General features: G+C 62.9%; 57 protein-coding genes (1 of these 57 cut by a window edge). 22 read left to right on the top strand and 35 right to left on the bottom strand.

Features of this window, described 5'->3' with window-relative positions; genetic code table 11:
• The first annotated feature begins 51 nt into the window (after nt 1–51).
• The 4 genes from RAZWK3B_RS13910 to RAZWK3B_RS13895 are packed head-to-tail and all read left to right on the top strand — an operon-like array spanning nt 52 to nt 3,438.
• Nucleotides 52–768, top strand: a complete 717-nt coding sequence (locus tag RAZWK3B_RS13910) for an ABC transporter ATP-binding protein (protein ID WP_037295899.1) — start codon at nt 52–54, stop codon at nt 766–768.
• Nucleotides 765–1,127, top strand: a complete 363-nt coding sequence (locus tag RAZWK3B_RS13905) for a hypothetical protein (RefSeq protein ID WP_007816180.1) — start codon at nt 765–767, stop codon at nt 1,125–1,127. Before RAZWK3B_RS13910 ends, RAZWK3B_RS13905 begins: the two co-directional genes overlap by 4 nt.
• A complete protein-coding gene (locus RAZWK3B_RS13900) occupies nt 1,127–2,137 on the top strand; it encodes a branched-chain amino acid ABC transporter permease (protein WP_007816178.1) in 1,011 nt (336 codons plus the stop codon). Before RAZWK3B_RS13905 ends, RAZWK3B_RS13900 begins: the two co-directional genes overlap by 1 nt.
• Complete coding sequence (locus RAZWK3B_RS13895; RefSeq protein ID WP_007816176.1) at nt 2,134–3,438, top strand: branched-chain amino acid ABC transporter permease; 1,305 nt, start codon at nt 2,134–2,136, stop codon at nt 3,436–3,438. The genes RAZWK3B_RS13900 and RAZWK3B_RS13895 overlap by 4 nt, the downstream gene beginning before the upstream one ends.
• A 108-nt stretch (nt 3,439–3,546) precedes the next feature.
• On the opposite strand, the gene dxs is transcribed toward RAZWK3B_RS13895, so the two are convergent.
• From dxs to RAZWK3B_RS13880, 3 genes are read right to left on the bottom strand one after another with little or no spacing between them, the layout of a single operon-like run.
• Entirely contained in the window at nt 3,547–5,475 is a 1,929-nt protein-coding gene (gene dxs / locus RAZWK3B_RS13890; protein WP_007816174.1) for a 1-deoxy-D-xylulose-5-phosphate synthase, read from the bottom strand.
• Nucleotides 5,476–5,504: 29 nt separating this feature from the next.
• The gene (locus RAZWK3B_RS13885) at nt 5,505–6,404 is read right to left on the bottom strand and encodes a polyprenyl synthetase family protein (protein WP_007816172.1); all 900 of its coding nucleotides are present in this window, start codon (nt 6,402–6,404) and stop codon (nt 5,505–5,507) included.
• Nucleotides 6,405–6,408: 4 nt separating this feature from the next.
• Nucleotides 6,409–6,651, bottom strand: a complete 243-nt coding sequence (locus RAZWK3B_RS13880; RefSeq protein WP_007816170.1) for an exodeoxyribonuclease VII small subunit — start codon at nt 6,649–6,651, stop codon at nt 6,409–6,411.
• A gap of 104 nt (nt 6,652–6,755) precedes the next feature.
• Between RAZWK3B_RS13880 and RAZWK3B_RS13875 the strand changes: the two genes are divergently transcribed.
• A complete protein-coding gene (locus RAZWK3B_RS13875) occupies nt 6,756–7,718 on the top strand; it encodes a phosphotransferase (protein ID WP_232279533.1) in 963 nt (320 codons plus the stop codon).
• Here the strand turns inward: RAZWK3B_RS13875 and RAZWK3B_RS13870 are convergent.
• Nucleotides 7,715–9,274, bottom strand: a complete 1,560-nt coding sequence (locus RAZWK3B_RS13870) for a helicase HerA-like domain-containing protein (protein ID WP_007816166.1) — start codon at nt 9,272–9,274, stop codon at nt 7,715–7,717. The two genes, RAZWK3B_RS13875 and RAZWK3B_RS13870, sit on opposite strands and share 4 nt — an antisense overlap.
• A gap of 462 nt (nt 9,275–9,736) precedes the next feature.
• On the opposite strand from RAZWK3B_RS13870, the gene RAZWK3B_RS13865 reads away from it, so the two are divergent.
• Nucleotides 9,737–10,414, top strand: a complete 678-nt coding sequence (locus RAZWK3B_RS13865) for an invasion associated locus B family protein (protein ID WP_037295825.1) — start codon at nt 9,737–9,739, stop codon at nt 10,412–10,414.
• A gap of 86 nt (nt 10,415–10,500) precedes the next feature.
• Here the strand turns inward: RAZWK3B_RS13865 and RAZWK3B_RS13860 are convergent, their stop codons facing one another.
• From RAZWK3B_RS13860 to RAZWK3B_RS13845, 4 genes are read right to left on the bottom strand one after another with little or no spacing between them, the layout of a single operon-like run.
• The gene (locus RAZWK3B_RS13860; RefSeq protein ID WP_007816162.1) at nt 10,501–11,712 is read right to left on the bottom strand and encodes a beta-ketoacyl-[acyl-carrier-protein] synthase family protein; all 1,212 of its coding nucleotides are present in this window, start codon (nt 11,710–11,712) and stop codon (nt 10,501–10,503) included.
• Nucleotides 11,709–11,969, bottom strand: coding sequence for an acyl carrier protein (locus RAZWK3B_RS13855; RefSeq protein ID WP_007816159.1), 261 nt, complete (start codon nt 11,967–11,969; stop codon nt 11,709–11,711). The genes RAZWK3B_RS13860 and RAZWK3B_RS13855 overlap by 4 nt, the downstream gene beginning before the upstream one ends.
• A 42-nt stretch (nt 11,970–12,011) precedes the next feature.
• Nucleotides 12,012–13,103, bottom strand: coding sequence for a UDP-3-O-(3-hydroxymyristoyl)glucosamine N-acyltransferase (gene lpxD / locus RAZWK3B_RS13850; protein ID WP_007816157.1), 1,092 nt, complete (start codon nt 13,101–13,103; stop codon nt 12,012–12,014).
• Between the two features lie 27 nt (nt 13,104–13,130).
• Nucleotides 13,131–14,741, bottom strand: a complete 1,611-nt coding sequence (locus tag RAZWK3B_RS13845) for a L,D-transpeptidase family protein (RefSeq protein ID WP_007816154.1) — start codon at nt 14,739–14,741, stop codon at nt 13,131–13,133.
• A gap of 323 nt (nt 14,742–15,064) precedes the next feature.
• On the opposite strand from RAZWK3B_RS13845, the gene mepK reads away from it, so the two are divergent.
• On the top strand, nt 15,065–15,634 hold the full coding sequence (gene mepK, locus RAZWK3B_RS13840; RefSeq protein WP_007816151.1) for a peptidoglycan L,D-endopeptidase MepK: 570 nt from the start codon (nt 15,065–15,067) through the stop codon (nt 15,632–15,634).
• Between the two features lie 206 nt (nt 15,635–15,840).
• On the opposite strand, the gene lipA is transcribed toward mepK, so the two are convergent.
• Entirely contained in the window at nt 15,841–16,785 is a 945-nt protein-coding gene (gene lipA, locus RAZWK3B_RS13835) for a lipoyl synthase (RefSeq protein ID WP_007816149.1), read from the bottom strand.
• Between the two features lie 168 nt (nt 16,786–16,953).
• Between lipA and RAZWK3B_RS13830 the strand changes: the two genes are divergently transcribed.
• Nucleotides 16,954–17,688 (top strand): VIT1/CCC1 transporter family protein, encoded by a 735-nt coding sequence (locus RAZWK3B_RS13830; protein ID WP_007816147.1) that lies wholly within the window; start codon nt 16,954–16,956, stop codon nt 17,686–17,688.
• Nucleotides 17,689–17,703: 15 nt separating this feature from the next.
• Here the strand turns inward: RAZWK3B_RS13830 and RAZWK3B_RS13825 are convergent, their stop codons facing one another.
• On the bottom strand, nt 17,704–18,834 hold the full coding sequence (locus RAZWK3B_RS13825; protein WP_007816145.1) for a DUF6456 domain-containing protein: 1,131 nt from the start codon (nt 18,832–18,834) through the stop codon (nt 17,704–17,706).
• A gap of 231 nt (nt 18,835–19,065) precedes the next feature.
• Here RAZWK3B_RS13825 and RAZWK3B_RS13820 point away from each other — a divergent pair, with 231 nt between their 5' ends.
• A complete protein-coding gene (locus RAZWK3B_RS13820; protein WP_007816144.1) occupies nt 19,066–19,356 on the top strand; it encodes a DUF6477 family protein in 291 nt (96 codons plus the stop codon).
• Nucleotides 19,357–19,365: 9 nt separating this feature from the next.
• Here the strand turns inward: RAZWK3B_RS13820 and RAZWK3B_RS13815 are convergent, their stop codons facing one another.
• Nucleotides 19,366–20,910 (bottom strand): trimethylamine methyltransferase family protein, encoded by a 1,545-nt coding sequence (locus tag RAZWK3B_RS13815; RefSeq protein ID WP_037295887.1) that lies wholly within the window; start codon nt 20,908–20,910, stop codon nt 19,366–19,368.
• A 210-nt stretch (nt 20,911–21,120) separates the two neighbouring features.
• Here RAZWK3B_RS13815 and guaA point away from each other — a divergent pair, with 210 nt between their 5' ends.
• The 8 genes from guaA (at nt 21,121) to RAZWK3B_RS13770 (ending at nt 29,349) form a co-directional block, all read left to right on the top strand.
• Entirely contained in the window at nt 21,121–22,683 is a 1,563-nt protein-coding gene (gene guaA / locus RAZWK3B_RS13810) for a glutamine-hydrolyzing GMP synthase (protein WP_007816142.1), read from the top strand.
• Nucleotides 22,674–23,600 (top strand): DMT family transporter, encoded by a 927-nt coding sequence (locus tag RAZWK3B_RS13805; protein WP_502685151.1) that lies wholly within the window; start codon nt 22,674–22,676, stop codon nt 23,598–23,600. Before guaA ends, RAZWK3B_RS13805 begins: the two co-directional genes overlap by 10 nt.
• Before the next feature lie 114 nt (nt 23,601–23,714).
• Nucleotides 23,715–24,929 carry a hypothetical protein gene (locus tag RAZWK3B_RS20295; RefSeq protein WP_157132266.1) on the top strand — a complete coding sequence of 405 codons (1,215 nt, stop codon included), beginning with the start codon at nt 23,715–23,717 and terminating at the stop codon, nt 24,927–24,929.
• 127 nt (nt 24,930–25,056) lie between these two features.
• Entirely contained in the window at nt 25,057–25,917 is an 861-nt protein-coding gene (locus RAZWK3B_RS13790) for a hypothetical protein (protein ID WP_007816139.1), read from the top strand.
• 40 nt (nt 25,918–25,957) lie between these two features.
• Entirely contained in the window at nt 25,958–26,881 is a 924-nt protein-coding gene (gene metA, locus RAZWK3B_RS13785) for a homoserine O-acetyltransferase MetA (protein WP_007816137.1), read from the top strand.
• The gene (locus RAZWK3B_RS13780; RefSeq protein WP_007816135.1) at nt 26,871–27,833 is read left to right on the top strand and encodes an alpha/beta fold hydrolase; all 963 of its coding nucleotides are present in this window, start codon (nt 26,871–26,873) and stop codon (nt 27,831–27,833) included. The genes metA and RAZWK3B_RS13780 overlap by 11 nt, the downstream gene beginning before the upstream one ends.
• Nucleotides 27,834–27,869: 36 nt before the next feature.
• Nucleotides 27,870–28,739, top strand: a complete 870-nt coding sequence (gene ppk2, locus RAZWK3B_RS13775; protein WP_007816134.1) for a polyphosphate kinase 2 — start codon at nt 27,870–27,872, stop codon at nt 28,737–28,739.
• Nucleotides 28,732–29,349: a TetR/AcrR family transcriptional regulator gene (locus RAZWK3B_RS13770; protein ID WP_007816132.1), complete on the top strand. Its 618-nt coding sequence runs from the start codon at nt 28,732–28,734 to the stop codon at nt 29,347–29,349. The genes ppk2 and RAZWK3B_RS13770 overlap by 8 nt, the downstream gene beginning before the upstream one ends.
• A gap of 73 nt (nt 29,350–29,422) precedes the next feature.
• Here the strand turns inward: RAZWK3B_RS13770 and rpsI are convergent, their stop codons facing one another.
• The 3 genes from rpsI to RAZWK3B_RS13755 all read right to left on the bottom strand — a co-directional run bounded on the left by rpsI (nt 29,423) and on the right by RAZWK3B_RS13755 (nt 31,061).
• The gene (rpsI, locus tag RAZWK3B_RS13765; protein ID WP_007816130.1) at nt 29,423–29,911 is read right to left on the bottom strand and encodes a 30S ribosomal protein S9; all 489 of its coding nucleotides are present in this window, start codon (nt 29,909–29,911) and stop codon (nt 29,423–29,425) included.
• A complete protein-coding gene (gene rplM / locus RAZWK3B_RS13760; RefSeq protein ID WP_007816128.1) occupies nt 29,911–30,375 on the bottom strand; it encodes a 50S ribosomal protein L13 in 465 nt (154 codons plus the stop codon). The genes rpsI and rplM overlap by 1 nt, the downstream gene beginning before the upstream one ends.
• Nucleotides 30,376–30,635: 260 nt before the next feature.
• Nucleotides 30,636–31,061 (bottom strand): PaaI family thioesterase, encoded by a 426-nt coding sequence (locus RAZWK3B_RS13755; protein ID WP_007816126.1) that lies wholly within the window; start codon nt 31,059–31,061, stop codon nt 30,636–30,638.
• A gap of 75 nt (nt 31,062–31,136) precedes the next feature.
• On the opposite strand from RAZWK3B_RS13755, the gene RAZWK3B_RS13750 reads away from it, so the two are divergent.
• The 3 genes from RAZWK3B_RS13750 to gluQRS all read left to right on the top strand — a co-directional run bounded on the left by RAZWK3B_RS13750 (nt 31,137) and on the right by gluQRS (nt 34,402).
• Complete coding sequence (locus RAZWK3B_RS13750; protein ID WP_007816124.1) at nt 31,137–31,925, top strand: enoyl-CoA hydratase; 789 nt, start codon at nt 31,137–31,139, stop codon at nt 31,923–31,925.
• A 254-nt stretch (nt 31,926–32,179) separates the two neighbouring features.
• On the top strand, nt 32,180–33,538 hold the full coding sequence (gene trmFO, locus RAZWK3B_RS13745; RefSeq protein ID WP_007816122.1) for a methylenetetrahydrofolate--tRNA-(uracil(54)-C(5))-methyltransferase (FADH(2)-oxidizing) TrmFO: 1,359 nt from the start codon (nt 32,180–32,182) through the stop codon (nt 33,536–33,538).
• A gap of 12 nt (nt 33,539–33,550) precedes the next feature.
• A complete protein-coding gene (gluQRS, locus tag RAZWK3B_RS13740) occupies nt 33,551–34,402 on the top strand; it encodes a tRNA glutamyl-Q(34) synthetase GluQRS (RefSeq protein WP_007816120.1) in 852 nt (283 codons plus the stop codon).
• Between the two features lie 3 nt (nt 34,403–34,405).
• On the opposite strand, the gene hisI is transcribed toward gluQRS, so the two are convergent.
• Nucleotides 34,406–34,768 (bottom strand): phosphoribosyl-AMP cyclohydrolase, encoded by a 363-nt coding sequence (gene hisI, locus RAZWK3B_RS13735; RefSeq protein WP_007816118.1) that lies wholly within the window; start codon nt 34,766–34,768, stop codon nt 34,406–34,408.
• A 67-nt stretch (nt 34,769–34,835) separates the two neighbouring features.
• On the opposite strand from hisI, the gene RAZWK3B_RS13730 reads away from it, so the two are divergent.
• Nucleotides 34,836–35,291 carry an iron-sulfur cluster assembly scaffold protein gene (locus tag RAZWK3B_RS13730; protein ID WP_007816116.1) on the top strand — a complete coding sequence of 152 codons (456 nt, stop codon included), beginning with the start codon at nt 34,836–34,838 and terminating at the stop codon, nt 35,289–35,291.
• Nucleotides 35,292–35,498: 207 nt separating this feature from the next.
• Here the strand turns inward: RAZWK3B_RS13730 and RAZWK3B_RS21860 are convergent, their stop codons facing one another.
• The 20 genes from RAZWK3B_RS21860 to RAZWK3B_RS13635 all read right to left on the bottom strand — a co-directional run bounded on the left by RAZWK3B_RS21860 (nt 35,499) and on the right by RAZWK3B_RS13635 (nt 52,051).
• The gene (locus RAZWK3B_RS21860) at nt 35,499–35,621 is read right to left on the bottom strand and encodes a hypothetical protein (RefSeq protein WP_007816113.1); all 123 of its coding nucleotides are present in this window, start codon (nt 35,619–35,621) and stop codon (nt 35,499–35,501) included.
• A gap of 143 nt (nt 35,622–35,764) precedes the next feature.
• Nucleotides 35,765–37,855, bottom strand: a complete 2,091-nt coding sequence (gene recG / locus RAZWK3B_RS13725) for an ATP-dependent DNA helicase RecG (protein WP_007816111.1) — start codon at nt 37,853–37,855, stop codon at nt 35,765–35,767.
• Nucleotides 37,852–40,014 (bottom strand): NAD-dependent DNA ligase LigA, encoded by a 2,163-nt coding sequence (gene ligA / locus RAZWK3B_RS13720; RefSeq protein ID WP_007816109.1) that lies wholly within the window; start codon nt 40,012–40,014, stop codon nt 37,852–37,854. Before ligA ends, recG begins: the two co-directional genes overlap by 4 nt.
• A 274-nt stretch (nt 40,015–40,288) precedes the next feature.
• The gene (locus RAZWK3B_RS13715; RefSeq protein WP_007816107.1) at nt 40,289–41,713 is read right to left on the bottom strand and encodes a portal protein; all 1,425 of its coding nucleotides are present in this window, start codon (nt 41,711–41,713) and stop codon (nt 40,289–40,291) included.
• Nucleotides 41,706–42,179, bottom strand: a complete 474-nt coding sequence (locus RAZWK3B_RS13710; RefSeq protein WP_157132247.1) for a hypothetical protein — start codon at nt 42,177–42,179, stop codon at nt 41,706–41,708. Before RAZWK3B_RS13710 ends, RAZWK3B_RS13715 begins: the two co-directional genes overlap by 8 nt.
• Nucleotides 42,180–42,184: 5 nt before the next feature.
• The gene (locus RAZWK3B_RS13705) at nt 42,185–43,591 is read right to left on the bottom strand and encodes a terminase large subunit domain-containing protein (RefSeq protein ID WP_007816105.1); all 1,407 of its coding nucleotides are present in this window, start codon (nt 43,589–43,591) and stop codon (nt 42,185–42,187) included.
• Nucleotides 43,588–44,160: a terminase small subunit gene (locus tag RAZWK3B_RS13700; protein ID WP_050774247.1), complete on the bottom strand. Its 573-nt coding sequence runs from the start codon at nt 44,158–44,160 to the stop codon at nt 43,588–43,590. The genes RAZWK3B_RS13705 and RAZWK3B_RS13700 overlap by 4 nt, the downstream gene beginning before the upstream one ends.
• Nucleotides 44,161–44,492: 332 nt before the next feature.
• Complete coding sequence (locus tag RAZWK3B_RS13695; protein WP_007816101.1) at nt 44,493–44,681, bottom strand: hypothetical protein; 189 nt, start codon at nt 44,679–44,681, stop codon at nt 44,493–44,495.
• Nucleotides 44,681–45,106 carry a hypothetical protein gene (locus RAZWK3B_RS13690; RefSeq protein ID WP_007816100.1) on the bottom strand — a complete coding sequence of 142 codons (426 nt, stop codon included), beginning with the start codon at nt 45,104–45,106 and terminating at the stop codon, nt 44,681–44,683. Before RAZWK3B_RS13690 ends, RAZWK3B_RS13695 begins: the two co-directional genes overlap by 1 nt.
• Before the next feature lie 3 nt (nt 45,107–45,109).
• Entirely contained in the window at nt 45,110–45,316 is a 207-nt protein-coding gene (locus tag RAZWK3B_RS13685; protein WP_157132264.1) for a hypothetical protein, read from the bottom strand.
• Between the two features lie 250 nt (nt 45,317–45,566).
• Nucleotides 45,567–46,304: a hypothetical protein gene (locus RAZWK3B_RS13680; protein ID WP_007816096.1), complete on the bottom strand. Its 738-nt coding sequence runs from the start codon at nt 46,302–46,304 to the stop codon at nt 45,567–45,569.
• Between the two features lie 483 nt (nt 46,305–46,787).
• Nucleotides 46,788–47,192, bottom strand: a complete 405-nt coding sequence (locus RAZWK3B_RS13675) for a hypothetical protein (RefSeq protein WP_007816094.1) — start codon at nt 47,190–47,192, stop codon at nt 46,788–46,790.
• Nucleotides 47,189–48,754, bottom strand: coding sequence for a DEAD/DEAH box helicase (locus RAZWK3B_RS13670; RefSeq protein ID WP_007816092.1), 1,566 nt, complete (start codon nt 48,752–48,754; stop codon nt 47,189–47,191). Before RAZWK3B_RS13670 ends, RAZWK3B_RS13675 begins: the two co-directional genes overlap by 4 nt.
• The gene (locus RAZWK3B_RS13665) at nt 48,748–49,008 is read right to left on the bottom strand and encodes a hypothetical protein (RefSeq protein ID WP_007816090.1); all 261 of its coding nucleotides are present in this window, start codon (nt 49,006–49,008) and stop codon (nt 48,748–48,750) included. The genes RAZWK3B_RS13670 and RAZWK3B_RS13665 overlap by 7 nt, the downstream gene beginning before the upstream one ends.
• The gene (locus RAZWK3B_RS13660; protein ID WP_007816087.1) at nt 49,008–49,955 is read right to left on the bottom strand and encodes a hypothetical protein; all 948 of its coding nucleotides are present in this window, start codon (nt 49,953–49,955) and stop codon (nt 49,008–49,010) included. Before RAZWK3B_RS13660 ends, RAZWK3B_RS13665 begins: the two co-directional genes overlap by 1 nt.
• Nucleotides 49,952–50,293 (bottom strand): hypothetical protein, encoded by a 342-nt coding sequence (locus tag RAZWK3B_RS13655; protein ID WP_007815702.1) that lies wholly within the window; start codon nt 50,291–50,293, stop codon nt 49,952–49,954. The genes RAZWK3B_RS13660 and RAZWK3B_RS13655 overlap by 4 nt, the downstream gene beginning before the upstream one ends.
• Complete coding sequence (locus tag RAZWK3B_RS13650) at nt 50,290–50,730, bottom strand: VRR-NUC domain-containing protein (protein ID WP_007815704.1); 441 nt, start codon at nt 50,728–50,730, stop codon at nt 50,290–50,292. Before RAZWK3B_RS13650 ends, RAZWK3B_RS13655 begins: the two co-directional genes overlap by 4 nt.
• Nucleotides 50,731–50,739: 9 nt before the next feature.
• The gene (ssb, locus tag RAZWK3B_RS13645; RefSeq protein WP_007816084.1) at nt 50,740–51,294 is read right to left on the bottom strand and encodes a single-stranded DNA-binding protein; all 555 of its coding nucleotides are present in this window, start codon (nt 51,292–51,294) and stop codon (nt 50,740–50,742) included.
• Nucleotides 51,295–51,500: 206 nt separating this feature from the next.
• Nucleotides 51,501–51,710, bottom strand: coding sequence for a hypothetical protein (locus RAZWK3B_RS13640; RefSeq protein ID WP_007816082.1), 210 nt, complete (start codon nt 51,708–51,710; stop codon nt 51,501–51,503).
• A gap of 134 nt (nt 51,711–51,844) precedes the next feature.
• Nucleotides 51,845–52,051 (bottom strand): hypothetical protein, encoded by a 207-nt coding sequence (locus tag RAZWK3B_RS13635; protein ID WP_157132263.1) that lies wholly within the window; start codon nt 52,049–52,051, stop codon nt 51,845–51,847.
• On the opposite strand from RAZWK3B_RS13635, the gene RAZWK3B_RS13630 reads away from it, so the two are divergent.
• Nucleotides 52,050–52,720, top strand: partial view of a S24 family peptidase gene (locus tag RAZWK3B_RS13630; protein WP_232279532.1) — the 5' portion only. Its footprint extends 79 nt past the window's final position; the window shows 671 of its 750 coding nt (coding positions 1–671); it begins with the start codon at nt 52,050–52,052; its stop codon lies beyond the right edge, outside the window. The two genes, RAZWK3B_RS13635 and RAZWK3B_RS13630, sit on opposite strands and share 2 nt — an antisense overlap.

The raw sequence follows: 52,720 nt of genomic DNA, 5'->3' as shown, positions 1-52,720 counted from the left end.
GATATTTCCGGCCAGAAGAAACGGGGACGTGCAAGCGCTTGGGTGGCGGTCATGGCTGAGCCTTTCCTGATCGGCGAGGCGATGACGGGCGGCTATGGCAAGACCGGGCCGGATATCCTGCATGGCTGCACGGTGGCGGTGGATCGCGGCGAGATCGCCGTGATCGTGGGCCCCAACGGTGCGGGCAAATCCACCGCGATGAAGGCGGTGTTCGGGATGCTGAATCTGCGCCAAGGCGCGGTCAGGCTGGATGGCGAGGACATCACGCGTCTGACGCCGCAAGAGCGCGTGCGACGCGGCATGGGCTTCGTGCCGCAGACCGGCAATATCTTCACCTCGATGAGCGTGGAGGAGAACCTTGAAATGGGAGCCTTTATCCGGGAGGACGACATTTCGGAGACGATGGAGCAGGTCTATGACCTGTTTCCGATCCTGCGCGACAAGCGCCATCAGGCGGCGGGCGAATTGAGCGGCGGGCAGCGCCAGCAAGTGGCCGTGGGGCGCGCGCTGATGACGAAACCCAAGGTGCTGATGCTGGATGAGCCGACCGCGGGGGTGAGCCCGATCGTCATGGATGAGCTGTTCGACCGGATCCTCGAGATCGCGCGCACCGGGATGCCGGTGCTGATGGTGGAGCAGAACGCGCGCCAGGCGCTGGAGATCGCCGACAAGGGCTATGTGCTTGTGCAGGGGCGCAATGCCCATACCGGCAGCGGCAAGGAGCTGTTGGCGGATGCGGATGTGCGGCGGAGTTTTCTGGGCGGATGAGCGGGGTCTGGACATATCGGGCGGCGGCTCTTGCGATGGCGCTTTTGGGCGGGGCTGCGGCCGAGGCCGACGCCGGGGGGCTGACTTGTGTCGCCAATATCCAGTGCCGGGGTGATGCGCAGCGCATGTGCGCGCCTTCGGGGCTGCGCATCGAGGCGGCGCGACGCGGTGGCCGGGTCGATATGTGGATCGACGGGCAAGGGCCGTATGTGGCGCGGGTGAGCGGCGGCTTGGCGCCGCTTCGGCTGGAGGTGCCGCTTTTTGCGGGTCATGCCCTGAGCGTGGCGCCGGATGGGCGCTTTGTCTGGTTGGGCAATCGCGGCAAGCGGTTTTCCGGCCAATGCGAGGGGGCGCTGTGATGGATATCCTCAACGCGCTTGTGGCGCTGGCCAATTTCGTGCTGGTGCCGGCGCTGGCCTATGGCAGCCAGCTGGCGCTTGGCGCGCTTGGGGTGACGCTGATCTATGGGATTCTGAGGTTTTCGAATTTCGCCCATGGCGACACGATGGCCTTCGGCACGATGGTCACGATCCTTGTCACATGGGCCATGCAGGCGGCGGGCATCGGTCTTGGACCTTTGCCCACCGCCCTTCTGGCCCTGCCCTTCGGCATCCTGGGCTGCATGGCGCTGGTGCTGGTCACCGACAGGGTGGTCTATCGGTTCTACCGGGTGCAGAAGGCCAAACCCGTGATCCTTGTGATCGTGTCGATCGGGGTGATGTTCATTCTCAACGGGCTGGTGCGCTTCGTGATCGGGCCTGATGACCAGCGCTTTGCCGATGGCGAGCGGTTCATCATCTCGGCGCGGACCTTCAAGGAGATGACCGGCCTCGAGGAAGGCCTGGCGATCCGCACCACGCAAGGCATCACGGTGGTGACGGCGGTGATCGTGGTGGCGCTGCTGTTCTGGTTTCTCAACCGCACGCGCACCGGCAAATCCATGCGCGCCTATTCCGACAACGAGGATCTGGCGCTTTTGTCGGGGATCAACCCGGACCGGGTGGTGATGGTGACATGGCTGATCGTGGCGGCGCTGGCGACGGTGGCGGGGGTGCTTTACGGGCTGGACAAGAGCTTCAAGCCCTTCACCTATTTCCAGCTGCTGCTGCCGGTCTTCGCCAGCGCCATCGTGGGCGGACTTGGCAATCCTCTGGGCGCCATTGCCGGAGGGTTCATCATCGCCTTCAGCGAGGTCACCATCACCTATGCGTGGAAAAAGGTGCTGGGCTATGTGATGCCCGAAGGGCTGGAGCCTGAGGGGCTGGTGCAGCTTTTGAGCACGGATTACAAATTCGCGGTCAGCTTCGTGATCCTGCTCATCGTGCTCTTGTTCCGGCCCACGGGGCTGTTCCGGGGGAAATCGGTATGAGCGAGACGATGCGCAACACCGCCCTTTTCGGGCTCGTGGCGGGGCTGATCGTGCTGACCGGCATCATGCAGAGCTGGAACAGCGCGCTGCTCATTGTCAATATGGGGCTGATTTCGGCGATCATGGCGCTTGGCGTGAACCTGCAATGGGGCTTCGCGGGGCTGTTCAATGTGGGCGTCATGGGCTTTGTGGCCCTGGGCGGGCTGGCGGCGGTTCTGGTGTCGATGCCGCCCACGACCGAGGCCTGGGCGGCGGGCGGCGCGCGGGTGCTGGCGGGGCTGGCCACGGGCGCGGGCGTGCTGGTGGCGACGATACTCGTGCGGCGCAAGATGCGGCCCGGCGGCCTGCGGGGGCTGGTGACGCTGACCCTGCTGGTGGGCGGATTTTTCGTCTTTCGCGCGGTGTTCGATCCGGGCGTCGAGGCGGTGGAGGCGGTCAACCCGGCCGGCACGGGCTATCTGGGCGGGCTGGGCCTGCCGGTGCTTCTGGCCTGGCCGGTGGGTGGGCTGCTGGCGGCGGGGGCGGCATGGATCATCGGCAAGGCGGCTTTGGGGCTGCGTTCGGATTACCTGGCGATCGCGACGCTGGGGATCGCCGAGATCATCCTGGCGGTCCTGAAAAACGAGGATTGGCTGGCCCGGGGGGTCAAGAACGTGAACGGCCTGCCGCGCCCGATCCCCTACGAGGTGGATCTGCAGAACGATCCGGGCTTCGTGGCGACGGTGCAGGGCTTTGGTTTCGATCCGGTGACGGCCTCATCGATCACGGTCAAGCTGGGCTATGCGGGGCTGTTCACCTGCGTCCTGCTGGTGATCCTTGTTGCGGCACAACTGGCGCTCAACAGCCCCTGGGGGCGGATGATGCGCGCCATACGCGACAATGAGGTGGCGGCCGAGGCGATGGGCAAGGATGTCACGCGGCGCCATCTGCAGGTGTTCATCCTCGGCAGTGCGGTCTGCGGGATCGCGGGGGCGATGATGACGACGCTCGACGGGCAGCTTATCCCGACCTCGTACCAGCCGCTGCGCTTTACCTTCCTTGTCTGGGTGATGGTGATCGTCGGCGGATCGGGCAACAATTTCGGCGCGGTACTGGGCGGGTTCCTGATCTGGTTCCTGTGGGTGCAGGTCGAGCCGATGGGGCTGTGGCTGATGCAGGTGATCACGGCACCACTGGCCGAGGGCAGCGCGCTCAAGGCGCATCTGCTGGAGAGTGCCGCGCATATGCGGCTCTTGACGATGGGGGTGATCCTGCTGCTGGTGCTGCGGTTCAGCCCACGCGGGCTGATCCCGGGAAAGTAGAGATGCCGCCCGGTGGCAAAGCGCCGGGGGCCCTGCCCCCGGACCCCCGGGATATTTGCGGCCAGAAGAAACGCGCGCGAAACGGGAAGGGCCGGTGCGCGGCGAGGATCAGGCGCGCTGATGGCCGATCCGGGCGATGCCGAGCACGTCGAGAACCTTGGCCTCGATATGGTCGGCGTCGAGACCGGCGGTGGCATACATGTCTTCGGGGCTGGCCTGATCGATGAAGGTATCGGGCAGCACCATGGAGCGGAATTTCAGCCCGTCATCGAACACGGCGTGATCGGCGAGAAGCTGCGCCACATGGCTGCCGAAGCCGCCGACGGCGCCTTCTTCGATGGTGATGAGCGCCTCGTGGCGGGCGGCGAGACCCAAGATCAGATCGCGGTCCAGAGGTTTGGCGAAGCGTGCATCGGCCACACTCGGGGTGATGCCGCGCGCGCGCAGGGCCTCGGAGGCTTTCATCACCTCGCCCAGCCGGGTGCCGAAGGACAGGAGCGCGACACGGCTGCCTTGCTGGATCATGCGGCCCTTGCCGATCTCGAGCACCTCGCCGCGTTCGGGCATCTCGACGCCCTGACCCTCGCCGCGGGGATAGCGAAAGGCGATGGGGCCCTCATCATGCGCGACGGCGGTGGCGACCATGTGTTTCAGCTCGGCCTCGTCGGCGGCGGCCATCACGGTGAAGCCCGGCAGATTGGCGAGATAGGCAACATCGAAGGCACCCGCATGGGTCGGACCATCGGCCCCCACGAGCCCCGCGCGGTCGATGGCGAAGCGCACCGGCAGACGCTGGATCGCCACGTCATGCACCACCTGATCGTAGCCGCGCTGCAGGAAGGTGGAATAGAGCGCGCAGAAGGGTTTCATCCCGCCCGCAGCAAGCCCTGCGGCGAAGGTCACGGCATGCTGTTCGGCGATGCCCACATCGAAGCAGCGCGAGGGGTAGCGCTTCTCGAAGAGGTCCAGCCCGGTGCCTTCGGGCATGGCGGCGGTGATGGCGCAGATCCTGTCGTCTTGCGCGGCATGCTCGAGCAGGGCATCGGCGAAGACGCGGGTGTAGCTGGGCGCGTTCGAGGGCGCTTTTTTCTGCTCGCCGGTCACCAGGTCGAATTTCGCGGTCGCATGGCCGCCATCGCGGCGCGCCTCGGCAGGGCCGTAGCCCTTGCCCTTGCGGGTGATGACATGGATGAGCGTGGGGCCGGTGGCCCGCGCGCGCACGGTGCGCAGCACCGGCAGCAGCTGGTCCATGTCATGCCCGTCGATCGGGCCGATATAGCTGAAGCCAAGCTCTTCGAAGAGCGTGCCGCCGACGGTCAGGCCCTTGAGCATGTCCTTGGCCCGGCGCGCGCCTTCCTGAAAGGGCGGCGGCAGGAGCGACACGGCACCTTTGGCGGCGGCCTTGAATTCCTGGAACGGCTCGCCCGCATAGAGCCGTGAGAGATAGGACGACAGCGCGCCTACGGGCGGCGCGATGGACATCTCGTTGTCGTTGAGAATGACGATCAGGCGTTTCTTGAGGTGGCCTGCGTGGTTCATCGCCTCGAAGGCCATGCCCGCCGACATCGCCCCGTCGCCGATCACCGCGATCGCGTCGCCATGGCCGGTCTCGCTGGCACCGCCTAAGTCGCGGGCCACGGCAAAGCCGAGGGCCGCGCTGATCGAGGTGGAGCTATGGGCGGCGCCAAACGGATCATAGGGCGACTCGGAGCGTTTGGTGAAGCCCGACAGCCCGTCCCTCTGACGCAGGGTGCGGATGCGGTCGCGGCGCCCGGTGAGGATCTTGTGCGGATAGGATTGGTGGCTGACATCCCAGATGATCTTGTCGCGCGGCGCATCGAACACCGCATGCAGCGCCACGGTCAATTCCACCACGCCAAGCCCTGCGCCCAGATGGCCACCCGTCTCGGAGACGCAGGAGATCGTCTCGGCGCGCAGGTCATGGGCCAGCCCGACAAGCTGCGCATCGGAGAAGCGCTTGATATCGGCGGGGCTTTGGACAAGGTCCAGAAGCGGGGTGTCGGGACGGTTGGACATGGTGGCGTGCGCCCTCCTTGGGGCAAAACTCAGCTGTGACGCGAGATAACGAAGCGAGCGAGCGCCCGCAAGCTTTCGGCGTCATCGCCGTAACCAGATAGCGCATCACAGGCATGGTCAACCAGCGATGCGGCCCGGGCACGTGCCTCATCGAGCCCCAGAAGCGACACGAAGGTGGCCTTGCCGGCGGCGGCGTCCTTGCCCACGGCCTTGCCGGCGGCGGCCGCATCCCCGATCACGTCGATCACGTCATCCTGGATCTGGAAGGCCAGACCGAGCGCTGCGGCATAGGCGGCAAGCGGTGCTGTGTCGGCCAGTGCCATGCGCGGCCCGGCACAGGCCGCCCATTCGATCAGCGCGCCGGTCTTGCCCGCCTGCAGATGGGTGATCTCATCGAGGGTCAGGGGGCGGTCGGCGGTTTCGGCGGCGATGTCGAGCGCCTGGCCCAGCACCATCCCCTGCCCGCCTGCCGCACGCGCAAGGCTGAGCGCCAGATCGGCGCGGGCCTGCGCCGTGGCGGCGCCGTCGGGATGGGTGGCCAGTTCGAAGGCGAGCGCCTGCAGCGCGTCGCCGGTCAGAACGGCGGTCGCCTCGTTCCAGCGGATATGCACGGTGGGCTGGCCCCGGCGCAGATCGTCATCGTCCATGCAGGGCAGATCGTCATGCACCAGCGAATAGGCGTGCATCGCCTCGATCGCGCAGGCAGGCCAGAGCGCCCGCGCCTCGGGGATATCATGCAGGCGCGCGCCATCCAGAACCAGCCGCGCGCGGATGCGTTTGCCGCCCGAGCAGGCATAGCGCATGGCCTGCGCCACGGCGCCATCCCCGAAGGCTGCCAGCACCCGGTCAAGATGATCCTGAACGCGCGCTGCCTGCTGCCCGCTTTCACCGAAGCTCACCGGCGCACCGGCCCTGTCGCCGTGCTCCATCGGGTCACAGGCCTTCGACAGGCTGTGTTCCGGTGGGGGTGCCATCGCCATCAAGCGTGATCGCGGCGACCTTTTCCTCGGCTTCCTTGAGCTTGGTCTCGCAGCGTTTCTTGAGCTGCGCGCCGCGCTCGTAGAGTTTGATCGACGCATCAAGCGCGACATCGCCGCGTTCAAGCTTGCCCACGACCTCTTCGAGCTCTTTCATGGCGTCTTCGAAAGACATCTCGGAAACGGGGGTGTCGGTCATGGGATATGTCCTGTGTGCTTGTCCTTTGTGCGCCCACCTTACCGGTGGCGGCGGGCGGGTTCAATTCGGTTGACGCAGGCAAATGGCTGGGAAATGGTCAGGCCATGAGCACATCCCGTCAAAGTGATCGCATGCCGGATCTGGAGGCCCTGGAAGAGATTGTCGGTCGCTTCGAAGCGGCCCGTTCGGCCGATCCCGGCCTTGCGGATGCCGAACTGGGCGATCTCATCCGTGTTGTGCCGGGCAAACGCGCGGTGATCCGGGGAAGGGTCGGCGGGCGGGCCTGTGTCTGGCGGATCTTCATGGACCCGCTGGACGACGTCTCGTCCCGCGAATGGGAGGAATTGCAGCGCATCTGGCCGGAGATGCAGGGCAAGCGGTTCCGCGTGGTCGAGCCGCTGCGTCACAATGCCGAGCATCGGTTGCTGGCGATCGAGGAGGTGGAGGGCACGCCCTTGCTGGAGCTGGTGCGCGCCGCGCCCGAGGCGGTGCGCACGGATCTGGTGACACCGGCGGCGGGCTGGCTTAGGCGCTATACCGAAAGCACCGAAAGCTGGCTGCCGGCCAAGCCGCTGGGATGGCTCAAGCGCGCTGAGCGTGCGTCGGCGACGCAGCCATTTGCACGGTTGCGCAGGCTCGAGACGCAGCTGATCGCACAGATGACCCGTCTGGCCGAGCGGATCGAGGGGCTGGAATGGCGCGTCGCCATCAGCCATGGCGATTTTCATCCCAACAACCTGATCGTCGCGGGTGAGCGGATGACCGGCATCGACACCGGCGGATCAGGGCGGATGCCGATCTACAAGGATATCGCACGCTTTGCCATGCATATGGGACGGCGCGGCGTGATTCCGTCGGGGCGCCGCGTGCTGGGGGTGGATGGCGCCCTTCTGGATGCGTTCACCGAGGCTTTCGCGATGACCGAGGCGGAACGCCGGTGCATCCTGCCGTTCATGCTGGGGGTCGACGCGCTGCTCAGGGTCGAGACGCGCGCGCTGTCGAAATCGCGCATTCGGCGCGCGGGCGAGATGTACGAGGCGCTCATCGAGGATATGAGCGGACTTTAGCGGCCCTTGAAAAGCCCGCCCAATATCCCGCGCACGATCCGGCGGCCCGTGGTGCCCTTGAGCTCTTTCAGAACCGCGCCGGTCAGGGCCTCGCCGAAGGCGCCAAGCCCCGAGTCGTCCTTGTCCCGGGCGCCGGACCCGCTGACGCGCGTGCCCGAATACCGCCGCGCGGCGGTGAATTCGCGCGGCTCTTCCGCCTCGGACGCAGGCGGGGCGTTTTCGGCCAACTCGGCCTCGGCTGCGGCTTTGGCCGCCTCTGCGGCGCGTTCGGCGAGGATCTCATGGGCCGATCTGCGATCAATCACCGTCTCGTATTTTCCGGCGAGCGGCGAGGTGGCGATCACGCCCGCGCGCGTGATGGCATCCACCGGACCCAGTTTCGACGAGGGCGGGCGGATCAGCGTACGCTCCACCACGCCCGGCGCGCCCTTGGCCTCGAGCATCGAGGTCACCGCCTCGCCGGTGCCGACATCGCGGATCGCGTCGGCGGTGTCGAAACGCGGGTTCGGGCGATAGGTTTCGGCCGCACGCATCAACGCCTTCTGGTCGCGGGCGGTAAAGGCGCGCAGCGCGTGCTGCACACGGTTGCCAAGCTGTCCCAGGATATCTTCGGGAACGTCATCGGGGTTCTGGGTGATGAAATAGACCCCGACCCCCTTGGAGCGGATCAGGCGCGCGACCTGTTCGACCTTGTCCACCAGCGCGTCGGGCGCATCGTCGAACAGAAGATGCGCCTCGTCGAAGAAGAACACCAGCTTGGGTTTGTCGGGATCGCCCACTTCGGGCAGGCTTTCGAAGAGTTCCGACAGAAGCCACAGAAGGAAGGTGGCATAAAGCCGGGGAGAGCCCATCAGCTTGTCGGCGGCAAGAATGTTGATCCGCCCGCGCCCATCCGGCGCGGTCTGCATCAGATCGGCAAGGTCCAGTGCCGGTTCGCCGAAAAACTCCGTGGCCCCCTGATTTTCCAGCACCAGAAGCTGGCGCTGGATCGCGCCCACCGATTGCGGCGAGACATTGCCATACCGCAGCGACAGCGCATCGCGGTTCTCCCCGACCCAGACCAGAAGCGCCTGCAGATCCTTGAGATCCAAGAGCGGCATCCCCTCTTCGTCCGAGACCCGGAAGGCGATGTTCATGATGCCTTCCTGCGCCTCGCTGAGACCCATCAGGCGGCTCAGCAGAAGCGGGCCCATCTCGGCCACGGTGGTGCGGACGGGATGGCCCTGCTCGCCGAAGAGATCCCAGAAGGTGACCGGGAAGGACTCGTAGCGATAATCGGCAAAGCCGATTTGAGTGGCGCGCTTGGTGAAGGCCTCGTGCAGCTTGAACTCGGCACTGCCCGAGGCGGCCAGCCCCGACAGATCGCCCTTCACATCCGACAGGAACACCGGCACGCCCGCCGACGAGAACCCTTCGGCGAGTATCTGCAGGGTGACCGTCTTGCCGGTGCCGGTGGCCCCCGCGATCAGCCCATGCCGGTTGGCGTATTTCAGTGACAGGCCCTGAGCGGTGCCGTAATCGGCGCCACCGCCCCCGATGAAGATATGTTTGTCCATGTCACTCGCCCCCGTCCGGTTTTTCACGCTTCGAACATACTTGCTTAACGTTTGACCGCCAGTATGAATCTTGCCCCGAATCTCATGTCCTCCTGGTTCGGGGTGACTTCCTCCCTGTCAGACTGGCCGCGTCTTCGGACGCGGCCTTTTTTGCACTTATGGTTCTCTTTCGACTGTTGACGGATAGCGATAACTGTCCTAGCGTTTGCTCAATTACTAAGTCGGCCAGTCCGGCAGGGAGACTAAGGGAAAGAGGCCGCAAGGTCTCTTTTCTGTTTTTCGCGACATGCGGCGGCGACGGAACAGCCCTGCGCCATTGTCCGGGACGACCATCCGGCGCGGGCGTTCGAGCGGCGGTTTGTCGCCGTGATGAAGGGCGCGGAATGGGATTTGATCCTGACACCTCGGCAGCGCCATGTTAGAGCGCATGAAATGTAACTTAGTCAGATGAACGGGGACGCAATGCCCAGACTTCTTCACCTTCTTCCCTTGGTCGCCCTTCTGGGCATGAGCACCTCGCTTGCCGCACAGGACACCGCGACAGGCGACAGCGCCACGGACCCGGCCCAGACCACGCAGCCTGAGACAGCGCCCGAGACCGCACAGGACCCATCCGCGGCCGAGCCGGAAACTCCCGGAGAAGCGGCACAGCCCGATGAGGAACTGGATCTGGGCCGTCCCGCGCGGGAGAATCCGAACTACATCAAGGAACAATATGGCGACTGGCAGTTGCGCTGCTTCCGCAGCGGCGGCGAGGAAGACCCCTGCCAGATGTACCAGCTGCTGACCGAAGAGGCCGGCAACCCGGTTGCGGAATTCAGCCTGTTCCGCCTGCCCGAGGGTGCGCAGGCCGTGGCGGGTGCTACGATCATCGTGCCGCTCGGCACGCTTTTGTCCGAAGAGCTGAAGCTGTCGGTCGATGGGGGCCGCGCCAAGACCTATGCGTTCTCCTTCTGCACGATGGTGGGCTGTTATGCCCGCATCGGCTTCACGCAGGCGGATATCGACGCGTTCAAGGCGGGCGGCATGGCCAATCTGCAGATCGTCCCGGCGCAGGCGCCCGATCAGGTGGTGGATATCAAGGCCTCGCTTTCAGGCTTCACCGCCGCCTATGACAATGTGACCATCGTCGACAACTGACGCGCCGGATGGTCCGACGGTTCAGGGCGCAGCGCTTCAAGCGTTGCGCCTTTTTCTTTGCGTAACAGCGTGTTGCGAACGAAAGCTCAGGTGAACCGCTTGAGGGCCAGAACCGCGTTCAAGCCGCCGAAGGCAAAGGCGTTCGACAGCGCCACGCTGACATCCGCCTCGCGCGCCTCATTGGGCACGACATCGAGCGCGCATTCGGGATCGGGCTCCTCATAGCCAATGGTCGGCGCGATCACCCCATCGCGGACCGCCAGGATGCAGGCCAACAGCTCGACCGCGCCGGTGCCACCGATCAGATGGCCATGCATCGACTTGGTCGAGGAAATCATCAGCCGGTCGGCATGGGCGCCGAACACATCGGCCACAGCCGCGCTTTCGGTCTTGTCATTGGCCGCCGTGCCGGTGCCATGCGCATTGATATAGCCCACATCCGACGGATTGAGCCGAGCATCGGCCAGCGCGCCCTTGATCGCGCGGGCCGCCCCCTGCTTGGAGGGCATCACGATATCGGCGGCATCCGAGGACATCGCATAGCCCGCCACCTCGGCAAGGATCTCGGCGCCGCGGGCGCGGGCATGCTCGTATTCCTCGAAGACGAAGATCCCCGCGCCTTCGCCCTGCACCATGCCGTTGCGATTGGCCGAGAACGGGCGGCACCCATCCTTGGACATCACCCGCAGACCTTCCCATGCCTTGACGCCACCGAAGCACAGCATGGATTCCGACCCGCCCGTGACCATCACCGGGGTCATGCCGCCATGCACCATCTGAAACGCCTGTGCCATCGCGTGATTGGACGAGGCGCAGGCGGTCGAGACGGTAAAGCTCGGCCCCTTGAGATTGAACTCCATCGACACATGGCTGGCAGCGGCATTGTTCATCAGCTTGGGCACGACGAACGGATGCACCCGGTTCTTGCCGTCCTCATAGACCGAACGGTAATTCTCGTCGAGCGTGGTCATTCCGCCGCCGGAATTGCCCAGCACGACCCCGGCCCTTGCGGCCAGCTCGCCGGAAAACTCGAGCCCCGACTGGGCAATCGCCTCGCGGGCGGCGATCAGCGTGAATTGGGTAAACCGGTCGTAGAGCGACAATTGCTGGCGATTGAAGCGGGTTTCCGGCTCGTAGCCGCGCACCTGCCCGCCGATGCGGATGGCCAGCCGGTCGACATCGCGAAACTGCAGATCACCGATCCCGCAGCGCCCTTCGCGCATCGCCTCGAGCGTGTCGGGCACGTTGTGGCCAAGCGCGTTGATCGTGCCCGCGCCCGTTATGACGACACGTTTCACGACTGCTCTTTCACAAGCGCCTCGATGCCGTCGATGATGCTGGCCACCGAGGAGATGTCGAACTCGCTCTCTTCGGGTGCGTTTGCGTTGAACGGCACCGAGATGTCGAATTCTTCCTCGATCGCGAAAATACTTTCAACCAGCCCGAGGCTGTCGATGCCCAGATCCTCCAGCGTGCTTTCGGGTGACACATCCGAAGAATCGAGTACGGCTTGCTGTGCGATGATGTCGATCACGCGGTCCTTGATGCTGCTCATTGCGGTCACCTTCCCGAAGTCATCCCCAGAATCACCGTGGATTTAGTCACTCTGCCTCAGGTTTGAAACAGTTTTCTTGAGATCCGCGACATCCTGGAAAAGCCGTTTGAGACGGCGCAATCCCTTGTAGACCTCCATCTGGCTGTCCATCTTCATCGCCGGATATCCCAGCATCACGCGACCGGCCGGGATATTCGACAAGGCCTTGGTCGCCCCGCCGCAGATGACATTGTTGCCGACGAACAGATTGTCGCCGATGCCGGTTTGACCGGCCATCACAACATTATCGCCGATCACTGCCGATCCGCCGATGCCGACCTGACCACACAGCAGCGTGTCGCGGCCAATGATGACGTTGTGTCCGATCTGCACAAGGTTGTCGATCTTGGTGCCGTTGCCGATCTGCGTGTCGCGTATGGTGCCCCGGTCGATGCAGGTATGCGAGCCGATTTCGACATCATCGCCGATGGTGACGCCACCCAGACTGTAGATACGGGCATAGGGCTGGCTCTTGACCTCGCCCTGATCGCCAAGCGTGGCGCGGGCGCGTTCCACTCCGGATTGCTCGGGCGTGACAAAGGAGAACCCGTCGCTGCCGATAACCGCGTTGGGCTGCGCGATGAAGCGGTCACCGATGCGCACGCGCGGCCCGATCCGCACCCCTTCGCGCAAGAAACCGCCCTGCCCGATCACGCTGTCCGCGCCGATGAAACACTGCGGGCCGATCACCGTGCCTGCACCGATCCGGGCGCCCGCCCCGATCACGCACAAAGGCCCGACGCTGACGCCCTCGGCCAGCTCCGCCCGTGGGTCGATCACCGCCGAGGGATGAATGCCGCTGTCCCAGCCCTGCCCCGGGTCCATCAACGCCGAGAGCCCCGCCAGAGCGAAACGCGGGCGCGGCGCGATGATCGCAGCCTCAAGCCCGAGCGCGGCCCAGTCGGCCCCCTGCCACAGCATCGCGGCGCGCGCGCGCCCATGTTCGATCTTCTCGGCATATTCGGGCTTCATCGCCAGCGCGAGATCGCGCGGCCCGGCATCTGACGGCTCTGCGACGGCGTCGATTTCCAAATGGGTCGCTCCCAGGGCGTTTGCCCCGAGAGAGTCGGCAATCTGCTGGACGGTATAGGCCATGACACTCCCCTCGATACGGAGTGTGGTTTACCCCTGAACCGCGCGCAGAGAAACCCCTGCCTTGTCAAGCGCATCCCAGATCCGCCCATCGCGCCCATAGATGTCGCGACGATACTGAACCGGGCCTTTCGCCTGCGTGAACGCGGTGCGGTAAATGATATGCACCGGCACGACCTGCTCGAGGTTCACCCGCTTTTCGCGGCCTGTATCGAGAATCGAATGAAAGGTCCGCTTGGGGTCGGTCTCTTGCTTGGACAACAGCTCATAAGCCAGCTCGAACGGCTTTTGCACGCGCACGCAGCCGTGGCTATAGGCGCGCACTTCGCGTCCGAACAGATCCTTGGCCGGCGTGTCATGCAGATAGATGTTGTACTTGTTGGGGAACATGAACTTGACCAGCCCCAGAGCATTGCTCTGAGAGGGCGGCTGCTTGATCGAGAACGGGAAATTCGAGGCATTGTAGGCCGCGAAATTCACCGCGCCACGGCTGACCTGCTGGCCACGGTTGTTATAGAGCTTGAGATGGCTGACCGCGTTGGGGTTGCGCTTCATCTTGGGCAGGTATTCCCCAACGGCGATCGAGCGCGGCACATGCCATGTCGGGTTGATGACCATATGGTCCATCTCGTCAGAAAACTCGGGGCTTCGCCGGTCGCCGGTATTCTTGCCGATGACCACCCGGGTTTCGAAACTCACCGCGCCATCGTCGATGATGCGGGCATGAAAATCGGTCAGGTTCACAAGGATATGCCGCTCGCCCAAGGCCATATTGATCCAGCGTTCACGCTCCATCGCGACAATCAGCGATTTCAGCCGCTCCTGCACGGGCACGTTGATCTCGGCCAAAGTGCCCGGACCGGCCACGCCATCGGGGGTCAGCCCATGCGCCAGCTGGAATCTCTGCACCGCATGCAACATGGTCTCGTCATAGAGCTGTGTTGCCGAGCGGTCGAGAAACCCCATCGCCACGAGCCGGTCGCGCAGCGCCGTGACCGCAGCCCCCGATTGGCCGGGTTTCACCGACTCCGCCGAAACGGTCGGCCCCCATCCGCCCCTGTCGGCCAGCCGTTCGAGACGCAGCTTTTCCTTCATCAGACGGGCATATTCGTTGGATTGCGGCGGCAGAGCGCGGAAAAAAGCCGACGGGCTGGATTGCATGAAGTTGGTCAGATAAGACAGCCGCTCACGATAGGGCACTTGCCGCTTGATGTCGTCATCCACCTGTCCCGGCACCAGAAGGCCGGTCTGCATGTCGCGCGAAAGCCGCAGGAACACCTGGCTGAGCGCAACCTCGGCCTTGCCCAGATCGCGGGCGCTGCGGGCGGATTTCAGCTGTGCCATAAGCCCCTCGGCGTCATAGCGTGCCGCCGGAAGCCCGTGATCCTCGGCGCTGCGGATCGCATCGAAAAGCGCCACGCGCCGGGCCTTGTCGGGCGCGCTGTCGCCGATCCAGATGCCGGTGAATTCATTGTCCTGATAAAACGCCGCCAGATCGCGGTCCTTGGCAGCGGCTTCGGCAACCGCCTGTTTGAAGGCGGTGACCTGCGCCTGCGCGCCCGTGCCCAGCAGAAGCTGGCCCAGAAAGATCAGTGAACTCAGCAAAACCGCCCTTGGCAGGACAGTGGCAATCATCGGCATCGCGTTCCCTCGGCTCATTCGGTGTGTAAACACATGCTTGAGTGTTCCAGTACTCGCCTGCCGCTTGTCCATAAAATTCTGTGTGATCCTCCAAGACGGCCCAAGGGCTGCGGCGAAAACGCATCGTCTTAAGTGTAAAACGGTGACACTGGTTCCAGTTTGCGCAAAAAACTGCCGAAAAATCTTGATCGTTTCAATTTGCATCAAAACAGGCTTGGTCCGTGATTCTTTTTATGCGATAAGTTTCACGCACTTGGGGAACAGACACCGAGTTCGCTGGATAGCGGACCGAACGAGCAAGATACGGGACAGGCGCTAAGCATATGACGGACAACAGCTCTTCGGGCATCACGCGTCGCGCGTTGCTGGGTGCTTTTGCAGCCAGCGCGGTTGCGGCGGCACCGACCTACTCGAACGCCGCTGGCTTCCTTCGCGGAGCAGGCGACATCAGACGGTTGCGGATGACATCTCCGCGCACGGGCGAAAGCATCGACACGATCTACTGGATCGAAGGCGACTATATCCGCGACGCAGTTCGCGAGGTTTCGCTCTTCATGCGCGACTGGCGGACGAATGACGTGCACAACATCGACCTGCGCACGATCGACATCATGGCGGCGGCGCATAATCTCATGGATGTGACCGAACCCTACATGCTCTTGTCGGGATATCGCAGCCCCAAGACCAACGCGATGCTGCGCAGCCGCTCGAGCGGTGTGGCGCGCAACTCCCTGCATCTGCAGGGCGAAGCGGCGGATCTTCGGCTCAATTCCCGCTCTGTCGGGCAGATGTTCCGCGCGGCCTCGGCCTGCAGGGGCGGTGGCGTCGGCAAATATTCCGGGTCCAACTTCGTGCATATGGATTGCGGTCCTGTGCGCACCTGGGGCGGCTGAGCACGATCTCTCCCACACCCTGTTGGACATAAAAAAACCGGCCCTTAGCAGAGGCCGGTTTTTCATGTCTTCCAGCGATCCCGTCCCTCAAGCGTTCCGCCTTCAACCTGAGGCATCAGCGACAGGCGGAACGCGTGCAACGATTGAACAAAGCACTGCATTTCGCGAAAATCTGTGATCCAGGTTTTTCGCGAAACGCTTTCGGGTCAGCCGATTTTCTTCAGTCGCGCCGCGCGCAGCCGCTCGAAATCGTCGCCCGCATGATAGGACGAGCGCGTGAGCGGCGTCGCCGACACCATCAGGAACCCCTTGCCATACGCCACCTTTTCATAGGCCGCGAATTCATCGGGATGCACGAAGCGATCCACCGCGTGATGCTTGGGCGTGGGCTGCAGATATTGGCCGATGGTCAGGAAATCGATGCCCGCCGCGCGCATGTCGTCCATCACCTGATGCACCTGCACGCGATCCTCGCCGAGCCCCACCATGATGCCCGATTTGGTGAACATCATCGGATCGATCTCTTTCACCCGCTGCAAAAGGCGCAGCGACTGGAAATACCGCGCACCGGGACGCACCGTCGGATACAGCGCCGGCACCGTCTCGAGATTGTGGTTGAACACGTCCGGTTTCGCCGCCACCACGGTTTCCAGAACCGAGGGCGCGCAATGCAGGAAATCCGGGGTCAGGATCTCGATCGTGGTGCCGGGGCTGCGATGACGCACGGCGCGGATGGTCTGGGCGAAATGCTCGGCCCCGCCATCCTCGATATCGTCGCGGTCCACGCTGGTGATGACCACATGGTTCAGTCCCAGCTTCTGCACCGCATCGGCCACCCGGCCCGGCTCGAACAGATCCAAAGCATCCGGCTTGCCCGTGGCCACGTTGCAAAATGTGCAGCCGCGCGTGCAGACATCGCCCATGATCATCATCGTGGCGTGTCCCTGGCTCCAGCATTCGCCCGCATTGGGGCAGCCAGCCTCTTCGCAAACGGTCACCAGCTTGTGCTCGCGAATGATCTTGTGGGTTTCGCGATAGCCAGCCCCGGTCGGCGCCTTGACGCGAATCCAGTCGGGTTTCTTGGGTTGCGCATTGTCCGAGCGATGCGCCTTTTCGGGGTGGCGCTGACCCGGTATCTTGATGTCTCGCACGGAACACTCCCCGCTGCTCGGTTCTTGTGATGTGCGTAACATAGTCCAAGCCAAGCGCGAGTGCCAGTTCCGCATATCCGCCATGCAGCGCCGTGCCGTGCCGCCGGGTTGCAGCCTTCGCGCCTTGGTCTATTCTGCGCGCAACCATCACACAACAAGGGACAGCGTGTGGAACATCTGGACTGGCAGACCCATCGGCGCGAGGCCCATGCCTTGGGCAAGACACAGGAATTCCTCAAGCAGATCGTCTATGGCGGCAATGACGGGATCGTCACCACCTTTGCGATCGTCGCGGGATTCGCGGGGGCATCGGCCGATGGCGTGGCGCAGATCGGCGGGGTCGCGGTGCTGGTCTTCGGGCTTGCCAACCTCTTTGCCGATGCGGTCAGCATGGGCCTGGGCGAATTCCTGTCGGCCCGCTCGCAGCACGATCTCTACCGGGCGCGGCGACAGGCCGAATTGCGCGAAATCGCCCGCAACCCCGAACAGGAGCGCATGGAGCTGTTCGAAATCCTGCGCCAACGCGGCCTGCCGGCGGGCGAGGCCGACACCGCCACCGCGATCCTGTCGCGCCATCCCCAGATCATGGCCGATCTGATGATGACCTATGAATTCGGCATGCAGGACCCGGACGAGGAAAACCCGGCCCTCAACGGGTTGTTCACCTTCATGTCCTTCGTGATTTTCGGCTCGATTCCCTTGGTGCCGTATTTCCTGTTCGAGCCGACCCAAGAGACCTTCTACATGTCCATCGGCACGACGCTCAGCGCCCTGATCGGCCTTGGCCTGCTGCGGTTCAGCGCGACGCGTGAACGCATCACCCGTTCGGTAGGGGAAACGGTTCTTGTCGGCACGATCTGTGCCATCGTCGCGTTCATCGTGGGCTGGCTGGTGGGCGGCTGAGGCAGGCCCCGCGCCCTACCCGATCAGCCCCCCGCCGTCATGCAAGCCGTCATAATGGCGGCGCAACCGCTGCAGCGCGATGCGCAGCACGATCTTGCCCGAGCGCGCCGACCAGCCCATGCGTTTCTCGGCGGTCTCCAGCCCTTCGAGATAGCAACAGCACCGCAGCGCCACATCCCCAAGGCCGTGGCCAAGCTCGCGCAGCGCCTCGAGCACACGCAGGCGCGCGGCATCCGGGCTGCCCGGACCACCCTGTGCATGCCCCGGCGCGGGTGTCGTCTGCAGCATCATCTGATCCCAGCTGCCCGGTCGCAACGGCACAAGCCCCGCAAGATCGAAATCCTCGCGCAGACGCTCTCCGGCGCGCACGAGCTCGGGAGACAGGAAATGCAGCCCGTCGCGATCCCGGCGCCGCGCCAGCGCGATCAGCGGCGTTTCGGCCGCGCCATAGCGCAGCCTGCGCTGCCGATCCGAGGCGTCGTTCGCATGGCTCTCTGCCCGGTCATGCGCCAAGGCCGGGCGCATGTCCCGAAAGCCGGCGGCGATGCCGTCCTGTGACGCCGGGCTGTCATCCAGCAGCGTCATCATGGCCTCGCGCCCGCTTTTTGTGATCCGGTAGCGGGACACCCGGCCCTGGGACTGGCAAGCGATCCAGTGATTGAGCGCCATCGCCTCGGCCACCGAACGATCCACCACCGCGGTCCGGCTTGCCTGCCCTGACGGGCCGTCGCGCAGCACAACCGCCTTTTCCATATCCGCCGCCACGGCCAGCACCGCGCCGGATTCGCACAGCCGCTTGAGCACGCGGCAGGCTTCGCTCAGCAACGTCCCGCCAGCCAGCGCAGCGGTATCCTGAAGAACAGTCTTGTCCATTTTTCTGGTCTCCTCCTGGGCGGGGTGCCGTCTGACAGGCGGCGGCATCCGCCGGCCAATGCGCCTGAGCGCGGCATCCACCAGCGGATCGTCGCGGCGGGCCTCATAGGCCCTGATCTGGCGCAGAACGGTCGAGGCGTGACAGCCGGCCCGCCGCGCAAGGGCGCGGATGGATGTGCCAGCCTCGGTATGGGCGATGTAGCGCCGCGCAGGTTCCGGCACCCAGTCCGGCAGTGCGGCTATCGGGTCGATGGTCTCTGGATCAGCAGCCACGGCGTCTCTCCATCGGTCAGGCCACGCAGGGCGCGGCAAAATCATCCACAGGGTTATCCACAACCCTTGCGTGTAAATCGTTACCAGTTCGTTAACTGATAACGTTTCAGCAACAATTGTTTCCGAATTATGAACAAGCACATATCACGGCGCGCGCCACATCAGTCAGATGCGCAACACCCGCTAAGGTTGTGCAACCAAGAGGGGAGACGATCTGATCGGAGACCAGACATGAACGACATCCTCTCGCATATGGCCGCCCTGCGCCGGCCCCGCCTGTTGATCCATGCGGCCCGTTTCGGGCTCATGGAGTATCGTCGCAACACGCATCTGCCCCGGCATCTGGGCATGGGCACCCTGCCCCGCAGCGGGCCCGCTCTCATGCGGCTGATGGATATGGAACTGATTCTCGAAAGCCAGCGCACGCATCGCGACGCGGGCTATTCCGCGGAACGCCATGTCGAGATTCTGATCGCGATGATGGGCGAGGCGCGCCTGCTGCGCGCCTCGCTATCGGCCTGACCGCAGCGCTCAGGAGAACGCGTCCGGCATCGAGGCTTTCTTGTGCGCCACATAGGCGGCCAGCGCCTCGGCAATGGCGGGATCAAGCGGCGGCTGCTGATAATTGGCCAGCATCTGATGCATCTTGGCGTTGGCCAGAACCATCGTGTCGCGCCCGCCTTCCTCGTGCCATGTCTCGAACGGTTTGTAATCCAGCACGTCCGAGCGCCAGAACGCCTGCTTGAAATTGGACTGCGTATGTTCGCATCCAAGGTAATGGCCGCCGGGGCCGACCTCGCGGATCGCGCCCATCGCCTGCCCGTTCTCGTCGGTGGTGATGCCTTCGGCGAATTTGTGCAGCGCGCCAAGCTGGTCGGCGTCCATCACGAATTTCTCGAAGCTCGCCACCAGACCGCCTTCCAGCCAGCCACAGCTATGCAGCATGAAGTTCACCCCGCCCATCATCGCCGCATTGAGCGTGTTGGCGGTCTCATAGGCGGCCTGCGCATCGGGCAGCTTTGAGCCGCACAGGCTTCCGCCCGACCGGAACGGCAGGTTCATGCGCCGCGCCAATTGTCCCGCACCATACAGGATCTGGCTGGCCTCGGGCGTGCCGAAAGTGGGCGCGCCGCTGTTCATGTCGATCGAGGTGACGAACGCGCCGAAGATCACCGGCGCGCCGGGGCGGACCAGCTGGCTATAGGCGATGCCCGCCAGCACCTCGGCCAGAACCTGCGTGAGCGTGCCCATGACCGACACCGGCGCCATCGCGCCACCGACGATGAAGGGCGACACGATGCAGGCCTGATTATGCTCTGCATAGACTTCGAGCGCGCCCATCATCACATCGTCGAAGGTCATCGGCGAGTTGATGTTGATGAGCGAGGTCATCACCGTATTGTCGCGCACGAACTCCTTGCCGAACAGGATCTCGCACATTTCGACACTGTCGCGTGCCCGGCTCGGTTCGGTGACCGATCCCATGAAGGGCTTGTCGCTCAGCGTCATGTGGGCATAGAGCATGTCCAGATGGCGCTTGTTCACCGGAACATCCGTGGGCTCGCAGACGGTGCCGCCGGAATGATGCAGCCATTTCGACATATAGCCCAGTTTCACGAAACGTTCGAAATCGGCCATCGTTGCATAGCGGCGTCCGCCTTCCATGTCGCGCACGAAGGGCGGGCCATAGACCGGCGCACAGACCAGTGTCTTGCCGCCGATCTCGACATTGCGGGCGGGGTTGCGGGCATGCTGGACATAGCGCGAGGGCGCCGTCGCGCAGAGCTGCCGCGCCAGACCGCGCGGAATGCGCACCCGCTCGCCCTCGATGCTGGCACCGGCGTTGCGCCAGCGCTCCAACGCCTTGGGGTTCTCGACGAAATTGACGCCGATCTCTTCGAGAATCGTTTCCGCGTTCGTCTCGATGATCTCCAGCGCCTCATCGGTCAGGATGTCATATACCGGAATGTTGCGCTCGATATAGCGCGCGGTCTCGATGCTGACGGATGTGCGTTCGGCCCGGCGTGCGGCGCCGCCGCCGCCCCGTGCCCGTCTGCGGGTTTCTGCTTCGACCATGATTGTCTGACCCCTGCATTGGTTGAAACGCCCCGGCTCGGGGGCAGCTGCGCGCATCCATATCGCAGCAAAACGCCCCGCCATCGGAGATTTGCGCCCTCTTGGGGTCTAAAGCGACATGCAGCCCGCCATTCCGCCGCACACAGGCGCTTTCGGGGCGAATCCTGTCTGGGTCTTGCGCAAAGCGCGCCTGCGTCCTACTAGGCAATCATGAGCCAGACATCGCATGACCGCCTTCTAATCATAGACTTCGGAAGCCAGGTGACGCAGCTGATCGCGCGTCGCCTGCGGGAACTGAACGTCTATTGCGAAATCCATCCGTTCCAGAACGTGACCGAGGCGTTTCTCGCCGAGTTCGCGCCGAAAGCGGTGATCTTTTCGGGCGGTCCCGCCAGCGTGATCGACGCAGGCTCGCCGCGCCCGCCTGAAAAGGTGTTCGATCTGGGCGTGCCCATTCTTGGTATCTGCTATGGTCAGCAGGTCATGATGGAGATGCTGGGCGGCAAGGTCGAACGCGGCGACGGCACCGCTGAATTCGGCCGCGCCTATGTCAGCCCGACGGAGCATCGAATCGACCTCCTGAATGGCTGGTTCCTCGAAGAGCGCGAACAGGTCTGGATGAGCCATGGCGACCATGTCAGCCGCATCGCGCCCGGCTTCGAGGTCTATGGCACCTCGCCCAACGCGCCTTTCGCCATCACCGCCGATCTGAGCCGCAATTTCTTTGCCGTGCAGTTCCACCCCGAGGTGCATCACACACCGAACGGCAAGACGCTCTATGAGAATTTCGTGCGCCTTGCCGGGTTCAAGGGCGACTGGACCATGGCCGCCTATCGCGAAGAGGCGATTCGCCTGATTCGCGAACAGGTCGGCGACAAACAGGTGATCTGCGGTCTCTCGGGCGGCGTCGACAGCTCGGTTGCCGCCGTTCTGATCCACGAAGCGATCGGCGATCAACTGACCTGCGTCTTTGTCGATCACGGCCTCTTACGCCATAACGAGGCAGATGAAGTGGTCACCATGTTCCGCGACCACTACAACATCCCGCTGATCCATGCCGACGAGGCGGACCTGTTCCTGGGTGAGCTCGAAGGCGTCAGCGACCCCGAGGCGAAAAGAAAAACCATCGGCCGCCTGTTCATCGACGTGTTCCAGAAATACGCCAGCCAGATCGAAGGCGCCGAGTTTCTGGCCCAGGGCACGCTTTATCCCGACGTGATCGAATCGGTCAGCTTCTCGGGCGGCCCCTCGGTCACGATCAAGAGCCACCACAATGTCGGCGGCCTGCCCGAGAAAATGGGCCTCAAGCTGGTCGAGCCGCTGCGCGAGCTGTTCAAGGACGAGGTCCGCGCGCTTGGTCACGAACTGGGCCTGCCCGCCTCTTTCATCGGCCGCCACCCCTTTCCCGGTCCGGGCCTTGCCATCCGCTGCCCCGGCGAGATCACCCGCGAAAAACTCGACATCCTGCGCAAGGCGGATGCGGTCTATATCGACCAGATCCGCAAGCATGGCCTCTACGACGAGATCTGGCAGGCCTTCGTTGCGATCCTGCCGGTGCGCACTGTCGGCGTGATGGGAGACGGGCGGACCTATGATTTCGCCTGTGCCCTGCGCGCGGTCACCTCGGTCGATGGCATGACCGCCGATTACTACCCGTTCAGCCATGAATTCCTTGGCGAAACCGCCACACGGATCATCAACGAGGTGAAGGGTATCAACCGCGTCACCTATGACGTGACATCGAAGCCGCCCGGCACCATTGAGTGGGAGTGACCTCTCCGACCGGAGATATCCCTCGCGCCGACACAGCTGAAATTCTTCGTGCGGCGCTCTGGATGCTGGGGGCGGTGGTGTCGTTCTCTGCGATGGCAGTGGGCGGCCGGTCGGTCAGTTTCGAGCTCGATACCTTTGAAATCATGATGTATCGCAGCCTGATCGGGCTGACGCTCGTGGTCCTCGTCGCATGGGCCACAGGGGCGCATCGCACCATCACGGGCCGCAAGCCCGGCCTGCATCTGCTGCGCAACGTGCTTCATTTCAGCGGCCAGAACCTGTGGTTCTACGCGATCACCGTGATCCCGCTGGCGCAGGTGTTCGCGCTGGAATTCACCTCTCCGCTCTGGGTGCTGATCCTGTCGCCGCTGGTGCTGGGCGAGCATCTGACGCGGGTGCGCATCCTTGCGGCCTGCATCGGCTTTGCCGGCATCCTGATCGTCGCCCGTCCCAGCCCCGACACGATCAATTTCGGCACGCTGGCCGCGATGTGCGCCGCGATCGGCTTTGCCGGATCGATCCTCGTGACCAAGCGCCTGACCCGCACCGAGACGCTGACCTGCATCCTGTTCTGGATGACCCTCAGCCAGTCGATCTTCGGGCTGCTCTGCGCGGGCTTCGACGGCGATATCGCCCTGCCCTCGGCACAATCCCTGCCTTGGCTCGCCGTGATCGCCTGCGGTGGGCTGATGGCGCATTTCTGCCTGACAACAGCCCTTGCCATGGCGCCCGCGACGCTTGTGAGCCCTGTGGATTTCATGCGCCTGCCGCTGATCGCGGTGATTGGCCTCATGATCTATGACGAGCCGATCGACACCCTGACCATCGCCGGCGCGCTGGTGATCTTCGGGGCCAATTACCTCAACATGTGGTCCGAAACCCGGCAAGGCCGTCAGCCCATCGCACATACCCGTTAGAGGTGTGGCGCGGCTACAACCGTTTGTGCCGTTACGTCACTGATGCGGCGTCAAAGATTGACCAAGATCAAGCCACCAATAACATGACGCCGACTCGGAGGAGAGAGGACAGGGATGAACAGCAAGAGTATCGTAGCAGCAGCGATGTGTGTTGCAGCCGGTGCCGCCCATGCAGGCGGCCTAGATCGATCGGGGCAGTCAATCTCGGCGATTTTCGCAGATAACGATTCCCCTGCCATCAGCTTGGGATATGTAAGTCCCAGTGTGTCGGGTACGGATATCGGCGGAACCGGCCGTTACAGTGTTGGCAATGACTACAAGCAATATGGCTTCAGCTACACCAACAACGTAAATGACTCGCTGTCCTACGCGCTGATTGTGGAGCAGCCCTATGGCACTCATGTGACCTACGAAGGCAATCCGTTGACCGACAATCTGGCAGGAACAAGCGCCGAGTTGTCCAGCCGCGCCGCGTCAGTCGTATTGCGCTATCGCTTCGGCGAACGCTTCAGCATTCACGGTGGTGTATCGTATGAAGCCGTCAAAGCGGATGTCACTCTCAACGGCGCAGCCTACCGCGATGCCATCACATCGGCAGCTCTGATCCGTGCAACACCTGGCCTGACCCGTAGTAATTTTGCAAACCAACTCGCTACCAATCCGGCCATTGCCGGCGCAATTGCGGCTCAATCGACAGCCTTCGTTCTGAACAACGGCTACGCATTCAATATGCAGGAGGACTCGGCGTTCAATTACCTAATTGGTGCGACGTACGAGATTCCCGATATCGCGCTTCGCTTCGCGGCAACCTACAGGTTTGAAACCGATCACTCTGCCAGCACGGTTGAAACAGTGTTCGGCCGCTTCCTTGCGGGGACCGTCAACTACAAGACGCCGCAGTCGCTGAACCTCGACTTCCAGACGGGTATCGCGGAGAACACCCTGCTGACGGCGTCCTACCGCTGGACAGATTTCTCGGCCGTGAATGTGGTTCCGATGCTTCTGCAATCTGATCTCGTGAATATCGACGACAGCCACCGCTACACGCTCGGGTTGGCCCACCGGTTCAACGATTCTCTGGCTGCCTCCGTCACCTTCATCTACGAACCTGAGAATAACGACCCCACCGTATCGCCGCTTGGCCCGACAGATGGCCTTTTCGGGATCACAGTCGGCGGGCAATACACCTTCGACAATCTCAAGCTGTCAGGCGGCATCAACTATTCAAGGTTGGGTGATGCGAACCCGGGTGTCGCAGGCACCCCCGTGGCTAGCTTTACCGACAACTCGGCCATTGGCATTGGCGTGAAGGCAGCATTCAGCTTCTGATTCGGCGATTACTCTCCGTATCGATACGCCGCCCGGTTTCGCCGGGCGGATATTTTCATGGCCGTCGTGTTTGCATTGACCCCGCCAGCCCCGCTGTCTACGACGTCCAGACAGAAAGGAAGCGGCGATGATCTATACTTCGGCTCAGGAGTGGCGCGACGCGGCCGAAAAGCGCGTGTTGTTCTATGGGATGTCCGGCTTGGGCAAGACCCACCTCTCCAACATGCTGCGCGATGCCGGCGACTGGTTCCATTACTCCATCGATTACCGCATCGGCACCCGCTACATGGGCGAGCTGATCGCCGACAACGCCAAGGCGCATGCCATGCAGGTGCCGTTCCTGCGCGACCTGCTGTTGACGGATTCGATCTATATCGGCTCGAACATCACCTTCGACAATCTCGCTCCCGTCTCGACCTATCTGGGCAAACCGGGCGATCCGGCCAAGGGCGGCCTGCCGATCGACGAATATCGCCGCCGCCAGCAGCAATTCCGCACCGCCGAAATCGCGGCCCTGATGGACACCGCGCATTTCATCGACCGGGCCGAGCGGCTGTATGGCTATCCGAATTTCGTCTGCGACACCGGCGGGTCGATCTGCGAATGGGTCGATGGCGACGATCCCGCCGATCCTTTGCTGACCGAGCTCTCGCGCCATTGCCTGCTGATCTATATCGAAGGCTCCGAGGCGCATACCCAGTCGCTCATCCGCCGCTTTGACCGCGCACCCAAGCCGATGGCCTACCAACCCGAGTTCCTAGATCAGGCATGGGTGCAATATCTCAACGAAAACAAGTGTGAAGCGGACGAAGTTGATCCTGGCGCCTTCATCCGCTGGACCTATGCCCGCGCCCTTGCACATCGCAAACCGCGCTACGAGGCGATGGCGAAATGGGGCATCACCGTCACCGCCGACGAAGTGGCCGAGACCCGCGATGCCGACGCCTTCGATGCGCTTGTCGCCACCGCGCTTGAGCGCAGCACCTGACGCCCTATCTACACCGCACCCGACGAAAGCCTGAGACGCCATGCCCATCAAGATCCCCGAAGACCTGCCCGCCTATGACGTGCTCACGCGCGAAGGCGTCATGGTCATGTCCGAGGATCAGGCCGCCCGACAGGATATCCGCCCTCTGCGCATCGGCCTTCTGAACCTGATGCCCAAGAAGATCCAGACCGAGAACCAGTTTGCCCGGCTCATCGGCGCCACCCCCCTGCAGATCGAACTCAGCCTCATTCGCATGAGCGAGCACCGCACCAAGAACACCGCCGCCGCGCATATGGAAAGCTTCTATCGCCCGTTTTCCGAAGTGGCCGACACCGGCGAGCGGTTCGATGGCCTCATCATCACCGGTGCGCCCATCGAACATCTGGATTTCACCGATGTCACCTATTGGGACGAGCTGCAGGCGGTGTTCGACTGGACGCAGACCAATGTGCATTCCACCTTCGGCGTCTGCTGGGGCGGCATGGCGATGATCAACCATTTCCACGGCGTGCAGAAACACCTGCTGGATCACAAGGCCTTCGGCTGCTTCCGGCACCGCAACATGGACCCGGCCTCGCCTTACCTGCGCGGCTTTTCCGACGATTGCGTGATCCCCGTCAGCCGCTGGACCGAAATGCGCCGCCCCGAGATCGAAGCGGTGCCCGGCCTCAAGATCCTGCTCGACAGCGACGAGGTCGGCCCCTGCCTTGTCGAAGATCCCGGCCATGGCGCGCTCTATATCTTCAACCATCTCGAATATGACAGCGACACGCTGAAACAGGAATACGACCGCGATATCGCCAGCGGTACAACTATTGCCGTGCCCTGCAACTACTATCCCGGCGACGATCCCTCGCGCCCGCCGCAGAACCGCTGGCGCAGCCACGCGCATCTGCTCTATGGCAACTGGATCAACCAGATTTACCAGACAACGCCCTTCGATCTGCATTCCATTGGCAGCTAAGATCGTCCTTGCCGCGCTTGTCGCCCTTGTCGTGCTCTGGGCCTATGCCCAGCACCGCGCCCGCCAGCACGAGGCGCGTGCCGAAGCGGCCTTTCCCCCGCAGGGGCGCATCCTCGATGTGAACGGCCACCGCGTCCATGCGCTCACCATGGGCACCGGGCCGGACGTCGTTTTGATCCACGGGGCCAGCGGCAATCTGCGGGACATGACCTTCAGCCTCGCGCCGCGCCTTGCCGCGCGCTACCGCGTCACCGTGTTCGACCGCCCCGGCTTGGGATATACCGACCGCATCAACCGCACCGGCGCCACGATCCGCCAGCAGGCCGAGCTTCTCTCGGAGGCCGCGCGCCAGCTTGGCATCGAGCGCCCCGTGGTTCTGGGCCATTCCTATGGCGGTGCCGTGGCGCTGGCCTGGGCGGTGCACCGCCCCGATCACATCGCGGCCCTCGTGCCGCTCGCGGCCCCCGCGAAACCCTGGGAAAGCGATCTCAGCCTTTATTACAAGACCTTGTCGCATCCCGTCCTTGGCCCCCTCGTCATTCCGCTTCTGACCGCCTTTGTCCGCGACGCGCGGGTGGAACGCGCCGTCTCCGCGATATTCGAACCGAACGCCGTGCCGCCGGGCTATATCGACCATGTCGGCGCGCCGCTGACCCTGCGCCGCGACAGCCTGCGCGCCAATGCCCTTCAACGCGCCAATCTGCTCTCCGAAATCACCGTCCTGCAGGACGCCATCGCCCGGCTCACCCTGCCGATCGAGGTGGTCCACGGCACCGAAGACACCACCGTCGGCCTGCGCATCCATGCCGAGCCACTCGCCGATGAACTGCCCTCCGCCACCCTGACCCGCCTGCCCGACATCGCCCATATGCCACATCACGCCGCCGAGGACGCGGTGATCGCCGCCATCTCGCGCGCGGCCGTCCGCGCCGGATTGCACCCCGCCGATTGAGCCGCCATAGTGGCGCGAAACTGCAGGGAGACACCCATGGAGCTGCCATTCGACGGGGCGATCAGCGCCTTTTACGCCAACGACGCACCCGAACGCATCCGCAACGCGATCCGCCGCGGCGAGAAAGGCGACATCATCGACCCGGGCTTTCCCCATTCCGAACGCCTGCCGCGCAAGCATTACGAAAAGGAACTCGAGGCGCTGCAGATCGAACTGGTCAAGCTGCAGAACTGGACCAAGTCCAGCCGCGCGCGCATCGCCATCGTCTTCGAAGGCCGCGACGCCGCAGGCAAGGGCGGCACGATCAAGCGGTTCCGCGAGTATCTCAATCCGCGCGGCGCGCGGGTCGTGGCGCTGTCCAAACCCTCGGATGTCGAAAGCAGCCAGTGGTATTTCCAGCGCTATGTCGATCACCTGCCCTCGGGCGGCGAAATGGTGTTCTTCGACCGAAGCTGGTATAATCGCGGTGTCGTCGAAAAGGTGTTCGGCTTTTGCACCCATGCGCAGCGCGAACATTTCTTCCACCAGGTCACCGATTTCGAAAAGATGCTGGTCGATGAGGGCATTCACCTCGTCAAGTTCTGGCTCAATGTGGGCCGTGGCGAGCAACTGCGCCGCTTTCTGGATCGCGAGGCAAGCCCCCTCAAGCAATGGAAACTCAGCCGGATCGACGTGGAAGGGCTGGCCAAATGGGATGAGTATACCGCCGCCATTTCCGAAACGCTGGACCGCTCGCATACCAGCCACGCGCCCTGGACCGTGGTGCGCTCCGATGACAAACGCCGCGCCCGGCTTGAAGCAATCCGCCATCTGCTCCTGAATGTCGATTATGCCCGCAAGGATGCCCGCGCCATAGGCTCTCCCGACAGCTCGGTCTGTGCCGGGCCGGATATCTGGAATGCCTAAACAGGGCTACCACCACGGCAACCTGAAACAGGCCCTGGTGGATGCCGCCCTGCGCCTGATCGAAGCCAAAGGGCCGTCGGGCTTCACCCTGTCGGAGGCGGCCAAACAGGCCGGGGTGACGCCCGCAGCGGTCTATCGCCATTTCGCAGGGCGCGACGACCTGATCGCCGAGGCCGCGCGCCAAGGCTATGTGATCTTCGCCGATGTCATGCAGGAGGCCTATGATCGCGGCCAGCCCTCGGCCCGGGCCAGCGTCGAGGCCACCGGTCGCGCCTATCTCGCCTTCGCGCGCCAATACCCCGGCCACTACATCGCGATGTTCGAAAGCGGTCTCTCGGTGAACCGCACACCCGAGCTCTCCCTCGTCGCGCGCCACGCCCGCGCGGTGATCGAACAGGCCGCCGAAGACCTCAGCCGGCATATCCCCCCCGAACGCCGCCCACCTGCGGCGATGTTCAGCGCCCATATCTGGGCCATGTCGCATGGGGTGGTCGAGCTTTTCGCGCGCAACTCCCCCGGCACGGTCGCGCCCTTCGCCCCCGAAGAGCTGCTCGAGACCGGCATCGGTATCTACCTGCGCGGCCTCGGCCTCGGCGCCCCCGACAGCTGACCACCGCTTCGGCGCGCAAAGCAAAAGGGCCACCCAACCGGGCAGCCCTTCCGAGAAAATCGCGAAGATCGGCTTAACGCTTCGAGAACTGGAAGCTCCGACGCGCCTTGCGGCGACCGAATTTCTTGCGTTCCACAACGCGGCTGTCGCGTGTCAGGAAACCAGCGGCCTTCAGCGCGCCGCGCAGCGACGGATCATAAAGCTGCAGCGCCTTCGAGATGCCGTGCTTGACCGCACCGGCCTGACCCGACAGACCACCGCCCTTGACCGTCGCCATCACGTCGAACTGGTCTTCGACACCAGCAACGGTGAACGGCTGACGCAGGATCATCTGCAGCACGGGACGCGCGAAATACGCCTTCATTTCCTTGCCATTCACGCTGACCTTGCCGGAACCCGGCTTGATCCAGACGCGGGCGACCGCGTCCTTACGCTTGCCGGTCGCATAGGACCGGCCCAGATCGTCACGAACAGGCTCGCGCGGCGCTTCGATCGCGGCCTCGGCCACGGCGCCACCGGCGACCGCTTCCAGACCCTCGAGGGATTTGATTTCTTCAGCCATCAGTTCGCCACCCGCGTGTTCTTGTTGTTCATCGACTTGACGTCCAGCACCTCGGGGCTCTGCGCCTCGTGGGGGTGCTCGGTGCCGGCATAGACGCGCAGATTGGTCATCTGCTTGCGCGACAGACGGTTGCCCGGAAGCATCCGCTTGACCGCCTGCATGACGACGCGCTCAGGATACGCCCCTTCCAGGATCTGGCCCGTGGTGCGCGACTTGATACCGCCCGGATAGCCGGTGTGCCAGTAATTGGGCTTGTTGCGCTTGTTGCCCGTCAGCTGGACCTTGTCGGCATTGATGACGATGACATTGTCGCCCATGTCCATATGCGGCGTGAAGGACGCCTTGTGCTTGCCGCGCAGGCGCATCGCGACGATCGAGGCAAGACGGCCCAGAACAACGCCCTCGGCGTCGATCAGGATCCATTTCTTGTCGATATCTGCCGGAGTTGCAGAGAATGTTTTCATTGCAGGGAAATCCCTTGGTTGACGTGTCGGGCGATCGAAACTGCCGCCCCTTCATGCGATTGCGCGGTTATATAGCCCCACACAAACAGGTCAAGGCCCTCTTTCCTGATAAAATCCAACAAATTCAATAACCTGTAATAACGGTATCTATTTACCCCAACTTTCGCGGCTTCTTCTGGCCGCAAATATCCTCGGGGGGAGTCGGTGAAATCCCATGGGATTTCAACGGCGGGGGGCAGACAGCCCCCCATCCTGCCCCCTCAGCCCTTGGCCGGCGGGATCGAATAGGTCAGGCTCGCGCGGGCCACCGGCGCCTCCATCCCTTCGGAATAAAGCAGCACATCGCCCACCGCCAGCACCCGCCCCAGCTTGAGGATCCGGCACTCCGCGATCAGGTCCGCGCCAGCGGCGGGCTTGCGCATGAAATCGACGTTGCAATTGGTGGTCACCGCCAAGGCCTCCGGCCCGATCATCGCCAGAATCGCGAGGTAAAGCGATACATCCGCCAGCGCGAACATCGCCGGTCCCGACACCGTTCCGCCGGGCCGCAAATGCCGCTCCTGCGTCATCAATCGCACGCGGATGTGGTTCTCGCCGACATCTTCGATGGCGAAATCGGCTGCCACCTGCGGAAATTCCTCTTCCAGAAACCGCGCCAGCGCCTCGCGCGTCATTTTCAGGCCCATCCGCTCTCCTCCCCGCCTCTTTCCTGCGCACCGTTGTGCGCGTAAGGTTGCCCATAACCGACAGGGAGGTTCAAGATGACAATTCTCCAACGCAGCGATCAGGGCGCCGTCGCCCGGCTGACCCTCAACCACCCCGAAAAGCTCAACGCGCTGAGCGACGCGATGCTGGCGGCCCTGCAGGATCAATTCGACAGCCTGGCCCAAGATCCTTCCATTCGCGTGGTGATCCTCGGCGGCACCGGCAAGGCGTTCTGCGCGGGCCACGATCTCAAGGAAATGACCCAAGGCCGGCAGGCGCCCGATGGCGGGCGCGCCTATTTCGCCGATCTCTTCGCGCGCTGTGCGCGGGTGATGACCGCCATCCGCACCCTGCCCCAGCCGGTGATCGCCCAGCCTCATGGCATCGCCACCGCCGCGGGCTGCCAGCTGGTCGCCTCCTGTGATCTCGCCATCGCTGCCACCGGCACGCGGTTTGGCGTGAACGGCGTGAATATCGGGCTGTTCTGTTCCACGCCGATGGTGGCCCTCAGCCGCAACATTCCGCGCAAACAGGCCTTCGAGATGCTCACCACCGGCGACTTCATCGACACCGACCGCGCGCTGGCGCTCGGCCTCATCAACCGCGCCGTCGATCCTGACCGGCTCGAGGCCGAAACCGACGCGCTGGCCGCACAGATCGCCGCCAAGCTCGGCGCGGCCGTGCGCATCGGCAAACGCGCCTTCTACGATCAGCTCGAAATGCCGCTCGATCAGGCCTATGCCTATACCGGCGAGGTGATGGTGGAAAACATGATGTATCGTGACACCGCCGAAGGCATCAGCGCCTTTCTCGAAAAGCGCAGCCCCGACTGGGATCAGGACTGACCGCCGCGCGCGCCCGCCTTGTTGTTTCCGAAACCGTGCCTTGTTTTTTCCACAATCGGTATTTTTCCGCGGCGCGGTTCGGCGTATACAGTCAGAGAAAGAACGGCATCGGGTAATCTTGCGATGCATTTCGGGGTCGCCGCCGGCGTCCAGTCCCTCCAGGCCGGCCTCTTCCCGGTTCCGACAGGACCATCGCGGCGACCCGAGCGTTCCCTCCCTTTCCAAACGCCGTGTAATCCCCTACATCCAGCGCCATGAGCAAGACACTCCATATCATCGGCGGCGGCATGGCCGGCTCCGAAGCCGCCTGGCAGGCCGTCCACTTGGGCGTTCCCGTCGTGATTCACGAAATGCGCCCGCGCGTCGAAACCTTTGCGCACCGCACCGGCGATCTGGCCGAGATGGTGTGCTCGAATTCCTTCCGCTCGGATGATGACGAACAGAACGCCGTGGGCCTGCTGCATTGGGAAATGCGTGCCGCTGACGGGCTCATCATGCAGACCGCCGACCGTCACCGCCTGCCTGCGGGCGGTGCGCTCGCCGTGGACCGCGATCTTTTCGCCCGCGATGTCACGCAGACCCTGCGCAACCATCCCCTCATCACCATCCAGCACGACGAGATCACCGAACTTCCCGCCGATGGCCATTGGATCATCGCCACCGGCCCGCTCACCAGTCAGGGGTTGGGACAGGCCATCGCGCACGAGACCGGCGCCGATGCGCTGGCCTTCTTCGATGCCATCGCCCCCATCGTCTATGCCGACAGCATCGACATGTCCAAGGCGTGGATGCAATCGCGCTACGACAAGGGCGAGACCGAGGAAGAGCGCACCGCCTATCTCAACTGCCCGATGGACCGCGCCACCTATGACGCCTTCATCGACGCGCTTCTGGCCGCCGACAAGACCGAGTTTCACGAGGGCGAAACCGCAGGTTATTTCGACGGCTGCCTGCCCATCGAGGTGATGGCCGAACGCGGCCGCGAAACCCTGCGCCACGGCCCGATGAAGCCGGTGGGCCTGACCAATCCGCATCAGCCGGATGTCAAACCCCATGCCGTCGTGCAGCTTCGGCGTGACAACGCGCTCGGCACGTTGTTCAACATCGTGGGCTTTCAGACCAAGATGAAATACGGCGCCCAGACCGAGGTGTTCCGCATGATCCCCGGTCTCGAAAACGCCTCCTTCGCGCGGTTGGGCGGCATTCACCGCAACACCTTCCTCAATTCACCCACGCTGCTCGATGACCAGATGCGCTTGCGCTCGCGCCCGCATATCCGCTTTGCCGGACAGATCACCGGCGTCGAAGGCTATGTCGAATCCGCCGCCATGGGCCTTCTGGCGGGCCGACTGGCCGCCGCCGAGATCCTTGGCCGTCCGCTGCCCTCCCCGCCGCAGGACAGCGCCATGGGCGCGCTCATTCACCACATCACCGGCGGCGCCGAGGCCAAGACCTTTCAGCCGATGAACGTCAATTTCGGCCTCTTCCGCCCTGTCGACGGGCTCAAGGGCGGGCGTCGTGGCCGCCGCGACCGCTACAAGGCCTATACCGACCGCGCCAAGACCGCATGGCAGGACTGGCTGAACGCGCAGCACATGAGCTGTGCCTCATAAGCCATTGTCTTTATGTTCATAACTAGGTTCGCGCCGTCGCCGACAGGTCCGCTGCATCTGGGCCATGCCTATTCGGCGATCCTGGCCCATGACAGTGCCGCGCGCGAAAGCGGGACGTTTCTTCTGCGCATCGACGATCTCGACCAGACCCGCTCGCGCCCCGAATGGGAGGCGCAGATCTTCGACGACCTGTCTTGGCTTGGCCTCAGCTGGCCGCAGCCCGTCCTGCGCCAATCCGACCGGTTACCGCTCTATGCAAACGCCCTTGAAACCCTTTGGGATCAAGGGCTTCTCTACCCTTGCTCATGTAGTCGCGCTGATATCCGCGCCGCCGTTTCGGCCCCTCAGGAAGGCGCGCCGCTGCAGGGTCCCGACGGGTTGATCTATCCCGGCACCTGCAGGCCCGCGCATCCGCCCTCGGGGCCGATGCCCGATAGCCCGCTGCGCCTCGACATGGCCCGCGCCCTTGCGCATCTGGGGCGCGCGCCCGCCTTCACCGAAACCGGCGCCGGCCCCGATGGGGAAACCGGCCTCATCACGCCCTCGACCATGACCCGGACCGTGGGCGATGTCGCCCTGGCCCGCCCCGGTCTGGGGGCGTCCTATCACCTGTCGGTGGTGGTGGATGATGCCGACCAGCAGATCACCCATGTGATCCGCGGTCGCGACCTCTTCAGTGCCACGCAAATTCATGTGCTGTTGCAAGGGCTTCTGGGCCTGCCCACCCCGATCTACCACCATCACCGCCTGATCCGCGACGACGCGGGCAAGCGTCTGGCCAAGCGCGACGACGCCCGTGCCATCGCCGGCTACCGCGCCGAAGGCAAGACCCCGCAGGACATCCGCGCGATGCTGGGCCTCTGACCCTCAACCCGCTTCCGGCGCCATGATCTCGATCTCTTCCCCGTCTCTCACCGCCGTATAGAAGCAGCTGCGCCGGTTGGTATGACAGGCCGGACCCGTCTGGCGCACCCGCACCAGCAGGCAATCGCGGTCGCAATCCACCCGCATCTCCACCAGCTCCTGCACATGCCCCGAGCTTTCGCCCTTGACCCAGAACTCCGACCGCGACCGGCTCCAATAGGTCACGCGCCCGCTCTCCAGCGTGCGCGCCACGGCCTCTGCGTTCATCCACGCCATCATCAGCACCTCGTCCGTGGCCGCGTCCTGTGCTATCGCCGGAATGAGGCCGCGATCATCATATGTCAAACTGGCGGGATCGAAGGGCATGGGCGAAAACCTTTTGCATCTGCGGTCAGGGTTTCTATCTATTGGGTAACGCAGCAAAGGAAAAGTCATGAGCGGCGAAACCGACCTCATCAAGCTCTATTCGGCCCGCATCCTCGAACTGGCCGCCGATATTCCGCATCATGGCCGTCTCGACGCCCCCGACGCGACCGTGAAAAAACGCGCGCCGCTTTGCGGCTCGGCCGTCACCGTCGATCTCTGCACCGATGGCAGCACCATCACCGACTATGCCGCCGAGGTGAAGGCCTGCGCGCTTGGACAGGCCGCCGCCTCCGTCGTGGGCGCGCATATCATCGGCTGCACCCCCGATCAGGTGGTCGCGGCCCGCGACGCGCTCAAGGAGATGCTCAAGGCCGACGGCCCACCGCCCGCCGCCCCCTTCAACGGGCTCGAGGTGCTCAGCCCCGCGCGCGACTACAAGAACCGTCACGCCTCGATCATGCTGACCCTCGATGCCGCCGTCGAAGCGCTCGAACAGGCTCGTGCGGCCCAGTCCTGCATCTGACAGCCCCCCTCGCATAAAAAAACCGCCGCACGCTCGGTCGAGCGGCGGCGGAAGGAAAAGCGGGCTCCGGTAACTCCGACTTGCGCATCAAGGGATCAGGCAGAAACCCTTGTCGGACCTCGGGACAGGTAAGGGGTCAGTTACATCCCGCTTGGGGACAAGGATGCAACAGGCGCGGTACGGATCGGAACGTCGCAGGCAGAAACTCTAGAATAGACCGGGCAGCCAAAGCCCGGCAATCAGCGTGACCATGAGCGCCGCCGCCCCCAGAAAATCGCCCAACAGGGTATCCGAGGATCGTATCGCGGTGGCCTTGATCTGACGAAACATGATCTGTTCCTTTCGCTGACGGTGTGTTGCTCCTTTGTTCTCATTTCCTGAGCCATGTGTAAAGAACTTTATGAGAACATTTGCGAACTTTTCGGCATTTTCCGGCTAAGATTCTGATTTCGCTTGCGAAAAATTCCGGTCGCTCAGCCGACCGAAATCAGCCGGATCGCCTGATCCTGCTCCATCAGCCACAGCAGCACGCGGGCCGCCCGGCCCCGGTCTCCCTCCAGCGCGGGATCATCCACAAGAAGCTTGCGCGCATCGCTCTGCGCCACCGCCATAAGCGCCGCCTGCGCCTCGAGATCGGCGATCCGGAAGCGCGGCAGCCCCGATTGCGCCGTCCCGATCAGATCGCCCGCGCCGCGCATCTCAAGGTCCACCTCGGCAATGCGAAACCCGTCCTCGGTGTCGCGCATCGTGGTCAGCCGCCGCTCTCCGCCCTCGCTCAGCGGCGCCTGATACATCAAGAGACAGGTCGAGGCCGCCTGCCCGCGCCCCACGCGCCCGCGCAGCTGATGCAATTGCGCAAGCCCGAAATGCTCGGCCCTCTCGATCACCATGATCGACGCGTTGGGCACATCCACCCCCACCTCGATCACCGTGGTCGAGACAAGCACACTGGTCTCGCCGCGCTGAAACGCCGCCATCGCGCTGTCTTTCTGCTCGGGCGGCATCTGCCCATGCACCAGCCCGACAACGCCTTCGCCAAGCGCCGCGCGCAGCCGCTTGAACCGCTCCTCCGCGCTCGACAGATCGACCGCCTCGCTTTCATCGACCAGCGGACAGACCCAATAGGCCTGCCGCCCCTCGGCCACCGCGCGGCGCAAATGGTCCACCACCTCGTCGATCCGGCCGATATTGACCAGCGCCGTGGTGATCGGCTTGCGACCGGGCGGCTTTTCATCCAGCACGCTCACATCCATGTCGCCATATTGCGCCAGCGCCAGACTGCGCGGAATGGGCGTCGCGGTCATCACCAGAACATCCGCCTGCGCCCCCTTGCGGCCCAGCTCCAGCCTTTGCCGCACGCCGAACCGGTGCTGCTCATCGACAATCGCGAGCCGCAGATCGGCAAAATCCACATCCTTCTGAAACACCGCATGGGTGCCCACAAGGATCTGGATATCACCGCGCTGCAACGCCTCCAGCTTGGCGCGCCGCTCCGCCCCCTTGTCGCGCCCCGTCAGAATCTCGAGCACAACGCCCGCCGCCTCGGCCAAAGGCTGCAACCCCTGCAAATGCTGCCGCGCAAGGATTTCCGTGGGCGCCATCATCACACCCTGCCCGCCCGCCTCCACCGCGATCAGCAGCGCCTTGAACGCCACCAGCGTCTTGCCCGCGCCCACATCGCCCTGCAACAGCCGGTTCATCCGCGTCTCCGACGCCATATCGCCCGCGATCTCGGCAATGGCGCGGGTCTGCGCGCCGGTCAGCGCATAGGGCAGCGCCTCCAACACCTTGGCCTGCAACGCCCCCGTGCCCATTGTGGCCCGGCCCTTGGCGCGGCGCAGCCGCGACCGCGCCAGCGCAAGCGTCAATTGATGCGCCATGAACTCATCATACGCCAGACGCTCCCGCGCAGGATCCGCGGCGCTCAGATCGGCGGCCTCCTGGGGGCCATGCGCGCGGCGCACCGCCTCGGCCCAATCCGGCCAGCCCGCTTGCGCCTTTTGCGCAGGATCGATCCATTCCGCCAGATCCGGCAGCCGCGTCAGCGCCGAGTGCGCGGCCTTGCGCATCATCTTCTGGGTGACGCCCGCCGTCAGCGGATAGACCGGCTCAAAATCCGGGATCTCCTCAGCCTCATCCACATCGAGGATGTGATCGGGATGCACCATCTGCGCCACCCCGTCAAAGAGCTCCACCTTGCCCGACACGATCTTTCGCGCGCCCGTGGGCAGGATACGTCGCAGATACTCGTCGCGCGCATGGAAAAACACCAGCTGAAACGCCGTCGCCGCATCCTCCACCGTGATCCTGTAGGCCCCGCCCCTCCGACTTGGCGCGCGGTGCTGGCCCACCACCACCTCCACCGTCACCACACCCGGCAACTCGGCGCCCTGCACCGTGGCCCGCTTGCGCCGGTCCACCCCCGACCAGGGCAGCGTGAACACAAGATCGCGCGGCTTTTCGATCTCCAGCCCGCCAAGGTTCTGCACGGTTTTCGGCCCCACGCCCTCAAGCGTCTCCAGCCCCGCGAACAGCGGAAACAGGGCTTCGGGCCGCCCGCTCATGCGTCCCCGATCAGCGCAAGCCAGCCATCCTCGTCGATCATCTCGACCCCCAGCTGTTCCGCCGCCTTGGCCTTGGACCCCGCCCCCGGCCCCGCGATCACCAGATCGGTCTTGGCCGACACACTGCCCGATACCTTGGCGCCAAGCGCCTCGGCGCGCGCCTTGGCCTCGGCGCGGGTCATCTTCTCGAGCGTGCCGGTAAACACCACCGTCTTGCCCGCCACGGGGCTGCCATCCGTATCAGGGCGCTCGGCGCGCTCGATCTCCAGATGCGCCACCAGCCGGTCGATGCTGGCACGTTCCTCGTCCTGCGCGAAGGTGGTGACCAGCGATTGCGCCATCACCTTACCCACACCGTCGATGCCCAAAAGCCGGTCCCAGTCCGGCCCCTCGCCCGCCGCGGCCCCATCCATCGCCGCCGTGAACTCGTCCCATGTGCCGTAAAACCGCGCCAGCATCATGCTTGCCGCCTCGCCCACATGCCGGATGCCAAGCGCGAAAAGCAGCCGGCCAAGCGCGATCCGCCGCCGCTCATCGATGGCGTCAAAGAGGTTCGCAGCACTTTTCTCGCCCCAGCCGTCGCGGTTCTTCAACTGCGTCAGGCATCCCGGCCCATAGCGATCCTTGAGCGTGAAGATATCCGCAGGCTCGCGGATCCAGCCATCGGCATGGAATTGCTCCACCTGCTTGGCGCCCAGACCCTCGATGTCGAAGGCCGCCCGGCTCACGAAATGCTTGAGCTTTTCGACCGCTTGCGCCGGGCAAATGAGCCCCCCGGTACAGCGGCGCACCGCATCGCCCTCCTCGCGGATCGCGTCCGATCCGCATTCGGGACAAACCTTGGGAAACGTATAGGGTGCGGAATCCTCGGGCCGCTTGGACAGGTCCACATCCGCCACTTTCGGGATCACGTCGCCCGCGCGATAGACCTGCACCCAATCGCCCACCCGGATATCCTTGCCGCCGCGAATCTTGTTGCCCTTGGCGTCGCGCCCGGCGATGTAATCCTCGTTGTGCAGGGTGGCGTTGCTGACGACGACACCGCCCACCGTGACCGGATGCAGCCGCGCCACCGGGCTCAGCGCGCCTGTGCGCCCCACCTGAATGTCGATCGCCTCCAGCCGGGTCCAGGCCAGCTCGGCGGGGAACTTATGCGCAATCGCCCATCGCGGCGTGGTCGAGCGATACCCCAGCCGATGCTGCAAGGCGATCTCGTTGACCTTGTAGACCACCCCGTCGATGTCATAACCCAGCTCGGCGCGCAGCTGTTCGATCCGGCGATACTGCGCCAGCATCTCGTCCGGCCCGTCGCAGAGCGCGGTAAGCGGGTTGGTCTGGAATCCGAAACCGGCCAGCCGCGCGATCGCCTCCATCTGGCTTGGCGCAAGCGGCTCGGAATGCGCGCCCCAGGCATAGGCGAAAAACTTCAGGGGTCGGCGCGCGGTGATCTTCGGGTCCAGCTGGCGCAGGCTTCCGGCGGCGGCGTTGCGCGGATTGGCGAATGTCTTGTCAGACCTTTCGGTCTGCCGCGTATTCAGCGCCTCGAAATCGGCGTGGCTCATATAGACCTCGCCGCGCACCTCGAGCAGCTCCGGCACGCCCGCACCGCCCAGATCGTGGGGAATATCGGCGATGGTGCGCGCATTGGCGGTGACATTCTCGCCCTCGGCCCCGTCACCCCGCGTCGCCGCCTGCACCAGCCGGCCCTGTTCATAGCGCAGGCTCAGGCTCAGCCCGTCGATCTTGGGCTCGCTCGTATAGGTCAGCGCCGCCTCCGGCGAAAGGCCCAGGTAGCGGCGGATGCGCGCATCGAACTCGCGGATCTCGTCATCCTCGAACGCATTGCCAAGGCTCAGCATCCGCACGGCATGGGTGACCTTGCCGAACCCTTCGGAGGGGGTGAACCCGACCCGCCGGCTGGGGCTGTCCTCGCGCATGAGGTCCGGAAACCGCGCCTCGATCGCCGCATTGCGCTGCACCAGCGCATCATAGGCGGCATCCGACATGATCGGCGCGTCCTGCCCGTGATAGGCGGCATCGGCCTGCGCCACCAGATCGGCAAGCCGCGCCAGCTCCTGCGCGGCCTGATCCGCGCTCAGCTTGTCAACCGGCCTGTCCGCATGGGCATCCGCCCCATCCTGCTCGCGCTTTTCGCTCATCGCGGCTCTCCGCCCTGACCCGACAGCGGCCTTGGCGGCCCATGTCCTCTATCCGGTCAAAGTGATAGGCCGCGCGGGGTCTGACGTCCAGTGCCCGAGAGGGCGCGATATGGGCACTATGGGCCGCAGGCTCGGAACCGTCACGACATCTCCGGTGATCCCCGGCATCGGACCATTGGCGACAGGCCCGCGAAACCCAAAGGTCGGACCACGCAAAACAGACCGCGATCCACCGCCCCCGACCCTCAGGCCCCAACCTCGGAGGCCTCAACCCTCAGGCCCCGAGCGCCAGACGGCCCGACCGGCCAAGGTTCTCGTCGGTGATGCCGCTCAGCGTCTGGATCATGTTGATCGACATGTTCATGATATCGACATGCGCTGCGGCCAGCTCACGATCGGCCGAGATTTCCAGCATTTTGTTGGGCTTCTTAATGATGATGCTGTCAGGCCGGCTGATTTCTTCCTCGAACTCGTCGAGGTTTTCTACGGCGCCCTCGTCCATGATCACCTTGTTGGTGTTGATGATCGACAAGGCTTTGGACAGGCGCTTGTTGATATCGTCTTGGGCCGGGATCATGCCGCGGATCAGACCGTAGGGCGTGTTGTCGTCTGCCTTGCGATAGCCCCAGATCGGCGTGAAGGGATACCGGTTGTGGCGATACGGCGACGGGGACATCCACAAGACGCCGCGCAGGGTCATAATCATGACGTAGACGCGATCTGTCAGGCGCTCGCGCACCTCTGCCCCCTCCTCTGCCAGTGAGGCGGTGTGGCCCATACTTTCGGGGTCGTAAATCTCGCCGGCGAACTGACCGCCTGCCATGCGCTTTTCTGTCACCGGGATTTTGAACCAGGCTTCGATCAGGCGCACACGGTCTCGGGCATAGGTCGGGTGCTCGATCGAGGTGTAGTATTCGCCATGCTCGGTAGCGAGATACTCTTGGCTGTCCATGGCGTCGTCGCCGTGCCGGTCCATGAAGGCGCCCCACTCGAAATGCGAGGACACGGATGATCTGACAATGCCTTCCCGATCCGGGAACATGGCGCAGGCGCGGTCCACATCGACCCATTTGGTGCGGAAGATGAACCGGCCATCGGACAGGTCTTCTTCTTGGGCGGCGGTGTCGTAGATGACGTTACGCCAGCTTTCGTACCGCTCATACAGGGGCTCGCCTTCGCTGTCGTCGCGCACACCGCACTCGATCCAGCCAAGCCCGACCTTGGCAGCATCTGCGAAGGCGCGGGAGAAATGGAACGGGGTCCGGTTGACGTCGCTGAGATACTTGATCAGGTGCGACTTCTTTTCGGCGTTTCGGCGGCCCTGCTTCCTACGGGCTAGGATCTTGTAGTCGATCCTGGTGCGGCGCTCGGTGCCCAGCACCCAGTTGATGCTCTGAGCGATCACGTTGTAGGTGAGCGGCTGCTGGCCACGGGCTTCGAGCACGGCCAGATCGTCCTTGGACCACTGGTCGTGGTTGTAATACTGCTCGTCGCGCTGCATGAGGCGACGAGCGTTGCCTTGGGCCTCCAGCTCGCGCAGATAGTGGCCAATCAACCGGTCGTGCAGCTCTGCGGTATGCTCGCTGTCGAGATCGCTTTTGGCCGCCTTTTGGACGTCACCAAGGAGCGTCGAGGACGGCACTTGGAAGCGATCTTCGGGGCGCTGGTTCGGCTTCACGCGGCTTTCGAGTTCAGGCATGATCTTTGACCTCAATATGGCGCTCAGAGCCGGTGTCGTTGTTGGTAACAACCATTTCTGCCACCACGCTGTGGTGATCGCGGGGGCATGGGGGAATGGCCAAGAGATCGCCCATGTGATCGCGCACGATCTTGATGATCTTCATGGGGTTGGCGCGGTTGTAGGGGTTGAACCCAAGGTTGGCGCAGAACATGACGGCGTTGACCATCACATCGTCTTCGTCGCCGGTTTCCTCGGCCCATGCCCATGCGCGCTCCAGCGGGATGATACAGGGGATCACGCGCTCTTGGTCGATCTTGTCCATCTTGGGGGTCAGGATCATCACCGGGCGCTTGGTGTTCTGGTTCCAGGTAAGCCATACGAGCACATCGCCGCGGCTGTAAACGGCATGATGCACACGCAGATCGTATGCGGGCTTATACTCGGACCCGCCGGGAAGGATCAGCCCGCCAGGTGTTTCGGTCATGTTGCTCATATCCACATACCTCCGGGGGGCTTGGGCTTGCGACGGAACTGCTGGCGAGGGCCTGTCAGGCCTTCTTCGAGGGCTTGGCCCCATTGGCGGAAAGCGTCGGCGAAGTTGGAATAACGGTCGTGCAGCGGGCGCTCGGTGAACACGTCATGGCGCTCGTTGTAGGCCTTGCGATAGTTGTCGAGGGCCGCGATGCCATCGGGGCACTCGGTGGCGTCAATGAACACCTTGCCGCGCATGGCCAGGCGCGTCTGGTTGATGCCGGTCAGGATGTTCTGGATGCGGGGCACCACCTCAAAGTTCAGGTTCGGCAGCATCTCCTGCAATATTTCCAGCGCGCTCTTGCCGGTCTGCAAGCTCTTGTTGCGCGCATCATGCGGCAGGTAGTGGCGGCCGCCCATGAGATTGAAACCTGAGTTCTGGAGGTACGTTGCATAGTGATCGAGGCTCTCGCCACTGTTCTCGTATGCGCGAATGAAGCGATGCTCGCCGGCGATCTGTTGATGAAACCAGATTGCCGTGGTGTCGTTCCAGCCGAGATCCCAGAACGTGTTGACCGGCTCTGACGGATCGTAAGGCACCGAGCGGATGCCGCCGCGGTTCCGCATCTCGGCCATCTCGTTGGCGTAGTAGGCGCCATGCACCCTGCCTTGGCGCCACAGACCCATGAGAAGCGCGTCACGCTCGTCTGGGGCCAGCTGCAACAGGGCCTCGCGATAGCCGGTCTCGCTCAGGTGTGGGTTCTCGGACAGGCGGGCCGGGATGAATGTGCGGTGAAAGGTCGTGGTGACGCCCTTTTCCTTGTCCTCGACGTCAACGGGGATGCGGGTGGCCGAGCCGTCCTCTTGGATGCCCCAGCGTTTCATCACCCAAAGCTGGCCGGGTCCATCAGGGTTGGTAGTGGCGCGGATATAGCGGGGCAGTGTCTGATCTGTGGATCGACAGCGCGAGAACAGGTAGAGATAGCAGACATCGGTGGGCCAAAGCGTCAGCTCGTCAAAGCCGATGTAGTTCCAGGCGCGGCCACGATACTTGAGGCGGTCAGCGTCGTTGTGCAGGTAGCCGAATTCGATCTTGGCGCCCGATGAAAGCGTCCACACTTTTTCGGTGGCGTTGTATGACGCGAAGGGGTCCACCTGATTGTAGATTTCCAGCGATCGGCTGATCAGGTCGCGCAGCTCGGGAAAGCTGCGACGGAACAGGACGGCGCGGTGACGTGGGTTCTTGTGGCCCTCGTGCTGCAGGCACAGAGCATCGACGAGCAGCGCATCGCTTTTCCCGCCGCCTGCGGCCCCGCCGTACAGCACCTCGAAGTCACCGGCCGACAGGAACTCGGTCTGGCGATCGGTCGGGTTCCAGATCGCCTGCGTCTTGTCCATGTCTATCTTGCGCACCGCCTGGGTCATGAGGGATAGCCATCATCGTGATTGATGGTGCGCGACTTGACCTCGACTTCCTGCTTTGGAGGGACGTTGATGAAGTTGACCACGGCTGTCATGCTCACCTTGTCGCGCGGATCGTTGACACCCATGCCGAGATAGTTGGCCAGCTTCTCAAGGGCCTTGAGGCGATCTATGGGCTGGATCCTGACTTTGACGACCTCGCCTTCTTCCTCACCGCCCTTTTTGAATGTTTCGGTTTGGACCGCGCCGAGCAGGTCGAGATCCTCGGGCGTGCAGTTGGACAGGTCGATGCGTGGCGTACCGTTTGCGTCGATGTGAACGAATTTCGAAAGCCCGGTGAAGGCGATGCGCTCATACTCAGCGATCACGTCGTCGAGGGTCTTGGCAGCGCGCCGGGCGCCCTCGCCCATCAGTTCGGCCACCCGCTTCTTGACGTTTTCATTTGTTTTCAGGCGGATTGCATTGCCTCGATTGGGCTTGTAGCCCGCTTTGATATACGCGGCATCAGCCGGGGTGCCCAAAGCTATCTCTTGCGCGAAGGTCTCGTGCCGTGGATTTATAAGCTCGCCCATTTCGAAACACCACATATTGTGCATTATTCGGTTTCATGCCCGACTATATACAACATATGGTCCAATGTTAATAGGATGCACTTTTCAAGAATTGAAAGCCTGTGATATGGAGGGGCTGTCTGCCGCTCTCTGCATTGCATGCGCGCTTCCGCGATGCATGATCGGCAATCAGCGCGGTATGGCACGTGAGATATCGTTGTGTTGCCGAGGCCAAGGGCCAAGGGGTTGACCAACACCGGGACCGCCGCGCCTTTACACCACCAGCCAAGAGAAAACCCGCCGTGCTGGTGCAGGGCGGGCTGTCAATAGCGGGCTGTCAATAGCGGCCTGAATTATGTCCGACTTTCAAAACTGTCCGACTCCTCCGCCGTCATGCCTTTAGTATTTGCGCGAGTTTCGCCCACATCGACAGTCCCGAATGCGTCGGCTGCGGCTTGTATAGCCTCTTCTGGCGTGCTCGCTTTGAAAGTGCCCCAAAAGACGCCGTGGGCAAAGATATGAAATTCGCGGCTGTATCCCATTATTCCGACTCCTTTCTCGGGTGCAGGTATTGATCGTGATCCATGTAGGCATCGACAAAAGCAGACAGCCAGTTGATGGTCTCAGGCGCTGCCAGCTCATGATCCGCGCCGGCACAGTCAGCCAGTAGCTCCTCGGCGCATTTGAACGTCAGTCCGTAATAGTCGCAGAATATCCGCAGCAACACGTCCATTTCAGGCAGCGACAAGACCTGCGCGGCGTGGTGCGGCGCATCACGGTGGATCAGAGGCACAATGTCAAACTGGCCAAGCTCGTCAGAACCGCATGAATACACCTGCCCGGTACCGAGTACGCTGCGGATGATAGGCTCCTGCACTTTAATGATAGGGTCCTTGGCGGCTTCGGTCTCAAGGGATGAGGCGAACGCCTCATCCACGTGAAAGATTGCGATCGGCATGATGGTCATGGGTCAGCCTCCCTGCACTTCGTTGAACAGCCCATCGGGCCAGCGAGCGAGCATGTCGCCACGGGTGCCGTGCATGGCGCGGAACACCTCCTTACCATTCGGTGCAGTTGCGACGATGCCCGCATCAGACTTCTCAACCAGGGCGCCGAGCTTCTTGAGCTGGCCGGCCATGTCACGGGCCTGGGCTTTGGTGATGATACGCGTTGTCATGATGAACTCCTTGCTGTGCGTAGTCATGTGTAGTAGGTCAATCAATACACTTACCGCCGCCATGGCGTCAACTACTATTAACTACAAAGGACTACATCATGAGCAAGGGCCTACCTACATCTGCGCGGCTGTCACCAGAGGTAAAGGAAGCGCTGCGCGCGTACTGTCAGGAACACGAGCGGTCTGAAAGCTGGGTGATCGAGAAGGCGCTCATTGCGTACCTGTTCCAGCGCCGGGAGTAGCGGGGGGCTTATGCCTTCGCCGCCCGGCCTCCCACTGACTTCATGATCGCCTGCTGGCGCGTCTCGAACTCGTTCACACGCTTGATCGCTTCGTCCATTTCCCGGAGCGTCTTTTCGGCGTTCTCAAGGTGGATGCGAGCGTTCGCGACGTCCTTCATCTGGGCATTGCGCCATGCACGCATCTCCGTGAGCAACGCTTCCATCTCGTCGTTACTGCCATCGGGCCCGAACATTTCCTCGCGGATCTCGGCCACCCAGCCCCACATGACGCCATTGCCGATCGCCTCGGCCACGGTCTTATCGGTCTCTGCCCCGGTGTAGCACTTGCGCTCGTCGTCATAGACGTCTTCGAGCAGGCCGATGATCTCGCGCTTTTGCTTGGGTGTGGGCTGGCGAAGATGCGTCACGTTCTTCTTGGTCATGGTCGTTGCGTCCTTCCTGCATTTCTGCGCTTCATGTAGCGCTGCCTTGGCGTCAAAGGTAAAGCCAGTCATGTTTGCCTCCTTCCGGCATTTCTGCCTGCGTTTTGCTTCACACGTCGGGCATCGCAGGGCGTTGCGCACCTGCGCCCAGCCAGCCGCCTCGATCTTCTTGAGTACCTGCCCCTCTTTGGCCAGGCACATCAGCTTGCCAGCGCCGTGGGGCGTCTTTCCGTGCGCAGCGCGTACATCCTTGATCGAACCGCAGTCATCGCATGTGCAGCGCGCCAGCTCCTGACCTCGCGGGCCCTTCATTGCCTCGATCATCTGTCTTCCTCTCTGCTGTTGTCTCTGCCGCCATCCTGCCGATGGTTGGGGGCTGGGTTCTAAGCACACTTCCCCCGTCGTCTGGGAGAAGCGTGCTATCCTGCCGACCGTCGCCGGGCTTGGGACATACACACACTGCGCTACCGGATAGCTCTGTTCTTGAGCGGGGCATGGTGAGCCTTCTACCCCTTCGCCGGCGCTTCCATCTCACGGGGCCATCGGGTGCCAGCGCAGCAACATTCCGATGGGTCCGATATTCTTTACGGCGATGCGGGCGCATGCCTCGGGTCTCGTGTGGGCAAGGCATCTGGCGTCGTGTTGCTCGTTCGCTTCCGTCCGTCACCGTCCGGGGGCTACTGTGGGGAGCCTATGTTGCAGGCTTTCGGCGCTGCGTCGGGGCCTTGCCATCCCCATGCCGCTCAGGCCGCCACAACACGCTTATGGCCTGAGTGTGCCCGGACGACGCGCCGGGCGCTGATCCCGTCAGGGAGGCTTGGTGCTGGCCGTGACTTTTTGAATGAACGCCTTGCGGTCGGCCTCGGTAAATGTCTCCCAAAGGGCCATGAACACCCGCTTTCTGGCGCGGTGTGCGAAGGTCGCACGCTGGATCCGCTTCAAGGCGGCCGCCCCGAATATCTCAAGCTCCATGGGCGTGGCCACGTCCGCCCAAAAGGCGGCGTCCTCGCGCATGTTGCCGAACGCGTCGTAGCCAGGGGCCCCACCACCCACGGTGTCCAGTGCCGCGCACAATGCCTCGCCCAAGGCCGCTTGCCCGCCAGGAACACGATCCGCGGCGTCGATCGCAGCCATAAGGGCGCGGCGCATGGCCAGCATCGACGCCTCTTGTTCTGCCTTTTGTGGCGTGGTGATCCGTGTCTGTGCGGTCATGCTGCACGCCCCTTCTTACGGAAGCGCTTCACCTCCCGCTCGATCAGCGCGTAGGCATTGAGATCGAATTTGCGGGGCACGGGCATGTCAAACCACCCAAAGGGCAGCTTGTTATTCGGATATATCCCGCACCAGACGCCGTATGCCCAACGGCGCGCGTGATTTTCGCCCTTGCGCGTCCGCTCCGATGTGAACGCTAAAGCCGCTTGCCAGACTGCGCGGGGGTCCTTGAGGCACTCGGCGCGTAAGCCAGCCCTTGGCTCCATGCCGGACTGTTTCGACAGGTCAAACTCCTGCAACTCCCCGTCGATTACATTGATCCCGGATCGGGCGGGGCGCTCCCAGCCACATACGGTGCAGGTAGGCCCCCGCATGGCGCCAGAACATTCCTTGCAAACAACCTTCTCTTTTGTCTTTTCGGTACGCTCCCGCGGTTTGCTGTCTTGTTTTTGCGCGTGGCTTAGCTCGCCGACGCCGTTTTCCCAAACATCAAACATGTCGATCGAAAATCGCTCGACATTGCCGGAATGGCAGAGCCAGATTGCCTTTTTGTCGTGGCCATGAGGACGCATAACGCGCCCCATCTCCTGCATGTGGCTAGACAAACTTTTCCGGTATGGACGACAGGAAATTCCGCATTGAACATCCGTCACGTCAAACCCGCGCGTCAGAACCCCACACGATACCAGCCCCTGAATTTGGGAGTCCGGCTTGCGAAACTCTTGGATTTTCAACCGGCGAGTTTCATCGTCCTTGTCGAGATAGCTAATCTGCTGAAAGTCATACCCGACAGCAGCGAAGGCCGCGCACAACTCGCGCCCATGCTCAACGGTCGGGCTGAATACGATTGTTTTGACGGGGCCACCAAAGTTTTCATTGGTCTTTTTCACCCATTCCTTAACAACGTCGCCAATGATCTGGATGCCCGCGCTTGACGCATCCTTCTCTGAAAATTCTCCCCGCTTGTTCAGGCCGAGACTTTCATCTTCCGGGGACTTGGCCACATAAATTTTCGGCTGAATTAAATAGCCATCATCAATCAAGCTGCGGGTTGTGCGCACATTAACGGCGGCGTCCCAATCATCGGCCATGCCCTTGGAGAAAGGCGTGGCCGTCAGTCCTATTTTCACACAATCAGGCAGGCTATCCATGTAGCGCAAAATTTTTGCGAAACGCACATGAGCTTCGTCGTAGCAAATGAGGTTTGGAATACGTGGAAGCCGACGGTTTTCCAGTGTCTGGATCGAGCAAACCTGAATGTTCGCATAAGGATCGAACCGTGGATGGTCCGCCTGAATGACGCCGTGGCTTATGTCATAATTGTCGAGGGTTGCGCTCGTCTGATCAACGAGGGACACGCGATCGACCAAAAACAACGCATAGCTCCCCTTTCGGTCTGCTTCCCTCAACAAATGCGAAGCGATGACCGTCTTGCCCGCCCCGGTAGGAGCCGCCAAAACTTGACGCATTTTGCCGGCGCGAATGCCATCTCGCAGAGCTTGAATGGCATCTTCTTGATAATCACGCAGGCATATTTCCTTGGGCTTTGCGAAGTTCAGCATCTTGCAATCACCTCCCTGTAAGCTGCGGGCTCGGCCTCCGCCCGGCGCTGACCGCCGCAATACTCGCGGATCGCAGCGCGTTCTTCCCACTCAGGGGCAAGCGGCCAGACTTCCTCATGAAGTGCGGCGCGGATGCGGGGCTGTTGCAGCCAGGCTATGGCCTCAGGCTTGAGCCGGCCGGGGCGCAGCGTCATGCGCCACTCGTCGCGGATCACGTCTCCGCCGTTTGCCCGTATCCGCGCCAAGATCGACATCAGAGGGGAATTCCCATGTTCTCAAGCTCAGCCACGCGCTTTTTCAGCGCATAGACTTGGCGGTGATACGCGTCCCGATCCTCAAGCGCCTTCCACTTGGCGTTCTCAGCATTATCGAGTTCTTTTTGGAGACGGCGCACCACAAGGTTCTTGTCGTCGGCGCTAAGATCGGCCGTCTTCTCTTTTGCAGCGCGCAACTTCGCCTCTACTGCCTTGAGCTTGGCCTTTACTTCATCAAGCTCGGCACGAAGCCCATTGGCGGTTTCAAGCAGCGCCTCGTCCGTCAGCGTCGAGTAGCCGTAGGGGTCCGGGATCGGCTCTGGGTCTGGGGCCGGAGGGGCGGGATCAGGCTCTTTGGCCTTTTCAGCGGCCGCCTCGGCTTCTGCCCTGGCTTTTTCCGCCTTTTCCGCACGCTCTTGGGCTGCCTTGCGCTCTTCATCGTCCTTGGCGGCCTCTGCGGCCTTGCGGGCTTCCTCGGCCTCTGCGTCGGCCTTTTCCTTGGCCGCCAGCGCCTCGGCGGCACGCTTTTCACGCTCGGCCTTTTCGGATTCTTCGCGCTTGCGCTTTTCCTCGGCCCGAAGTGCGTCTTCACGCTCCGCCTTTATCTCTTTCCACTTGGCATGGATGCCGCGAATGGTGCGAGGGTTTCCCCGCTGACGGGCCTCCTCGAACTCATCGGCATTGGCGGCGGCCCACATGGCGGCGGCGCGGTCGTCGCGGGTAACTTCTGCTGTCGCAACTTGCGACAGCACATTCGCCTCAACCCATTGACCAAACTCGCGGTCGCCATCGTGCAATGCCCGCCCCTTGTTAAGAGCATGCCCGTAGGTCAACCAACCGCTTATCGTGAATTCCTCGCCCTGCTCTATCTTGGCCAGACCTTCGCGGGCCTCGGCGGCCAATGCGTCAAGGCGGAAAGAGCGTTCATTGTGTCCCAGCTTGTTCATTGGCAGCCCTCGCGCGAAGTGCTTTCATCAAGCGCGACATCATCGCTTTCGGACCACTTGAACTCGCTGATATCCACATTGTGCGGCTCGGCGAGAGCCATGAGCATGGCGCCGACACGATTAGCCGCAATGGGGGCGATGTTTTGCGATGCGGTTGCCCCGCAGACCCGGACCATGAATTTTCCCGGCTCACGATAGCTGTTCGTGATCGAAGCGATAACGACACCCACATCATTAAATGCGAAACCCTGCCAATTAGAGGCGTGCAATGACGCCTCCGATATCGGAAATCTGACTTGCGTTTCCGCGTCGGTGCGGATTTTCGAAATCTCGATCATTCGACTGCTCCTTTGATCATGTCCTTTGCGAGATCCCCAATCGAAGCCCAGTTGTCGGGCTTGCGCTCGGTCGTCCCGACGCCCCATTCCGCCAATGCCTCGCGCACGTCGTCGATCGACCGCACCACGGCCACCCGGTAGCCAAGGGCGCGCAGGGCCTCGTGCATGTCACGCTGGTTCTTGTCCGCGTAATTCCCCTCGGCCTTTACTTCGAAGAACAGCGCACCGATGTTGGCGTAGGGCAGCACGATCAGGTCGGGGAAGCCGGGCAATGCCCCCTTGCGCTTGGCCTTGGCCAGCTCGCGCATGAAGGCCGCGCCGCTCTTGTTAATCTCACCGCGGCAGTGATGAACGATGCAGCCCGCCGGCAGCACGCTGCGCAGATAGTCTACGATGGCGATCTGGATCGGGCTTTCGTGGTCGATGCGCTTGTTCATTGCATGACCTCAAAATGGGATTTCATCGTCAATGTCGCGCACCTGCCCGCCGCCTTGGCCCTGCGCCGTACCCCCGCCATAGCCGGGCGTCCCTTGGCGCTGATCGGCGGGAGCCCCGCCATAGCCGCCCTGCCCGCCACCACCATAGCGGCCGTCATCACGTGATCCGCCGTAACCGCTCTGGCCGCCGCTCTGGCCATCACCGCCGCCGCCGCGCGGGTCGAGAAACACAAGGTCGCCAGCGTAAGGGCGCAACACGACCTCGGTGCTGTAACGATCCTGTCCGGACTGGTCCTGCCATTTGCGAGTTTCGAGCTTGCCCTCGATATAGACCTTGGAGCCCTTGCGGAGATACTGCTCGGCGAGGCGGACAAGCGGCTCTGTGAAGATCGCAACGCGGTGCCACTCGGTGCGCTCTTGGCGCTGGCCTGTATTCTTGTCCTTCCATGTTTCAGTTGTAGCGATGGACAGATTGCAGACACCTCCACCGTTCTGGAAGGTGCGCACCTCTGGGTCCCGGCCCAAGTGCCCGATGATTTGTACCTTGATTAGCGATCCCGCCACTTGGGCCTCCTGTTGAATATGTTGCCCGCTCTGAGGTCGCGGGCTCTTTGTTTCAGTGCGTCAAGCTCGCCGGAGAAGAACCGGCGGCCTTCGATTGCAACGCCCAACAGCCAGCCCTCGATTTCAAGGGCGCTGAGGCGGGCGATCAGGTCGAGCTTGCGGCCCTGTTCATCCTCCCCAATGGGCCTGCGCCTCCCGCGCTATGCTCATGCCGCTGCGCTCAGGAACGCAGGCGCCGAGGGGATCGTGGCCATGGCATAGGACACGGCCCAGCCACGCGGCTCGTTGGCGTAGTTCCACCACAGGCGCGCAGTCTTTTCGTCGACGCTGAAAAACACCGCGACGTGCATGTGGCTTTGGAAATGGGCGCGGAGGAAATCGGTCCAGCGATCACGGAAGGCGCGGCGATACGCCATCGGGTCGCACGGGATTTGCCCGGAAGATTTTCCGGACGATCCACCTGTTTTCTTTGGAGTATCTTGCGCTAAAAGCGACGGGTTAATTTTCTCAGATGCCATTACTGACCTCCATAAATTTGCGTGAAAATGCGTTAGTCATGGGCGTTGCTGCCCATCTTCTCTGGCGGGTTTTCGGCCATGAAGGCGCGCACTGCGGCTTCTGTTTCAGGCCAGCAGCGACCACCTTTTTCCAGACGAGCTACAAACTTTCCGTCCTTTGCGGCGTGAAACCCAAAGGTAGACAAGCTCATTTCGCGCTCTGCGCAGTATTCTTTAATGTCATCAAGCAGCTGTTTCATGAGCTGCATATTGGGAATTTACCCAACTGCGGTCAAGGGAAATTTCCCAATTTTTTGCAATCCAATATTCAACGATAAAGTATCCATGGATAATTCAGCCCTACGATCCAAAATAATTTCTGAGCTTGAGCGGCAGAACGTCAGCGTTGCTGAGATCGCGCGCAAAGCCGGCGTTCCGTATGATGCCGTAAGGGACATCAAGAGGGGAAAGGTTCAGTCCACGTCTTGGGAAAGGGCCGTGAAGATTGCGCAAGCGCTTGGCATAGTCCTAGAAGACGTTTTGCCGGCGACGAGTAAGACCGAACAAGTCAGAGAGGCAGCTTCTTCCGATTTACAAGCCATGGTCTCTGTTTATGACGTGCATGCCAGCGCCGGGGATGGGGCCGTCGTTATTCACGAAGAACCTATTGGGAGCCTGGCGTTTCCAGCGAATTACTTGAGGCAGCTTACCCAAGCCAACTGGCGCGACCTCGCGATTATATCAGTGAAAGGCGACAGCATGCTGCCAACGCTGGCGGATGATGATGTTGTGATGCTCGATCGGTCTAAGCGTGATCTGTCATATGATGGTCTATTCGTGATCCGCGACAACGGCGAAGCATTGCTGGTCAAGCGCATCCAGCGCGCGCCAACACCGGGCCACGTGATAATCATATCCGACAATCGCGC

Origin of the sequence: Roseobacter sp. AzwK-3b (assembly GCF_000170875.1) — a bacterium.
Classification (GTDB): domain Bacteria; phylum Pseudomonadota; class Alphaproteobacteria; order Rhodobacterales; family Rhodobacteraceae; genus Roseovarius; species Roseovarius litoreus.
This window is presented reverse-complemented; position numbering and strand designations above follow the sequence as displayed.

Coding starts and splice junctions, on each gene's coding strand:
- RAZWK3B_RS13910 (WP_037295899.1), top strand. CDS start 52: ATGGCTGAGCCTTTCCTGATCGGCGAGGCGATGACGGGCGGCTATGGC.
- RAZWK3B_RS13905 (WP_007816180.1), top strand. CDS start 765: ATGAGCGGGGTCTGGACATATCGGGCGGCGGCTCTTGCGATGGCGCTT.
- RAZWK3B_RS13900 (WP_007816178.1), top strand. CDS start 1,127: ATGGATATCCTCAACGCGCTTGTGGCGCTGGCCAATTTCGTGCTGGTG.
- RAZWK3B_RS13895 (WP_007816176.1), top strand. CDS start 2,134: ATGAGCGAGACGATGCGCAACACCGCCCTTTTCGGGCTCGTGGCGGGG.
- dxs (WP_007816174.1), bottom strand. CDS start 5,475: ATGTCCAACCGTCCCGACACCCCGCTTCTGGACCTTGTCCAAAGCCCC.
- RAZWK3B_RS13885 (WP_007816172.1), bottom strand. CDS start 6,404: ATGGAGCACGGCGACAGGGCCGGTGCGCCGGTGAGCTTCGGTGAAAGC.
- RAZWK3B_RS13880 (WP_007816170.1), bottom strand. CDS start 6,651: ATGACCGACACCCCCGTTTCCGAGATGTCTTTCGAAGACGCCATGAAA.
- RAZWK3B_RS13875 (WP_232279533.1), top strand. CDS start 6,756: ATGAGCACATCCCGTCAAAGTGATCGCATGCCGGATCTGGAGGCCCTG.
- RAZWK3B_RS13870 (WP_007816166.1), bottom strand. CDS start 9,274: ATGGACAAACATATCTTCATCGGGGGCGGTGGCGCCGATTACGGCACC.
- RAZWK3B_RS13865 (WP_037295825.1), top strand. CDS start 9,737: ATGCCCAGACTTCTTCACCTTCTTCCCTTGGTCGCCCTTCTGGGCATG.
- RAZWK3B_RS13855 (WP_007816159.1), bottom strand. CDS start 11,969: ATGAGCAGCATCAAGGACCGCGTGATCGACATCATCGCACAGCAAGCC.
- lpxD (WP_007816157.1), bottom strand. CDS start 13,103: ATGGCCTATACCGTCCAGCAGATTGCCGACTCTCTCGGGGCAAACGCC.
- RAZWK3B_RS13845 (WP_007816154.1), bottom strand. CDS start 14,741: ATGCCGATGATTGCCACTGTCCTGCCAAGGGCGGTTTTGCTGAGTTCA.
- mepK (WP_007816151.1), top strand. CDS start 15,065: ATGACGGACAACAGCTCTTCGGGCATCACGCGTCGCGCGTTGCTGGGT.
- RAZWK3B_RS13820 (WP_007816144.1), top strand. CDS start 19,066: ATGAACGACATCCTCTCGCATATGGCCGCCCTGCGCCGGCCCCGCCTG.
- RAZWK3B_RS13815 (WP_037295887.1), bottom strand. CDS start 20,910: ATGGTCGAAGCAGAAACCCGCAGACGGGCACGGGGCGGCGGCGGCGCC.
- guaA (WP_007816142.1), top strand. CDS start 21,121: ATGAGCCAGACATCGCATGACCGCCTTCTAATCATAGACTTCGGAAGC.
- RAZWK3B_RS20295 (WP_157132266.1), top strand. CDS start 23,715: ATGAACAGCAAGAGTATCGTAGCAGCAGCGATGTGTGTTGCAGCCGGT.
- RAZWK3B_RS13790 (WP_007816139.1), top strand. CDS start 25,057: ATGATCTATACTTCGGCTCAGGAGTGGCGCGACGCGGCCGAAAAGCGC.
- metA (WP_007816137.1), top strand. CDS start 25,958: ATGCCCATCAAGATCCCCGAAGACCTGCCCGCCTATGACGTGCTCACG.
- ppk2 (WP_007816134.1), top strand. CDS start 27,870: ATGGAGCTGCCATTCGACGGGGCGATCAGCGCCTTTTACGCCAACGAC.
- RAZWK3B_RS13770 (WP_007816132.1), top strand. CDS start 28,732: ATGCCTAAACAGGGCTACCACCACGGCAACCTGAAACAGGCCCTGGTG.
- rpsI (WP_007816130.1), bottom strand. CDS start 29,911: ATGGCTGAAGAAATCAAATCCCTCGAGGGTCTGGAAGCGGTCGCCGGT.
- rplM (WP_007816128.1), bottom strand. CDS start 30,375: ATGAAAACATTCTCTGCAACTCCGGCAGATATCGACAAGAAATGGATC.
- RAZWK3B_RS13755 (WP_007816126.1), bottom strand. CDS start 31,061: ATGGGCCTGAAAATGACGCGCGAGGCGCTGGCGCGGTTTCTGGAAGAG.
- RAZWK3B_RS13750 (WP_007816124.1), top strand. CDS start 31,137: ATGACAATTCTCCAACGCAGCGATCAGGGCGCCGTCGCCCGGCTGACC.
- trmFO (WP_007816122.1), top strand. CDS start 32,180: ATGAGCAAGACACTCCATATCATCGGCGGCGGCATGGCCGGCTCCGAA.
- gluQRS (WP_007816120.1), top strand. CDS start 33,551: ATGTTCATAACTAGGTTCGCGCCGTCGCCGACAGGTCCGCTGCATCTG.
- hisI (WP_007816118.1), bottom strand. CDS start 34,768: ATGCCCTTCGATCCCGCCAGTTTGACATATGATGATCGCGGCCTCATT.
- RAZWK3B_RS13730 (WP_007816116.1), top strand. CDS start 34,836: ATGAGCGGCGAAACCGACCTCATCAAGCTCTATTCGGCCCGCATCCTC.
- RAZWK3B_RS21860 (WP_007816113.1), bottom strand. CDS start 35,621: ATGTTTCGTCAGATCAAGGCCACCGCGATACGATCCTCGGATACCCTG.
- recG (WP_007816111.1), bottom strand. CDS start 37,855: ATGAGCGGGCGGCCCGAAGCCCTGTTTCCGCTGTTCGCGGGGCTGGAG.
- ligA (WP_007816109.1), bottom strand. CDS start 40,014: ATGAGCGAAAAGCGCGAGCAGGATGGGGCGGATGCCCATGCGGACAGG.
- RAZWK3B_RS13715 (WP_007816107.1), bottom strand. CDS start 41,713: ATGCCTGAACTCGAAAGCCGCGTGAAGCCGAACCAGCGCCCCGAAGAT.
- RAZWK3B_RS13710 (WP_157132247.1), bottom strand. CDS start 42,179: ATGACCGAAACACCTGGCGGGCTGATCCTTCCCGGCGGGTCCGAGTAT.
- RAZWK3B_RS13705 (WP_007816105.1), bottom strand. CDS start 43,591: ATGACCCAGGCGGTGCGCAAGATAGACATGGACAAGACGCAGGCGATC.
- RAZWK3B_RS13700 (WP_050774247.1), bottom strand. CDS start 44,160: ATGGGCGAGCTTATAAATCCACGGCACGAGACCTTCGCGCAAGAGATA.
- RAZWK3B_RS13695 (WP_007816101.1), bottom strand. CDS start 44,681: ATGGGATACAGCCGCGAATTTCATATCTTTGCCCACGGCGTCTTTTGG.
- RAZWK3B_RS13690 (WP_007816100.1), bottom strand. CDS start 45,106: ATGACCATCATGCCGATCGCAATCTTTCACGTGGATGAGGCGTTCGCC.
- RAZWK3B_RS13685 (WP_157132264.1), bottom strand. CDS start 45,316: ATGACAACGCGTATCATCACCAAAGCCCAGGCCCGTGACATGGCCGGC.
- RAZWK3B_RS13680 (WP_007816096.1), bottom strand. CDS start 46,304: ATGATCGAGGCAATGAAGGGCCCGCGAGGTCAGGAGCTGGCGCGCTGC.
- RAZWK3B_RS13675 (WP_007816094.1), bottom strand. CDS start 47,192: ATGACCGCACAGACACGGATCACCACGCCACAAAAGGCAGAACAAGAG.
- RAZWK3B_RS13670 (WP_007816092.1), bottom strand. CDS start 48,754: ATGCTGAACTTCGCAAAGCCCAAGGAAATATGCCTGCGTGATTATCAA.
- RAZWK3B_RS13665 (WP_007816090.1), bottom strand. CDS start 49,008: ATGTCGATCTTGGCGCGGATACGGGCAAACGGCGGAGACGTGATCCGC.
- RAZWK3B_RS13660 (WP_007816087.1), bottom strand. CDS start 49,955: ATGAACAAGCTGGGACACAATGAACGCTCTTTCCGCCTTGACGCATTG.
- RAZWK3B_RS13655 (WP_007815702.1), bottom strand. CDS start 50,293: ATGATCGAGATTTCGAAAATCCGCACCGACGCGGAAACGCAAGTCAGA.
- RAZWK3B_RS13650 (WP_007815704.1), bottom strand. CDS start 50,730: ATGAACAAGCGCATCGACCACGAAAGCCCGATCCAGATCGCCATCGTA.
- RAZWK3B_RS13640 (WP_007816082.1), bottom strand. CDS start 51,710: ATGGCGTATCGCCGCGCCTTCCGTGATCGCTGGACCGATTTCCTCCGC.
- RAZWK3B_RS13635 (WP_157132263.1), bottom strand. CDS start 52,051: ATGAAACAGCTGCTTGATGACATTAAAGAATACTGCGCAGAGCGCGAA.